59 protein-coding genes and 1 tRNA gene (1 of these 60 running past the window's edge) are annotated in these 57,671 nt (G+C 35.5%); 36 read left to right on the forward strand and 24 right to left on the reverse strand.

What is annotated here, in order from left to right:
- Positions 1-382: 382 nt before the first annotated feature.
- Positions 383-802: a CBS domain-containing protein gene (locus tag BLV64_RS10910; RefSeq protein ID WP_092135259.1), complete on the forward strand. Its 420-nt coding sequence runs from the start codon at positions 383-385 to the stop codon at positions 800-802.
- A gap of 108 nt (positions 803-910) precedes the next feature.
- On the opposite strand, the gene BLV64_RS10915 is transcribed toward BLV64_RS10910, so the two are convergent.
- On the reverse strand, positions 911-2,416 hold the full coding sequence (locus tag BLV64_RS10915) for a TrkH family potassium uptake protein (protein WP_092135262.1): 1,506 nt from the start codon (positions 2,414-2,416) through the stop codon (positions 911-913).
- Between the two features lie 4 nt (positions 2,417-2,420).
- Positions 2,421-3,770, reverse strand: coding sequence for a Trk system potassium transporter TrkA (gene trkA / locus BLV64_RS10920; RefSeq protein WP_092135265.1), 1,350 nt, complete (start codon positions 3,768-3,770; stop codon positions 2,421-2,423).
- Positions 3,771-3,899: 129 nt separating this feature from the next.
- Here trkA and ubiE point away from each other — a divergent pair, with 129 nt between their 5' ends.
- Positions 3,900-4,628, forward strand: a complete 729-nt coding sequence (gene ubiE, locus BLV64_RS10925) for a bifunctional demethylmenaquinone methyltransferase/2-methoxy-6-polyprenyl-1,4-benzoquinol methylase UbiE (RefSeq protein WP_177165326.1) — start codon at positions 3,900-3,902, stop codon at positions 4,626-4,628.
- A gap of 1 nt (position 4,629) precedes the next feature.
- Positions 4,630-5,355, forward strand: a complete 726-nt coding sequence (gene porT, locus BLV64_RS10930) for a type IX secretion/gliding motility protein PorT/SprT (RefSeq protein WP_092135271.1) — start codon at positions 4,630-4,632, stop codon at positions 5,353-5,355.
- A 23-nt stretch (positions 5,356-5,378) separates the two neighbouring features.
- On the opposite strand, the gene BLV64_RS10935 is transcribed toward porT, so the two are convergent.
- On the reverse strand, positions 5,379-6,101 hold the full coding sequence (locus BLV64_RS10935; RefSeq protein ID WP_092135274.1) for an RNA methyltransferase: 723 nt from the start codon (positions 6,099-6,101) through the stop codon (positions 5,379-5,381).
- Positions 6,102-6,179: 78 nt separating this feature from the next.
- Here BLV64_RS10935 and tamL point away from each other — a divergent pair, with 78 nt between their 5' ends.
- The 13 genes from tamL (at position 6,180) to rpe (ending at position 21,318) form a co-directional block, all read left to right on the forward strand.
- Positions 6,180-8,711 (forward strand): translocation and assembly module lipoprotein TamL, encoded by a 2,532-nt coding sequence (gene tamL / locus BLV64_RS10940; RefSeq protein ID WP_092135277.1) that lies wholly within the window; start codon positions 6,180-6,182, stop codon positions 8,709-8,711.
- Positions 8,712-8,839: 128 nt separating this feature from the next.
- Positions 8,840-9,907, forward strand: coding sequence for a class II fructose-bisphosphate aldolase (fbaA, locus tag BLV64_RS10945; RefSeq protein WP_092135280.1), 1,068 nt, complete (start codon positions 8,840-8,842; stop codon positions 9,905-9,907).
- 180 nt (positions 9,908-10,087) lie between these two features.
- Complete coding sequence (gene accD, locus BLV64_RS10950; RefSeq protein WP_092135442.1) at positions 10,088-10,945, forward strand: acetyl-CoA carboxylase, carboxyltransferase subunit beta; 858 nt, start codon at positions 10,088-10,090, stop codon at positions 10,943-10,945.
- Positions 10,946-11,307: 362 nt separating this feature from the next.
- Positions 11,308-11,577, forward strand: a complete 270-nt coding sequence (rpsO, locus tag BLV64_RS10955; RefSeq protein ID WP_092135283.1) for a 30S ribosomal protein S15 — start codon at positions 11,308-11,310, stop codon at positions 11,575-11,577.
- 202 nt (positions 11,578-11,779) lie between these two features.
- The gene (locus tag BLV64_RS10960) at positions 11,780-14,026 is read left to right on the forward strand and encodes a polyribonucleotide nucleotidyltransferase (RefSeq protein WP_092135286.1); all 2,247 of its coding nucleotides are present in this window, start codon (positions 11,780-11,782) and stop codon (positions 14,024-14,026) included.
- A 315-nt stretch (positions 14,027-14,341) separates the two neighbouring features.
- Entirely contained in the window at positions 14,342-15,376 is a 1,035-nt protein-coding gene (locus BLV64_RS10965) for a hypothetical protein (protein WP_092135288.1), read from the forward strand.
- The gene (locus BLV64_RS10970; RefSeq protein WP_092135291.1) at positions 15,355-15,858 is read left to right on the forward strand and encodes a hypothetical protein; all 504 of its coding nucleotides are present in this window, start codon (positions 15,355-15,357) and stop codon (positions 15,856-15,858) included. The genes BLV64_RS10965 and BLV64_RS10970 overlap by 22 nt, the downstream gene beginning before the upstream one ends.
- A gap of 301 nt (positions 15,859-16,159) precedes the next feature.
- The gene (gene proC / locus BLV64_RS10975; protein WP_092135294.1) at positions 16,160-16,966 is read left to right on the forward strand and encodes a pyrroline-5-carboxylate reductase; all 807 of its coding nucleotides are present in this window, start codon (positions 16,160-16,162) and stop codon (positions 16,964-16,966) included.
- Between the two features lie 14 nt (positions 16,967-16,980).
- Positions 16,981-17,751 carry a glutamate 5-kinase gene (proB, locus tag BLV64_RS10980; protein ID WP_092135297.1) on the forward strand — a complete coding sequence of 257 codons (771 nt, stop codon included), beginning with the start codon at positions 16,981-16,983 and terminating at the stop codon, positions 17,749-17,751.
- Positions 17,752-17,761: 10 nt separating this feature from the next.
- The gene (locus BLV64_RS10985) at positions 17,762-18,961 is read left to right on the forward strand and encodes a glutamate-5-semialdehyde dehydrogenase (protein WP_092135300.1); all 1,200 of its coding nucleotides are present in this window, start codon (positions 17,762-17,764) and stop codon (positions 18,959-18,961) included.
- Positions 18,962-19,112: 151 nt separating this feature from the next.
- Positions 19,113-19,976: a sigma-70 family RNA polymerase sigma factor gene (locus tag BLV64_RS10990; protein ID WP_055435630.1), complete on the forward strand. Its 864-nt coding sequence runs from the start codon at positions 19,113-19,115 to the stop codon at positions 19,974-19,976.
- 230 nt (positions 19,977-20,206) lie between these two features.
- A complete protein-coding gene (locus BLV64_RS10995) occupies positions 20,207-20,626 on the forward strand; it encodes a BLUF domain-containing protein (RefSeq protein WP_092135303.1) in 420 nt (139 codons plus the stop codon).
- A 29-nt stretch (positions 20,627-20,655) separates the two neighbouring features.
- The gene (rpe, locus tag BLV64_RS11000) at positions 20,656-21,318 is read left to right on the forward strand and encodes a ribulose-phosphate 3-epimerase (protein ID WP_092135306.1); all 663 of its coding nucleotides are present in this window, start codon (positions 20,656-20,658) and stop codon (positions 21,316-21,318) included.
- 350 nt (positions 21,319-21,668) lie between these two features.
- Here the strand turns inward: rpe and BLV64_RS14800 are convergent, their stop codons facing one another.
- The 3 genes from BLV64_RS14800 to BLV64_RS11010 all read right to left on the reverse strand — a co-directional run bounded on the left by BLV64_RS14800 (position 21,669) and on the right by BLV64_RS11010 (position 24,242).
- Positions 21,669-21,800 carry a hypothetical protein gene (locus BLV64_RS14800; RefSeq protein WP_262484289.1) on the reverse strand — a complete coding sequence of 44 codons (132 nt, stop codon included), beginning with the start codon at positions 21,798-21,800 and terminating at the stop codon, positions 21,669-21,671.
- Positions 21,801-21,938: 138 nt separating this feature from the next.
- Positions 21,939-23,129 carry a pyridoxal phosphate-dependent aminotransferase gene (locus BLV64_RS11005; protein WP_092135309.1) on the reverse strand — a complete coding sequence of 397 codons (1,191 nt, stop codon included), beginning with the start codon at positions 23,127-23,129 and terminating at the stop codon, positions 21,939-21,941.
- Between the two features lie 12 nt (positions 23,130-23,141).
- Positions 23,142-24,242 carry a fatty acid desaturase family protein gene (locus BLV64_RS11010; protein WP_092135311.1) on the reverse strand — a complete coding sequence of 367 codons (1,101 nt, stop codon included), beginning with the start codon at positions 24,240-24,242 and terminating at the stop codon, positions 23,142-23,144.
- A gap of 143 nt (positions 24,243-24,385) precedes the next feature.
- Here BLV64_RS11010 and rsmG point away from each other — a divergent pair, with 143 nt between their 5' ends.
- Positions 24,386-25,015 carry a 16S rRNA (guanine(527)-N(7))-methyltransferase RsmG gene (gene rsmG, locus BLV64_RS11015; RefSeq protein ID WP_092135315.1) on the forward strand — a complete coding sequence of 210 codons (630 nt, stop codon included), beginning with the start codon at positions 24,386-24,388 and terminating at the stop codon, positions 25,013-25,015.
- A 69-nt stretch (positions 25,016-25,084) separates the two neighbouring features.
- Here the strand turns inward: rsmG and BLV64_RS11020 are convergent, their stop codons facing one another.
- Both BLV64_RS11020 and BLV64_RS11025 read right to left on the reverse strand, forming a co-directional pair.
- Positions 25,085-26,875, reverse strand: coding sequence for a DUF6029 family protein (locus tag BLV64_RS11020; protein WP_092135318.1), 1,791 nt, complete (start codon positions 26,873-26,875; stop codon positions 25,085-25,087).
- A gap of 53 nt (positions 26,876-26,928) precedes the next feature.
- Positions 26,929-27,408 (reverse strand): TlpA family protein disulfide reductase, encoded by a 480-nt coding sequence (locus BLV64_RS11025; RefSeq protein ID WP_092135444.1) that lies wholly within the window; start codon positions 27,406-27,408, stop codon positions 26,929-26,931.
- Between the two features lie 106 nt (positions 27,409-27,514).
- Here BLV64_RS11025 and BLV64_RS11030 point away from each other — a divergent pair, with 106 nt between their 5' ends.
- Positions 27,515-28,783 carry an Omp28-related outer membrane protein gene (locus BLV64_RS11030; RefSeq protein WP_177165327.1) on the forward strand — a complete coding sequence of 423 codons (1,269 nt, stop codon included), beginning with the start codon at positions 27,515-27,517 and terminating at the stop codon, positions 28,781-28,783.
- A gap of 93 nt (positions 28,784-28,876) precedes the next feature.
- On the opposite strand, the gene pruA is transcribed toward BLV64_RS11030, so the two are convergent.
- Entirely contained in the window at positions 28,877-30,505 is a 1,629-nt protein-coding gene (gene pruA, locus BLV64_RS11035) for an L-glutamate gamma-semialdehyde dehydrogenase (protein WP_092135324.1), read from the reverse strand.
- 148 nt (positions 30,506-30,653) lie between these two features.
- Here pruA and BLV64_RS11040 point away from each other — a divergent pair, with 148 nt between their 5' ends.
- Complete coding sequence (locus tag BLV64_RS11040; protein ID WP_092135326.1) at positions 30,654-31,355, forward strand: NRDE family protein; 702 nt, start codon at positions 30,654-30,656, stop codon at positions 31,353-31,355.
- A gap of 22 nt (positions 31,356-31,377) precedes the next feature.
- Here the strand turns inward: BLV64_RS11040 and BLV64_RS11045 are convergent, their stop codons facing one another.
- The 8 genes from BLV64_RS11045 to BLV64_RS11080 form a co-directional block, all read right to left on the reverse strand.
- Entirely contained in the window at positions 31,378-31,920 is a 543-nt protein-coding gene (locus BLV64_RS11045; RefSeq protein ID WP_092135329.1) for a Riean_0653 family protein, read from the reverse strand.
- Positions 31,921-31,946: 26 nt separating this feature from the next.
- On the reverse strand, positions 31,947-32,459 hold the full coding sequence (locus BLV64_RS11050; RefSeq protein WP_092135332.1) for a Riean_0653 family protein: 513 nt from the start codon (positions 32,457-32,459) through the stop codon (positions 31,947-31,949).
- Entirely contained in the window at positions 32,407-32,685 is a 279-nt protein-coding gene (locus tag BLV64_RS11055; protein ID WP_092135335.1) for a hypothetical protein, read from the reverse strand. The genes BLV64_RS11050 and BLV64_RS11055 overlap by 53 nt, the downstream gene beginning before the upstream one ends.
- Positions 32,686-32,711: 26 nt before the next feature.
- The gene (locus BLV64_RS11060; RefSeq protein WP_092135338.1) at positions 32,712-33,230 is read right to left on the reverse strand and encodes a Riean_0653 family protein; all 519 of its coding nucleotides are present in this window, start codon (positions 33,228-33,230) and stop codon (positions 32,712-32,714) included.
- Positions 33,231-33,305: 75 nt separating this feature from the next.
- Positions 33,306-33,839: a Riean_0653 family protein gene (locus BLV64_RS11065; protein ID WP_092135341.1), complete on the reverse strand. Its 534-nt coding sequence runs from the start codon at positions 33,837-33,839 to the stop codon at positions 33,306-33,308.
- Between the two features lie 75 nt (positions 33,840-33,914).
- The gene (locus BLV64_RS11070) at positions 33,915-34,448 is read right to left on the reverse strand and encodes a Riean_0653 family protein (RefSeq protein WP_092135344.1); all 534 of its coding nucleotides are present in this window, start codon (positions 34,446-34,448) and stop codon (positions 33,915-33,917) included.
- A gap of 308 nt (positions 34,449-34,756) precedes the next feature.
- Complete coding sequence (apaG, locus tag BLV64_RS11075) at positions 34,757-35,143, reverse strand: Co2+/Mg2+ efflux protein ApaG (protein WP_092135346.1); 387 nt, start codon at positions 35,141-35,143, stop codon at positions 34,757-34,759.
- A 101-nt stretch (positions 35,144-35,244) separates the two neighbouring features.
- On the reverse strand, positions 35,245-36,492 hold the full coding sequence (locus BLV64_RS11080; protein ID WP_092135347.1) for a type IX secretion system plug protein: 1,248 nt from the start codon (positions 36,490-36,492) through the stop codon (positions 35,245-35,247).
- A gap of 188 nt (positions 36,493-36,680) precedes the next feature.
- Between BLV64_RS11080 and BLV64_RS11085 the strand changes: the two genes are divergently transcribed.
- The 10 genes from BLV64_RS11085 to BLV64_RS11125 all read left to right on the forward strand — a co-directional run bounded on the left by BLV64_RS11085 (position 36,681) and on the right by BLV64_RS11125 (position 45,162).
- Positions 36,681-38,036: a Na(+)-translocating NADH-quinone reductase subunit A gene (locus BLV64_RS11085; protein ID WP_092135348.1), complete on the forward strand. Its 1,356-nt coding sequence runs from the start codon at positions 36,681-36,683 to the stop codon at positions 38,034-38,036.
- A 38-nt stretch (positions 38,037-38,074) separates the two neighbouring features.
- The gene (locus BLV64_RS11090; RefSeq protein WP_092135349.1) at positions 38,075-39,286 is read left to right on the forward strand and encodes an NADH:ubiquinone reductase (Na(+)-transporting) subunit B; all 1,212 of its coding nucleotides are present in this window, start codon (positions 38,075-38,077) and stop codon (positions 39,284-39,286) included.
- A gap of 2 nt (positions 39,287-39,288) precedes the next feature.
- Complete coding sequence (locus BLV64_RS11095) at positions 39,289-40,086, forward strand: Na(+)-translocating NADH-quinone reductase subunit C (RefSeq protein WP_092135350.1); 798 nt, start codon at positions 39,289-39,291, stop codon at positions 40,084-40,086.
- Position 40,087: 1 nt separating this feature from the next.
- Positions 40,088-40,732 (forward strand): NADH:ubiquinone reductase (Na(+)-transporting) subunit D, encoded by a 645-nt coding sequence (locus tag BLV64_RS11100; RefSeq protein WP_092135352.1) that lies wholly within the window; start codon positions 40,088-40,090, stop codon positions 40,730-40,732.
- 63 nt (positions 40,733-40,795) lie between these two features.
- Positions 40,796-41,527, forward strand: coding sequence for an NADH:ubiquinone reductase (Na(+)-transporting) subunit E (gene nqrE, locus BLV64_RS11105; RefSeq protein WP_092135355.1), 732 nt, complete (start codon positions 40,796-40,798; stop codon positions 41,525-41,527).
- A gap of 1 nt (position 41,528) precedes the next feature.
- Positions 41,529-42,836, forward strand: coding sequence for an NADH:ubiquinone reductase (Na(+)-transporting) subunit F (nqrF, locus tag BLV64_RS11110; protein ID WP_092135358.1), 1,308 nt, complete (start codon positions 41,529-41,531; stop codon positions 42,834-42,836).
- Positions 42,837-43,029: 193 nt separating this feature from the next.
- The gene (locus BLV64_RS14575; RefSeq protein WP_177165328.1) at positions 43,030-43,185 is read left to right on the forward strand and encodes a hypothetical protein; all 156 of its coding nucleotides are present in this window, start codon (positions 43,030-43,032) and stop codon (positions 43,183-43,185) included.
- A 14-nt stretch (positions 43,186-43,199) separates the two neighbouring features.
- Complete coding sequence (locus BLV64_RS11115) at positions 43,200-43,613, forward strand: hypothetical protein (RefSeq protein WP_092135360.1); 414 nt, start codon at positions 43,200-43,202, stop codon at positions 43,611-43,613.
- A 139-nt stretch (positions 43,614-43,752) separates the two neighbouring features.
- Positions 43,753-44,130 (forward strand): Na(+)-translocating NADH-quinone reductase subunit F, encoded by a 378-nt coding sequence (locus BLV64_RS11120; protein WP_092135363.1) that lies wholly within the window; start codon positions 43,753-43,755, stop codon positions 44,128-44,130.
- Positions 44,131-44,178: 48 nt separating this feature from the next.
- On the forward strand, positions 44,179-45,162 hold the full coding sequence (locus BLV64_RS11125) for an FAD:protein FMN transferase (protein ID WP_092135366.1): 984 nt from the start codon (positions 44,179-44,181) through the stop codon (positions 45,160-45,162).
- A 3-nt stretch (positions 45,163-45,165) separates the two neighbouring features.
- Here BLV64_RS11125 and BLV64_RS11130 read toward each other — a convergent pair whose 3' ends face one another.
- Genes BLV64_RS11130 through map form a run of 3 tightly spaced genes read right to left on the reverse strand, consistent with a single transcriptional unit; the run spans position 45,166 to position 47,559 of the window.
- Positions 45,166-45,933 (reverse strand): class I SAM-dependent methyltransferase, encoded by a 768-nt coding sequence (locus tag BLV64_RS11130; protein WP_092135369.1) that lies wholly within the window; start codon positions 45,931-45,933, stop codon positions 45,166-45,168.
- A gap of 8 nt (positions 45,934-45,941) precedes the next feature.
- On the reverse strand, positions 45,942-46,730 hold the full coding sequence (locus BLV64_RS11135) for a DUF3050 domain-containing protein (RefSeq protein WP_092135372.1): 789 nt from the start codon (positions 46,728-46,730) through the stop codon (positions 45,942-45,944).
- A gap of 10 nt (positions 46,731-46,740) precedes the next feature.
- Positions 46,741-47,559, reverse strand: a complete 819-nt coding sequence (map, locus tag BLV64_RS11140) for a type I methionyl aminopeptidase (protein WP_092135375.1) — start codon at positions 47,557-47,559, stop codon at positions 46,741-46,743.
- A gap of 124 nt (positions 47,560-47,683) precedes the next feature.
- Between map and BLV64_RS11145 the strand changes: the two genes are divergently transcribed.
- The gene (locus BLV64_RS11145; RefSeq protein WP_092135378.1) at positions 47,684-48,955 is read left to right on the forward strand and encodes an acetyl-CoA hydrolase/transferase family protein; all 1,272 of its coding nucleotides are present in this window, start codon (positions 47,684-47,686) and stop codon (positions 48,953-48,955) included.
- Here the strand turns inward: BLV64_RS11145 and BLV64_RS11150 are convergent, their stop codons facing one another.
- The 3 genes from BLV64_RS11150 to BLV64_RS11160 form a co-directional block, all read right to left on the reverse strand.
- Positions 48,956-49,360, reverse strand: a complete 405-nt coding sequence (locus BLV64_RS11150; protein ID WP_394332347.1) for a BT0820 family HAD-type phosphatase — start codon at positions 49,358-49,360, stop codon at positions 48,956-48,958.
- 30 nt (positions 49,361-49,390) lie between these two features.
- Positions 49,391-50,908, reverse strand: coding sequence for a 2,3-bisphosphoglycerate-independent phosphoglycerate mutase (gene gpmI / locus BLV64_RS11155; protein ID WP_092135384.1), 1,518 nt, complete (start codon positions 50,906-50,908; stop codon positions 49,391-49,393).
- A 145-nt stretch (positions 50,909-51,053) separates the two neighbouring features.
- The gene (locus BLV64_RS11160) at positions 51,054-51,776 is read right to left on the reverse strand and encodes a M15 family metallopeptidase (protein WP_092135386.1); all 723 of its coding nucleotides are present in this window, start codon (positions 51,774-51,776) and stop codon (positions 51,054-51,056) included.
- 123 nt (positions 51,777-51,899) lie between these two features.
- Here BLV64_RS11160 and BLV64_RS11165 point away from each other — a divergent pair, with 123 nt between their 5' ends.
- Both BLV64_RS11165 and BLV64_RS11170 read left to right on the forward strand, forming a co-directional pair.
- Entirely contained in the window at positions 51,900-52,325 is a 426-nt protein-coding gene (locus tag BLV64_RS11165) for a GNAT family N-acetyltransferase (RefSeq protein ID WP_092135389.1), read from the forward strand.
- 50 nt (positions 52,326-52,375) lie between these two features.
- Positions 52,376-52,448: transfer RNA gene (locus BLV64_RS11170), tRNA-Gly, on the forward strand.
- 28 nt (positions 52,449-52,476) lie between these two features.
- Here the strand turns inward: BLV64_RS11170 and pepE are convergent.
- Positions 52,477-53,184 (reverse strand): dipeptidase PepE, encoded by a 708-nt coding sequence (gene pepE, locus BLV64_RS11175; protein WP_092135392.1) that lies wholly within the window; start codon positions 53,182-53,184, stop codon positions 52,477-52,479.
- Between the two features lie 149 nt (positions 53,185-53,333).
- Between pepE and BLV64_RS11180 the strand changes: the two genes are divergently transcribed.
- From BLV64_RS11180 to BLV64_RS11195, 4 genes are all read left to right on the forward strand, one after another.
- A complete protein-coding gene (locus tag BLV64_RS11180; protein WP_143034154.1) occupies positions 53,334-54,128 on the forward strand; it encodes a carboxypeptidase-like regulatory domain-containing protein in 795 nt (264 codons plus the stop codon).
- On the forward strand, positions 54,121-54,882 hold the full coding sequence (locus BLV64_RS11185; protein WP_092135398.1) for a peptidase associated/transthyretin-like domain-containing protein: 762 nt from the start codon (positions 54,121-54,123) through the stop codon (positions 54,880-54,882). The genes BLV64_RS11180 and BLV64_RS11185 overlap by 8 nt, the downstream gene beginning before the upstream one ends.
- 67 nt (positions 54,883-54,949) lie before the next feature.
- Positions 54,950-55,450: a DUF6702 family protein gene (locus BLV64_RS11190; RefSeq protein ID WP_092135400.1), complete on the forward strand. Its 501-nt coding sequence runs from the start codon at positions 54,950-54,952 to the stop codon at positions 55,448-55,450.
- A gap of 66 nt (positions 55,451-55,516) precedes the next feature.
- Positions 55,517-57,671, forward strand: partial view of a M1 family metallopeptidase gene (locus BLV64_RS11195; protein WP_092135447.1) — the 5' portion only. Its footprint extends 152 nt past the window's final position; the window shows 2,155 of its 2,307 coding nt (coding positions 1-2,155); the start codon lies at positions 55,517-55,519; its stop codon lies off the right edge, out of view.

A 57,671-nucleotide genomic window follows, 5' to 3' on the forward strand; every position in this document is an offset into this window, starting at 1 on the left:
CCATTCGTGACCTGTATCAAAATCACCAAATTATTTTCTTTACAATTTAAAATCAGACCTATTGCGGTCAACAGTTAATTAAAAGTGTTAATATAGTGTCAGGCCTACTTGTCATTTTATGTTAGCCTTTTTTGTTTTTTAAATAGTGTGTTTTTTATTGTAGATGTACATTCATGTACGTGTCTGAGTCTTAGTTTTAGATCTCTTAAGTGGTTGTACGCTGTCGCATTATAGTGTGAAAATTCAAGGTGTTTTATATCTTACCGGAAAGGTGAAATACCTAGAACTTTAAAGGGTGTAATAAGTTATTTTAGTGATATATGTCATTCTTTTTCAGTGGAGTTAATTGTAATTTTATAATGAATTCTAAAAACAACTACACATGAAAAAAAGAACACCAGTAGCGTCAATAATGACGACAGACATTATAACTTTAAACCTTACAGATAGTTTAGAGACCGCCGAGGAGTTATTTAAAAACCATACGATTAGACATATACCTGTTGTTAGTGGTGACTCCATTATTGGAATGTTAAGTTATACCGATTTATTAAGAATTAGCTTTGTCGATGCTGTAGATGAAGACGAGAAGGATGTAGAAGCTATCGTTTATAATATGTTTACCATAGAGCAGGTTATGGCTAAAAACATAATTAGTGTGTCCTCTACAACCTTAATTAAAGAAGTTGCTGAATTATTAGCTAAAAAAGAATTTCATGCGTTACCAGTGGTAGATGATAATAAACTAGTGGGTATTGTAACAACGACCGATTTAATTAATTATTTAATTCAGCAGTACTAATAAAAACTTGGTTTTTTAAGGTTCCCGTTTTTAAATAGTGCATTTTCAAAAAATGGGAACAGGCTAGGCTTTACAGTCTCCTTATTAAAAATGGTAGAGTGGTGTTACTTATCTATTCCTCCAAAAGAACGGAGTTAATAACACGAGTACTGTAAACAGTTCTAAACGTCCGATAAGCATTAAAAAGGAGGACCACCACTTGCCTATACTGGGAAGAGCCCCGTAGTTATTTACTGGTCCAAACTCTCCTAAAGCAGGTCCTACATTTCCTAAACTAGAGGCCGCTAAACCTACCGATTCGCTAAAGCCTAAATTCATCATCGAAAAGCCTAAAGCACCAACAATAAAAGATAGCATATATAAAATAAAGAAACCAAGGATGTTATATACAATATCGGCAGGCACAGAGCGCTTGTTGTAGCGAACGGGTAAAACAGCATTGGGGTGTAAGGCACGTTTAAATTCTAGAAAGCCGTTTTTAATGGTAATTAGGTGGCGCATCACTTTTATACCCCCAGAAGTACTTCCTGCCGATCCCCCTAAAAACATCAGTCCGAAAAATAGCAAGGTTAAAAATGGTGTCCAAAGCGTAAAGTCGGCAGTCACAAACCCGGTTGTGGTTATCACCGAAACCACTTGAAAAAGCGCGTGTCTAAAAGCACTTTCAGCAGGTCCTAACACCATAGGGTGGTCGATAGAGGACTGACTTAAATCGGCTTGAAAATAAATGATTAAAGCAGCAACGGCTGTAAATATAACAATAAACTTAAAGTATAATTTGAGCTCGTCATCCCCAAGAATCTTACTCACTTTTCCTTTTACAGCGTAATAACTTAGTACAAAGTTTGTACCGGCTAAAAACATGAAAAATATAATTATATATTGTATTAATGGCGTGTCATTCCAATACGCTACACTTGCATTTTTTGTTGAAAACCCACCTGTTGATAAGGTGCACATAGAATGGTTTATAGCATCAAAAAAAGACATTCCCGCTACTTGTAGTAAAATCGTTTCAGCAGCAGTATATCCGAAATAAATTAACCATAATCGCTTTGCTGTATCTGTAATTCTAGGGTGTAATTTATCGGCGCTAGGTCCTGGGGCTTCCGCAGCAAACAGTTGCATTCCTCCAATCCCTAGTAAGGGTAAGATGGCTACCGCTAAAACAATAATCCCCATACCTCCAATCCAATGGGTTAAACTTCTCCAAAATAAGACCCCTTTCGGGACCACTTCAATATCATTTAAAATCGTAGCTCCAGTGGTTGTAAAACCAGACATGGTTTCGAAAAAAGCGTTTGTAAAACTAGGGATTGTTCCGGTTAGCAAATAGGGTAGGGTGCCAAATAACGCCATTACCACCCAGCCAAAAGATACGACAATATAGCCTTCTCGTTTTTTAATTTCCTTTTTATGGTCTCTCGTTATAATCATAGCGATAGCACCAATAATTAATGTGATTATCCCCGAAAGGAACAATCTGAAAGTTACCCCATCATTATATAACCAACTCACTAAACTCGCCAATAAGACAAAACCTCCATTAAAAAGGACGAGTAGTCCAAAAAAATGAAGAATAATTTTAAAATTGAGTTTTAAATGCTTAGCCATGCTATTATAGGAAGAGTTTTTCAACTTGTTTTATCGAGCGTGGTAAACAACAAACAACCATATAGTCGTTAGCTTGAATTTTAAAATCACCTAAAGCAATGATTCCTTTACCATCCCTTATAACTCCGCCTATAATTGCCGATCTAGGGAACTCGACATCTTTAATCTGTTTATTGCAAATTTTAGACACCGGTTTTACTCTAAATTCTAACAGTTCCGCGTTCATATTATTCAGTTTGGTCATAGCAATAACCTCTCCTTTTCTTATGTATCTAAAAATATTATTGGCTGCTAAAAGCTTCTTGTTTATCAGGGTATCGATTCCTATAGACTGCGACAGTTCAAAATAATCCATGTTTTCGACAAGAGCTATTGTTTTAGGTACTCCTTTAGATTTTGCTACCAGACAAGACATGATATTGGTTTCAGAATTTCCTGTAACCGCAATAAACGCGTCCATATCCTCAATGTTTTCTTCCTCTAGTAATTCTACATTTCTTCCGTCGCCATTAATTACTAAAACATTGGGTAGCTGATCGGCTAAATCGAATGCCGCTTCCCGGTTCTTTTCGACTAGTTTTACATTAAAATTATGCTGACTTAAATCGCGAGAGGTTTTATATCCAATTTTACTTCCACCTAAAATCATTACATCTTTAATAGGTCGGTTGGTTTTTCCTGTCATGCGACACAATTCCTCACCGCCATCTCTAGACGTAATAAAAACAACGGTGTCTCCTTCTTTAAACTGAGTGTCACCCCGAGGAATAATAGTAAACTGTGTTCCAAAACGCTGGATGGCGATGGGAACAAAATGAATTTTAGAAAATAATTCGGCGGCCTCTTTTACAGATCGTCCAACAAAAAGGGCTGTTCTAGCCAGTTTTAAACTCACCATAGTTAAAGCGCCATCTTCAAACTGATAGGTTTCTTTAAATGCCGATTGCTTTAGGAGTAGCTCAATTTCCTTAGCCGCTAAGGCTTCAGGAGAAATTAACTCATCGATACCAAAGCCAGTGAAATCAACTTCGTCTTTATGGGTTATAAATTCAGTATTAGATATTCTGGCAATATTTTTTTTGCTTCCTAATTGTTTAGCTAATACACAAACTGTAATATTTGTAGTCTCTGAGGCGGTTACAGCAATGACTAAATCACTAGAATCTACCCGAGCTTCTTTTAAAATAGCTATTGAGGTGGCGTCACCTTTAATCACTTTGATATCTAAGTGATTATCGGCATATGAAAGACTTTCTCTATCGGTATCAATTAATGTTATTTCTTGAGATTCGTAGGATAAAAGCTTTGCCAAATGAAATCCTACTTCACCAGCACCAGCAATAATTATTTTCATGTATTATATAATATCTAAAAAAGAGAATACAAAGATAATTAAAATTAATAACTGCCTTTGCTATTAATTATTTGTTTTCAAGTTTATTAAAGACGCTAGATGTATTATCTTTGCTAAAAATTTGAAATTTTGGCAAAAGTAAACCCTTATAAAGACAGCGACCTTAGTAAAAAAGAGCAGGTTACAAAAATGTTCGATACCATTTCTGGTGACTACGATGGTTTAAACCGTGTAATTTCTTTCGGTATAGATATAAAATGGCGAAAAAAAGTAGTGCAAATTGTTAAAGATAGTAAGCCCAAAACTATTTTGGACATCGCTACTGGAACAGGAGATTTAGCAATAAACTTAGCGGAAACCGATGCCGAAAAAATTGTTGGGTTAGACATAAGCCGAGGGATGCTTGACGTAGGAGTTGAAAAAATTAAAAAGAAAAATTTAGATTCTAAAATTGAAATGGTACTTGGTGATTCTGAACATTTACCGTTTTCAGATAGTAGTTTTGATGCCATAACGGTTGCTTTTGGTGTTCGAAATTTTGAAAACTTAGAGACTGGTTTAAAAGAAATATTACGTGTTTTAAAACCGGGTGGAACTTTTGTTATTCTAGAAACATCGATGCCTACCAAAACGCCTTACAAACAAGGTTATAATTTTTATTCTAAAAATATTTTACCTTTTATTGGTAAGACGTTTTCTAAAGACAAAAGCGCTTATAAATACCTTAGTGATTCTGCATCTCAATTTCCTTTCGGAGAGGTGTTAAACAATATTTTAAGAAATATTGGGTTTATAAATGTTCAAGATCTGCCACAAACCTTTGGAGTAGCAACAATTTATAAAGCGTCAAAACAGTAATATGAAAAAAATAATTGCCCTAATCACCTTATTCTTTTTTTACCAAGCCAGTACTGCACAACTTTTCACTAAAGAACGTGTTCAGAACAATCAAAGTATGGATAAGCAAACGCTGAGTTGGGGGTATTATTTAGGAACCAATAGTTTGGATTATAATTTTGATTATAATTCTAATGTGGAACAAATTCAAACTGAAAAAACCTTTAGCTTTAATGTAGGACTAGTTGGCGATGTGCGTCTTAACGATTACATTAATGTGCGTCTAGAGCCAGGATTAGTAATAAGTGCAAGAAATTTAATCTACCCGGAGAGTTATTTTGATGGTATTATCGAGCCCGAAGAATTAAAGGATTCCGACTTACTGCGAGAAGTGAAATCTACTTACGTTTATATTCCGCTTTTATTACGTTTTTCAACCAAGCGAATCAACAACTTCAAGCCATTTGTAACTTTTGGTTTGGCGACTTCTTTGAATTTATCGAGTAACGAAAAAAATCCAGAGGATAATAGTGGTGGAGAGTTTAGAACCACTAAAAACACACTCTTCTACGATATAGGTTTCGGAATCGATTTTTACTTATATTGGTTTAAATTCACACCATCAATTCGTGGGGTGTTTGCTTTAAATGATGAGTTAATTAGAGATGTCGATCCTAATAGTCCGTGGACAGGAAACATCTCTTCTATGAAAACAAGAGGGATTTTTATAAATTTCACCTTTAGGTAAACCGGACTCTAAAAAGCGAGCTACTACTTCCCGCGCTTAAACTCACTGAGTAAAATAGCTGTTGCCGTTGCCACATTTAAACTTTCGGTGGCTTGTAAAGCTCCAAATCTCGGAATTGCAATACGATTGGTAACCAAAGCTTCTATTTCCGGAGAGATGCCATTGGCTTCGTTACCTAATACTAAAATACCTGTCTCTGGTAAGGTGGTTTTATAGACGTTATCGCCATCCATAAAGGCTCCGAATACGGGACTGTTAGACGCTTTAAGGTAGCTTTCTAAATCTATATAACTCACGTTTACACGGGTAATAGACCCCATTGTGGCTTGTATAACTTTTGGGTTATAGCAGTCTACCGTTTCTGTATTACAGACCAATTCTTCAACACCAAACCAATCACACAAGCGTATTATGGTTCCCAAATTACCGGGGTCGCGAACGTTATCTAAGGCCACAACAAATTGATTTGTTGGAATAGCCTGTTGTTGTGGGATTTTAAAAAGCGCTAAGGCCTTATTAGGGGTTTTTAAAAAACTTATTTTTTTTAATTCAGCTTCCGTTATCAACTGTTCTTTTTCTAAAGCAGTACCAAAACTGACTGTAGTAAATAATTGCTGCAATTCTAAATGAGATTCTAAAAGCTCGTTAATCACTTTTATCCCTTCAGCAACAAAAATTCCATCCTGTACTCTATATTTTTTTTGCTTTAAACGCGTTATAACTTTTATTTGGCTTTTTGATAGCATTTAAAAAATGTATTTTTGAATGTTTATAAATTGCAATGTAATTAAAGCTTACTAGTAACTATTAATAATTTTCTGTTTTTGAAAAATCAGCGATCAAAAGTACTACTTATAATTTTAACCTTAGGGTTGTTAACGGCATGTAATTCGGTTAAACGCGTTGCCGAAAACGAGCATTTGCTTACAGAGGCCAGTTTAATTGTTAACGATAAAAAGGAAAAAAAGGAGGCGATTACCAATTTAATTTATCAAAAACCGAATAGCAAGCTTCCGCTAATTAATGCGCCTCTTCGTTTACATATCTACAATTTTGCTAGACCAAATATAGATTCTATAATTGAAGCCAAGCAAAATAAGCAAATGCAAGGTAAACGACGCTGGGAACGCTTTTTGTCAAAAAAACAATTAAACCGCTACTACCAATCCCGAATTAATTTTAATAAGTGGATAAAAAGAACCGGTGAAGCGCCTGTTGTTATTAATGATACCTTAAACAAGAAATCTGTAAAACGATTAGAAAGTTATTATTGGAATAACGGTTGGTTTGATATAGAAGCCGACTATAACACCGAAAAATTAGAAAATAAACGCGGTAAGGTAACCTACACCATAAAAACAGGTAAACCATATCAAATAGATTCGCTAACAACAAAAATACAATCGCCAGTAGTCGACTCGCTTTATAACCTGACGAAAGACAAGTCGCTAATACAACCAAACACCCAATATAAAACGGAAACTGTTTTACAAGAAAAAGATCGACTTACAGAAGTGATGCGTAACAATGGTGTTTTTCACTTCTCTCAAGACTATTTTTATTTCGAAATGGATACCATTGGTAAGACAAAAAAAGTAAATGTCGACCTGCAAATTAGTAACCGCGAAACCATTCAAGGTGATTCGTCATCCTTTAGGCCATTTCAAGTTTATAAAGTAAAAGACGTTAATATCTATACAAATAGTGCCTTCGAGAATAAGAACAAGGTTATAACAGATACAACGACGTATAATGGTTTTAATATTTATAGCATTGATAAATTACGCTATAACCCAAAAACATTAACGGATGCGGTGTTTATTACACCCAATTCAGTATTTAAAGATAAAAACAGGCCTTATACGTCGCGAATCATATCAAATCTTAACACGTTTAAGTACCCGAGAATTGATTATATAGAAAACCAAGACACGACGTTAACGGCAAATATTTATTTAACACCAATAAAAAAATTCGGTTTAGATTTGAGTGCTGAGGTATCTCAAAGTAATATTCAAAGTGTCGGATTTTCATTAAGTCCGAGTTTGTTGTTTAGAAATGTTTTCAGAGGCGCCGAAACATTAGAAATTGGGGCAATAGCTTCTATTGGAGCGTCAAAGGATGGTGCTAATGATCGCGATAAATTTTTCGATATTAATGAAATTGGTGCCGACTTACGCCTGAGAATTCCGAGGTTGTTTTCACCGTTTAATACGTCTAAGATTATTCCGAAATCCATGTTCCCCTCTACGCTAATCAGTCTGGCGACAACGAGTCAGACCAACGTAGGATTAGATAAAAACACGTTTACAGGGCGTATTAATTATAAGTGGTTCCCTAACGAAACCGTAACCAATAGGTTAGATATATTTAATATTCAGTTTGTAAAAAATCAAAATGTAGGTAATTATTTCGGAGTGTATAGAAACACCTACAATACGCTAAATGATATCGCAATAAATACTGGCTATATTTCGGGTGCAGATAATTTAGAATACCCTAATCAAACCAACGATTTTATAAACGCTGTAGTGACTGGTAATTTGGCAAATTCCATCTCAAACAATGATGTTCTAACGGTTAAGGCAATTAATGAACGTAAAAACAGACTCACCGAAGACAACCTTATCCTAGCTTCAAATTTTAGCTACGTAAAAGATAAACGCGATAATTTGTTCGATAACGACTTTTCTATTTTACGTTTGCGTTTTGAGTTAGCAGGGAATGTTTTAGCTACGGCTTCTAAGGTTTTAGGACTTCAAAAAAATAATAATGACCGCTACGAATTGTTTAATGTTGCTTTTTCTCAGTATGTGAAATCGGAAATCGATTATGTGAAGTATTGGGATTTGGGTAATAAAAACGTTCTAGCTATGCGTTCTTTTTTAGGGATTGCTATTCCTTATGGCAATTCTAATAATATTCCATTTTCAAAAAGTTTCTTTGCCGGTGGTGCTAACGATAACCGTGCATGGTCGCCTTACGACCTGGGGCCTGGTAGTTTGCAAAGTACAAACGAATTCAACGAAGCCAACCTAAAAATAGCGTTTAGTGTAGAGCAGCGTTTTAATATCTCTGGACCAGTAAACGGTGCTTTGTTTATAGACGCAGGAAATATATGGAATGTATTGGATGATGTTGAAGATGAGCAAGCCACATTTAATTCCTTCTCATCACTTAAAAATATCGCGGTAGGGTCTGGTTTTGGTTTGCGTTATGATTTTAACTTCTTTGTGTTAAGAGGGGATATCGGTTTTAAAACTTACGACCCTTCTTACCCTGAAAATAACCGTTGGTTTACCAATTATAATTTTGCCAATGCGGTTTATAATATAGGTATCAACTACCCGTTTTAATCTGTCGTCTTCATTTGTCGTTTCTCGGTGTAAACCAACCGTCCACCCAATTGTCAAGCAACACTTAGAGAATTAATCAAAATTCATTACTTTTGACGTTCAATTTTACAATAAAAAAACCATAACACATGGCACACCAAATAAAACCAGGAGTTGCAACTGGAAAAGAAGTTCAAGCAATTTTTAAACTAGCAAAAGAAAAAGGCTTTGCGCTACCAGCAGTAAACGTTGTCGGATCAAGCAGTATTAATGGCGTTTTAGAAACAGCAGCGGCTTTAAATGCCCCTGTAATTATTCAATTTTCTAATGGTGGAGGTGTTTTTAACGCCGGTAAAGGTTTAAGTAACGATAACCACCAAGCAGCAATTTTAGGAAGTATTGCCGGAGCAAAACACGTGCATTTATTAGCTGAAGCTTATGGCGTACCTGTTATTTTACACACAGACCACTGTGCTAAAAAATTACTACCTTGGATAGACGGTTTATTGGATGCCAGCGAACAGCACTTTAAAGAAACAGGAAAACCATTATACAGCTCGCATATGATTGATTTAAGTGAAGAACCACTTGAAGAAAATATCGCTATCTGTAAAGAGTACTTGGCGAGAATGAGTAAAATGGGGATGACTTTAGAAATCGAATTAGGAATCACCGGTGGAGAAGAAGATGGTGTCGATAATAGCGATGTGGATGAGTCAAAATTATACACGCAACCAGAAGAAGTAGCTTATGCTTACGAAGAGTTAAGTAAAGTGAGCGATCAGTTTACAATTGCGGCAGCTTTCGGGAATGTTCACGGGGTTTACAAACCGGGGAATGTAAAGCTTACACCAAAAATTCTTAAAAACTCTCAAGAGTATGTGTCTAAAAAATACAATGTGGGACCTAATCATATCGATTTCGTATTCCACGGCGGTTCGGGGTCTACTTTAGAAGAAATTAGAGAAGCTATTGGTTATGGTGTTATAAAAATGAACATCGATACCGATATGCAATACGCGTTTACTACAGGAGTACGCGATTATATGGCAGAAAAAACAGACTATTTACAGTCGCAAATTGGTAATCCAGAAGGAGCGGAGTTGCCAAATAAGAAATATTACGATCCAAGAGTATGGCTTAGACAAGGTGAATTGGCTTTTGTAGAGCGTCTTAAAAAGGCATTCGAAGACCTTAATAACGTAAATACTTTATAAAATTTTAATGGCGTTACCACAAAATTAAAAACAAAACTTTAATTTTGTGGTCAGGCTTTCGCAACTCGCTTTTATTTTTTTTAAGTAAAAAATAAAGAGCTCAAACAAATTGCTTAATCCTTAACGCAGCGATTTTAGCACATAAGCAACAATCGTAATAAACTAAAAATGGCAGATACAATGGCTTGGTTTAAAAGAAAAGAAAAAGGAATACATACTACCACCGAAGAGAAAAAAGACATTCCTAAAGGATTGTGGTACAAATCTCCAACGGGTAAGATCGTTGACTCTAAAGAATTAGAGAAAAACTTTTATGTAAGTCCAGAAGACGGATACCATGTTAGAATAGGAAGTAAAGAATATTTCGAAATATTATTTGACGATAATAAATTTAAAGAATTCGATAAAGACCTGACTTCTAAAGATCCTTTAAAATTCGAAGACACAAAAAAATACCCGGAACGCTTAAAAGCAGCGCAAGCAAAAACGAACCTTACCGATGCCGTACGTACAGCTGTAGGGAAATCTAAAGGAAAAGATTTAGTTATCGCTTGTATGGATTTCGCTTTTATTGGTGGATCTATGGGAAGTGTTGTAGGAGAAAAAATTGCACGAGCTGCAGACTACGCGCTTAAAAACAAACTTCCGTTTATGATTATTTCAAAATCGGGAGGTGCAAGAATGATGGAGGCTGCATTATCATTAATGCAATTGGCTAAAACGTCTGTAAAATTAGCTCAACTTGCCGATGCTGGGATTCCTTACATTTCATTATGTACAGACCCCACTACAGGAGGAACTACAGCGTCTTTCGCTATGTTAGGAGATATTAATATAAGTGAACCTGGTGCCTTAATCGGATTCGCAGGACCGCGAATTGTAAGAGATACTACAGGGAAAGACTTGCCTGAAGATTTTCAAACCGCTGAGTTTTTATTAGAACACGGGTTCTTGGATTTTATCACACATAGAAAATCATTAAAAGATAAAGTAAATCAATATATCGATTTAATTACTAATCAGCCAATGCGCGCTTAGTGTATTAGATTGTAAATTTTTAAATGGCATACGTTATATTAAACGTATGCCATTTTTTTTGCTTAATATAAGAGGTAGTTATAGCAAAATACATTTCACACTACTACCACATGACGCTGTTTGTTCTTTTATAAGGACTACAAATAAACGCTTACTAATTAATAATGTAAGCGTGTTTATAACTTGTAAATCGTCAACACCAAGGTTGCCAAGACCTGTTTTTGATTGCGTTGAGTATCGCTTTTAAAAAACCTTCACATTTTTTTTATTTGTATATAATTACAAATCAATAAAAATAAGTATATTTGCAAATCGAAAGATATACTTTCGTTTACATAACAATCATTTACAACAATATTAGCATGTATTTAGATCAAAAAGAAAAAGAAGCAATCTTCAAAAAACACGGAAAAGGACCAAAAGATACCGGTTCAGCTGAAGGGCAAATTGCTTTATTCACGTACAGAATTAGCCATTTAACAGAGCACTTAAAAAACAATCGTAAAGATTATAATACAGAGCGTTCATTAGTAAAACTAGTAGGTAAAAGAAGAGCTTTACTTGACTATTTAACTAAGAAAGATGTCTTAAGATATCGTGCAATTATTAAAGAACTAGGATTAAGAAAATAATCTAACTCTTAAACCACGCCTACAAGCGTGGTTTTTTATTACCTAAACATCCTCAAATGCAAGAGGGTAAAATGCATAGAGAAGAAGCTAGTTACAGTTTTTCATTGGTCATACAACAACTACTACTACAACAACAACACAACGACCATTGTTTAACATCGTTCTAGTCAGCAATAATGGGCTAGAACTTAGAATTAAAATTATGATTCCAAAAGTATTTAAAGAGGTCATAGACCTTGGTGACGGGAGAGAGATTTCTATCGAAACCGGAAAATTAGCAAAACAAGCGCATGGTAGCGTTGTGGTGCAGTCAGGGAAATGTATGCTGTTATGTACAGTTGTTTCCAATTACGAACAAAAAGACGTAGATTTTTTACCCTTAACGGTAGACTACAGAGAAAAATTTGCTGCGGCAGGTCGTTACCCAGGAGGGTTCTTTAAAAGAGAAGCAAGACCTAGTGACGGTGAAGTATTAACGATGCGTTTAGTGGACCGTGTTTTACGTCCGTTATTCCCTAAAGATTATCACTCTGAAACTCAGGTGATGATACAGTTAATGTCTCATGATGATGATGTTATGCCAGATGCTATGGCAGGATTAGCCGCTTCTGCTGCTATTCAATTATCAGATTTACCTTTCGAATGCCCTATCTCTGAAGTTAGAGTTGGACGTGTTAATGGTGAATTTGTTATCAACCCAACACGTGCTCAATTAGAGGAATCTGATTTAGAGATGATGATTGGTGCTTCTGCAGACTCAGTAATGATGGTAGAAGGTGAAATGGATGAGGTTTCTGAAGAGGAAATGGCAGACGCTATTAAGTTTGCTCACGAAGCGATTAAAGTACAATGTGCTGCTCAAGTAAAATTAGCTGAAGCCTTTGGAAAGAAAGCCGTTCGTGAATACGAACCAGAAAGAGAAGATAAAGATTTAGAGAAAAAAGTGTATGATATGGCCTACGATAAAGTGTATGCTATAGCAAAAGCTGGATCTGCTAAACATGAAAGAAGTGCTGCTTTTCAACAGATTAAAGAAGATATAAAAGCGACTTTTTCTGAAGAAGAATTGGCTGATTTTGGAGGATTAGTATCTGATTATTATAGAAAAGCTGAAAAAGCAGCTATTCGCGATCTAACCTTAAATGAAGGCTTGCGTTTAGATGGAAGAAAAACAGACCAAATTAGACCAATCTGGTGTGAAGTAGATTACTTACCATCTACTCACGGTTCTGCAGTTTTTACTCGTGGTGAAACACAAGCATTAGCAACAGTAACTTTAGGTACGTCTAGAGACGCTAACCAATTAGATATGCCGTCTTACGAAGGTGAAGAGCGTTTCTATTTACATTATAACTTCCCTCCATTTTGTACAGGAGAAGCAAGACCAATCCGTGGGACATCACGTCGTGAAATCGGACATGGTAACTTAGCACAACGTGCTTTAAAAGGTATGGTGCCAGACGATAGTCCGTACACAATCCGTGTTGTATCTGAAGTTTTAGAATCTAACGGTTCGTCTTCTATGGCAACAGTTTGTGCTGGAACTATGGCTTTAATGGATGCCGGTGTTCAAATGACAAAACCAGTTTCTGGTATTGCTATGGGATTAATCTCTGATGCTGAATCTGGAAAATATGCTGTATTATCTGATATTTTAGGTGATGAAGATCACTTAGGAGATATGGATTTTAAAGTAACAGGTACTGCCGATGGTATTACCGCTTGTCAAATGGATATTAAAGTAAAAGGTTTATCATACGAGATTTTAGTGAATGCACTAAAACAAGCGCGTGAAGGTCGTTTACATATCTTAGAGAAGTTAACAGATACTATTGCTAAACCAAATGCTGAAGTTAAAGAGCATGCGCCTACAATGGTAACAAGACGTGTTCCTAATGAATTTATCGGTGCCTTAATTGGTCCTGGTGGAAAAGTAATTCAGGAAATGCAAAAAGAAACTGAGACGACTATCGTTATTAACGAAGATCCAGTTACTGAAGAAGGTATTGTAGAAATATTAGGTGTTGGTAAGAAAGGTATTGATGCTGTTATGGCAAAAATTGATGCGATCTTATTTAAGCCTACAGTGGGTAACGTATACAAAGTGAAAGTCATTAAAATGTTAGATTTTGGTGCTGTTGTTGAGTATCTAGATGCTCCAGGTAACGAAGTCTTATTACACGTTAGTGAATTGGCTTGGGAACGTACAGAAAATGTTAGCGATGTGGTTAATATGGGTGACGAATTTGAAGTTAAATACTTCGGTTTAGACCCTAGAACACGTAAAGAAAAAGTATCTCGTAAAGCGATTTTACCAAAACCAGAAGGTTTTAAAGAAAGACCGCCAAGAGATAACGATCGTAACAACGACCGTAATAAAGGTAGAGACAACCGTGGACGCGATAACCGTAGAGACGACAGAAAACCTAGAGAAGATAAAAAAGACTAAACACTTTTTTAAAATAACTAAAAGCCCTTCAATTTATTTTGAAGGGCTTTTTTTTGTGCCTCTGTTAGTCGTAAACTGTTATTTTAGTGAGATCCAATACGTCGAAATAACCTACTAATCATTCTAAACTCTACCCTAACCTAACCTAACCCTATGTATTACATGTCTTCATAATTAATTATTTAATTTATTAAAAATCAGTACATTTATAGTATCCAAAACTATATCTGTCCAAACAATAGTAGGGCACACCAAGTAATTGCGAAAAGAAAGAGGATTTAACTTGGTGAAAAACGAAACCAACAGCGCGTAAACATGGTATCTAATTCTTTATTTAATATACAGTCGTTCGATGGCGAATTAACCAACGCTATTCATTCTAGTATTCGAGATTTCGGACAAGAACAGCGTAGTGCAAATTTTTGGGCGATGACTAGCTTGCAAAGACATATTGAAGAAGCGGTAAAAAACATAACTCAAAAAAACAATCTTGCCCAGGGGGCTTCAGGAGTCAACCCTCCAGGTGGAGGGTTTCGTGTTACTTTCGGATTGCAAATACAAGTGGGGTATACCATTAGACTTCGCGGTTCGGCGAATGTAGGTTATGGGAACCGATGGGGTAATTTTGGAGGGACATCCTCGCTTCATTTCTCAGCTTATAATGGTGGTTTAGGCACCGGTGTAAATAAAAATAACCTTGTTGTAGATGTTACAGCTGCGGTTAATCTTACTGTAGGAAGAGGAACAGGAACACCACTACAATCTTATGCATTAAATTACAACGCTCCAATACCTTCACTTAATACCTTTAAAAATTCCTTTAGCTACGGTCAGCTTTTAACATGGAATTCGGCAATTAATAATAATCAGTTTTCTTTAGATAACATTCAGCGTGAAGGGATGATTGGGTTTAGGCTTGGTGATGTAAATGTGAGCTCCAATAACGATACGCGTATAGGTTATTTTGGTGCGGGGACAGATATGGGGTGGACAGGAGGTTTAGTAGTAACAACCCCATTTTTTGAAGTCGGATTTCAAGATTTTTCTGGGGATTATTTTAAAGGTCCTCGAGACGGAAAAGGTAGCTTTAACGACGATGAACGGCGAGAGCTATTACGTCGGAATAATGAGAACGCTTTCGAATCGGGATTTCACCGTCAATCCCCTTATCAGAAAAGGTTAAATAAAGCCTCAACTTATGTTCGCATTAATAGCAGTGATGGCTATACTATTTCGGTGGATTTAATTGGAGATGCTTGGCTCCAAAATGCCATTCATAAAGCGATAAAAGATTTTAAATTTGAATATAATTATAAAACTATAGAAGCATGGGGTGGCAAAAATTGGTAATACTATCATTACTAGGGGTTTTGATTCAAAGTTGCTGTACGCCCTTACTTCAAAAAAAATTCTACACTACAGAATTTGGAGGCGAGCGACCTCTTAAAAGTAAGTTTAAATTGGCGAAAACGCCCTATATTCTGAAAAAAGAAGACGTTATAAAAACGAATCATATCTACTCAACGTCGTTTAAAATGGATGGAGGTAAGAAAAGTGAATACACTAGTTTTTTGCGTTTTTTTAGTGATGGTAGGTTTATTTCAAACGCTTTAGACACGAGTGGTCCTTTATTAGATCAGTATAATAATTTAAAAAAGGGCAATGTAGGCTACTACAAAATTGAAGGTAATACCATTCGTTTAGAGGAGTTTATTGTTGGAGCTCAAGATTGTGGTAAATACCATGAGTACACCTTGCCCCTTTCACAAGATGGTATTAAAGGATATATCCATACCCTAGTAAGTGCTTTGTCAGGAACACCCGATTGGTAGCTATGACCAATATTTAAAACGTAGTAAAACATGGTTATTCTTAAAAAAACAATCTAAAATCGGGGTTATATTTAAAAATCGGACTGTTTTTCCGACAATATGTCAGCTTTTTAACGTGGTGTCAAGGTCTTGCTATTTCCAAAGTCGTAAGTAAATCCTCAAATTGTTAACAACATCTCAATTTTACGGTAATTTGTTACCAAATTGATGATTCTTGAAATTAAATCAAATAACTGGCACTTTCGCATAGTACTTGCACATTTTACAGTAGAATTAATAATTAGAATTAATAATAAACAAAATGAAAGTATTAGTAATTGGAGCAGGAAACATGGGATTAACTTATTCGGAAGGGATGGCGACATCGCCTTTATTGAGTAAGCACAAATTAAGAATATACGATACTGATCCAAAAAAAATTAAACTATTAGTTCAGCAACCTCTTTTTAATGTTTACGACGATCTTGAAGATTGTCTTCCAAAAGCCGATGTAGTATTTATAGCGGTAAAGCCATACCACTGTGAGGATTTATTTAAAAAAATGAAACCTTTAATTAATAATGATCAATTGTTTGTATCGTTAATGGCAGGAGTAACTATAGAATTAATACAAGATCAATTAGGTATAGAAAAAGTTATTAGAACTATGCCCAATTTACCCGCTCAAGTGGGCAAAGGTGTTACTTCTTATACTGAATCTGAAGCTGTTTCTAAACTAGAACTTATCATGGTTCGTAATTTATTAGATACTACAGGGACCTCAATTCACGTGGAAACAGAAAAATTTATCGATGCGTCTACGGGTATTTCTGGTAGTGGTCCAGCTTATGTCTTTTACTTTATGCAATCAATGTTAGAAGCTGCTCTAAAAATGGGCTTTTCGCAGTTCGACTCTAAAATATTGGTAAGAAGCACATTTGAAGGTGCAATTGAGTTATTTAACCAAAATGACATATCACCAGAAAACTGGATTACTCGTGTGGCTTCTAAAGGAGGCACCACCCAAGCAGCTATAGATTCCTTAGATGCTAATAATGTAAATCAGCTTATTCAAGATGCCGCGTATGCTGCTTTTAACAGAGCTGTCGAATTAGGGAAAGAGTATTAATAGAAAACACATTTATGAGTTTAAAAAGAGTAGTAGTAAAAGTAGGTACCAATGTACTTACAAATAAAGATAATAGAATATTAGGCCCAGTACTAAAAGAACTAGTTCGTCAAATTTCAGTGCTTTACGAACGCGATATCATGGTGGTTTTAGTGTCTTCAGGTTCGGCAATAGCCGGAAAAGAAGTTATTGGAGAAACAAATATACAAGATGCATCGGTGCGTAGACAAGTTTACTCTGCGGTAGGTCAACCTCGAATGATGCGTCATTACTATAGTTTGTTTCATGATTACGGAATGCGATGTGCACAGGTTTTGGCTACAAAGCGTGATTTTGATATGGGCGTGCATAGAGATAATATGATTAATTGTTATGAAGGGCTTCTATCGGAAGGCATTATTCCTATTGCCAATGAAGATGATGCAGTATCAATTACTATGTCTATGTTTACAGACAACGACGAACTTGCAAGCTTAATCGCCGAGCTTATAGATGCCGATCGCTTAATTATCCTATCGGATACCGACGGACTATATACCGGGCATCCTGATGACGAAGACTCTGAACAGATAAGTGAGGTGAAAGGGAATGAAAACGTCGAACAGTATGTTCAGGCTTCTAACAAAAAAGAAGGCGAAGGCCGTGGCGGTATGGCTTCGAAATTAAGAATTGCAAAAAAAACCGCGAAAAAACAGATTCCTACCTATATCGCCAATGGTAAACGACAAAATGTAATAGTCGATATTATTGATGATAAGGAGATCGGAACAAAATTTATTCACTAAAAACAAGCAAATGAAATTATTACCAATAGATATAAAAAATAAGGTTCTTGATGCCATGATGCGCATTATAGACAGAGATAGAACCAAAATATTAGAAGAAAATAAAAAAGATTTAGAAGCGTTTAATAAAGAAGATCGCGCATTGTATGACCGATTAGTTGTTGATGATAATAAAATCGATGACATGATAAACGCTATTAAAAAAGTAAGACATCAAGAGGATCCTGTAAATCAAGAGATCTCGAGTATTACCTTAGATAGCGGTTTAGAGATTACGAATAAAACAGCGCCTTTTGGAACTATTTTAATCATTTACGAGTCGCGACCGGATGTCACTATTGAAGCCGCAGTACTTGCGTTTAAAGCCAATAATAAGATATTATTAAAAGGTGGTAAAGAAGCGATTCACAGTAATCTCATTCTTGAAAAATGCTGGCATGAGGCTTTAGAAGAAAATAATTTATCTAGAGATTGGATTAAATTATTGCATCTTAAGCGTGAAGAAACACAAGAATTTTTACGTAATCCAACCGAGAAATTAGACCTTATAGTGCCAAGAGGAGGTGAGCGATTAATTAAGTTTGTTAAAGACAATGCTACCTGTGCTGTGCTTATTAGTGGTCGAGGTAATAACTTTTTGTATGTTGCCGAAGATGCCGATTGGGATAAAGCAGTTAAAGTGATTGTGAACGCTAAAACAGATAAGATTTCGGGGTGTAATGCCTTGGATAAAGTTTTAATTAATAAAAGCATTCCTAATTATGAAGCGAAAGTAAAGGAGCTTCAGCAGGTTTTAAAACAACTAGATGTCGCTTTGGTTGTCGATCAAGCGATTGGGAATATATTGCCTAATGAAGAAGTAATTCAAGAGGAATCCATCTGGTATGAAGAGTTTTTGGCGATGAAATTATTAATTGCTGAATCATCAGATTTAGATCAAGCAATTTCTGTAATTAATACGTTTTCTGGCGGACACTCCGCAGCGATATTAACCGAAAGTCAGCAACAAGCAGCAACCTTTATGGAGCAAGTGGATAGCGCCGCAGTTTATCATAACGCTTCCACTAGGTTTACCGATGGTGGCCAAATGGGCGTTGGTGCAGAATTGGCTATTAGTACCGATAAATTACACCACCGTGGTCCGTTAGGATTAAAACAATTAGTAACTAATAAATACTATGTTTTTGGTGATGGACATATCCGTGTGTAGTTTTTTTAGATTAATTACGAATTAATACGTTAGTTATTAAGGGGTTAGGTGATTTAATTATTTAATCCCTTTTTTTTGTAACAAAAAGAAGTCTTTCTACGTATAACTATCGATAGCAAATTATTCACGCAGTAAAATCACTTTATTTTAGATGAGACAACTTAAAATTACCAAGCAGGTAACCAATAGGGAGACCGCTTCATTAGATAAATATCTTCAAGAAATTGGAAAAGTTGACTTAATTACCGCAGACGAAGAAGTAGAATTAGCACAACGCATCAAGGCAGGTGATCAGATCGCTCTTGAAAAGTTGACTAAGGCTAACTTGCGTTTCGTTGTATCGGTAGCTAAGCAATACCAAAATCAAGGATTAACTTTACCAGATTTAATTAATGAAGGTAATTTAGGTTTAATTAAAGCCGCACAACGTTTCGATGAAACGCGTGGGTTTAAATTTATCTCTTATGCTGTTTGGTGGATTAGACAATCTATTTTACAAGCCTTAGCCGAACAATCTCGTATTGTGCGTTTACCGCTTAATAAAATTGGATCGATTAATAAAATCAACAAAACCTTTGCATTCTTAGAGCAAGCACATGAGCGTCCGCCAAGTGCAGAAGAAATTGCAAAAGAATTGGATATGACTATTAACGACGTTAAAGAATCGATGAAGAATTCTGGACGCCACGTTAGTATGGATGCACCATTAGTAGAAGGTGAAGACTCTAACCTTTACGACGTACTAAACTCTGGTGAATCTCCAAATCCAGACCGCGAATTATTACATGAATCGTTACGTACTGAAATTGAAAGAGCGCTTGAAACACTAACACCTCGTGAAGCTGATGTTATCAGACTATACTTTGGTTTAGGTAACCAACACCCAATGACACTGGAAGAAATTGGAGAAACTTTCGATTTAACAAGAGAACGTGTTAGACAAATTAAAGAAAAAGCAATACGCAGACTGAAACATACGTCTCGCAGTAAAATATTAAAAACATACTTAGGATAAGATACATCCTAAGAACCACAACAAACAGTAAAATTTATTCACCTTGGTGAAAAAAGATAACTGTTCGTTTTTTGATTGATGAAAGAACCCACGGCTGATTACCGTGGGTTTATTTATTTAAATAAATTTAACACCATATTGTGTTAGTTTTCACGTGGATTACTATTATTTAATTAAAGATTAATCTTACATTTGTTTGTTGTGAAAATTAAAGAGTATAGTATAGATCTATGATTAAAACCATTTGCTACAAGAGTCACCCACGAGGAAACCGTACTATTTTGGAAAATATGGCCTTGTTAGATGAATCCAAAAAAAGAAATGACACTATCGGCGTTGTTGGCATATTGGTTGTTCATGAAGATGCCTTTTTACAAATTATAGAAGGGGAGTCTCAAAAAATTGACGATTTATTTAATAGTATTCTAAAAGATAATAGACATAAGGATATTACAGTAATTCTCAACGAACCTATAAAGGAATACACCTTTAATAGCTTTGAAGTCGATTATTCTGTGCTTCAGAATATAGACTCTTTGTACGCTTTACAAGAGTATGTTAACCACTTGGAAGTTAACAAAAAAGAGCACAGTGATGTATTTTCAAATTTTTTAGCTAATCTGCTTAAAGAACATTCAGAAATATCATAATTTTGTAAAACAACAACTCAACAAAAATTATGTCTTCAAAATTAATTGCTCCCTCTGTATTAGCTGCAGATTTCGGAAATTTACAACGCGATATAGAAATGATTAACTCTAGTGATGCCGATTGGTTTCACATTGATATTATGGACGGTGTTTTCGTGCCTAATATTTCTTACGGTATGCCCGTTTTAAAAGCGATTACTAAACACGCTACCAAAACAATAGATGTTCACTTAATGATTGTCGATCCAGATCGCTATATCAAATCATTTGCCGATTTAGGGAGTGATATTCTTACGGTACATTATGAAGCTTGTACGCATTTACACAGAACGATACAAGCTATAAAGGATGCTGGAATGAAGGCGGGAGTAGCTCTTAATCCACATACTAATATTAACGTCTTAGAAGACACGATTAACGCTATTGATTTGGTATTGGTTATGAGTGTGAATCCTGGTTTTGGCGGACAAAGTTTTATTGAAAACACGTTTAATAAAGTTAAGGATCTAAAAAAACTAATTGAAAGAAAAAACGCAAAAACACTAATAGAAGTCGATGGTGGTGTAACTAACAAAAATGCTAAACAATTAGTAGATGCCGGTGCCGATGCACTTGTGGCTGGATCTTATGTGTTTAAAAGTGATAATCCAACGTCCACGATAAAAGACTTGAAAGATTTGGTTAATAATTAACCAAACACCTTATATCAGAGTAAAAAGGCTTCAAGTAATTGAAGCCTTTTGTTTTTAAAATAGTGTTTGCTTTTATTCTCTTAGAAGTTTTGAGGTGTGTATTTTAATTTTTTCAATTGAAATAAATGCGAGGTTTTTGGCTTAGGTGTAGCTATTCATATAAGCTTTCATGTGGTATTTCTATAAGTGGTAGTGTGTTTATTATAGTCGCGACGCGCTCCCAACTTCCATCTAAATAAAAGTCCGTAGCTAATCATTGTGTTCGATGTCGTTATATTGGTATGTAGTTGCAGTCCGCATCAAAATCGTTTTCCAGTTTTCAAATGCTTATTGATATGCAGTACTAAGGCTTATTTAACAAGATGTGACTTATTATCTGGGTATTCGTATTGAGTATAAGTAAATATTTCGCTTCCTTCTTCTGGGTAGCCAGGCCAAGGTGTTTTATTAGGTGTATTTAAGACTGCTAGTATCGGGAGCATAAGAACCTAATAGGATAAACTTTTATCTTGTGTAGTCTTCCGCTGGTTGTAGGTATAAGTTCTAGAGTGAAGGGAAGTGAATTAAAAAAGCCACGGCGAAGTGCAGTGGCTTTAATGCTTTAAGAAGATGCTTAAAGCTTAGCTTAAAGCTTCTTTTATTCTTTTAATAGCTTCTATAATTTGTTCTTGAGAGGCAGCATAAGAAATTCTAATACAGTCTGGGTTACCAAAAGCATCACCAGTAACTGTAGCAACTAGTGCTTCTTCTAATAAATACAATGAGAAGTCAGTAGCGTTATTTATCGTTTTCCCTCGTAATGTTTTTCCAAAGAACGCGGTTACGTTTGGAAACACATAAAAGGCACCTTCAGGAATGTTTGTTTTAAAACCTTCGATATCATTTAATAAATCTAATACTAAATCACGACGGATTTTAAACTCATCAATCATATACTTCACTGAAGATGGTTCTGCGTTTAAAGCCGTAATTACAGCGCGTTGTGCAATACAGTTGGCACCACTAGTAATTTGCCCTTGCATTTTATTACACGCGCGAGCAATCCAATCTGGAGCACCAATATATCCAATTCTCCATCCTGTCATGGCAAAGGCTTTAGATACACCATTAACCGTAATAGTACGATCAAACATGCCTGGAATTCCAGCCATACTAGCATGTGCTTTTCCTGTGTAGTTTATATGCTCGTAAATCTCATCAGAAACCACATAGAGATTCGGGTGTTTTAAAATCACTTCAGCAAGTGCTTCTAGTTCTTCTTTGCTATACAGTGAACCACTTGGGTTACACGGTGAGCTAAACCAAATCATTTTAGTTTGTGGTGTAATAGCAGCCTCTAATTGAGCGGCTGTCATTTTAAAGTCGTTATCTATTGTTGTTTTAACCTCTACAGGAGTCCCTTCGGCAAGCTTAACAATATCACTATAACTTACCCAATATGGGCAAGGTAAAATAACTTCATCACCTTTATTTAACATAACCATTGCTATGTTGGCTAGAGACTGTTTAGCTCCTGTAGACACCACAATTTGTGGCAAGGTGTAACTTAAATTATTGTCTCTCTTAAACTTGGTGATTACAGCTTCTTTTAATTCAACATACCCATCTACTGGAGAATAGGAATTGTAGTTGTCATTAATAGCATCAATAGCAGCTTCCTTGATAAAATCGGGAGTGTTAAAATCGGGTTCACCAAGGCTTAAACCAATAATATCTTTGCCTTCAGCTCTTAGTTCTCTGGCTTTTGCAGCCATGGCTAATGTAGCTGAAGTAGCCATGTTTAAAATACGTTCTGAAAGTTGTGTACTCATTAAAATGTAAAATTAAGCTTGTAGTGCCGGATTATTCCCCATTTCTTTTAAATATCTGAAATGAGCAATAATAGCTTCACGTGTGGATTTATATTCGTTATAAGGTAAATTAAATTCTTTCGCTGTTTCCTTTACAATTTTAGCTATTTCATTATAGTGAATATGGCTAATGTTAGGGAAGATATGGTGTTCTACTTGGTGATTTAAACCTCCTGTAAACCAGTTTACAATTTTATTGTTTGCTCCAAAATTTACAGTCGTTTTAAGCTGGTGAATAGCCCAAGTGTTTTTCATTGTACCATTTTCTTCAGGAAGTGGCATTTCTGCTTCTTCCATAACGTGTGCTAATTGAAAAACAACACTTAGTATTAAACCTGCAGTATAATGCATAACAAAGAAACCTAATAGAATTTTCCACCACGCCGCATCTAAAATTAGCATAGGTAAAATAATCCACATACTTAAATAAATAAGTTTAGAGATTACCAACTTACTCCAGTTCCATACCGGATTAGGGAATTCACCGTAAGATAACTTACGCTTCATATAACGTCTCATTTGTTGGATATCGGTAGTAATAGCCCAGTTAATAGTTAATAAACCGTATAATAATACAGAGTAGTAGTGTTGAAATTTATGGTGCTTTCTCCATTCAGAATGCTTTGTGAAACGCAATATACGCCCCGCTTCTAAATCTTCATCATGCCCATGAATATTGGTATACGTATGGTGTAAAACATTGTGCTGAACTTGCCAGTTATACACGTTACCTGCAAGGATGTAAATGCTACTTCCCATAATACGATTTACCCATTCTTTATTAGAAAAGGAACCATGGTTACCATCGTGCATAACATTCATACCAACACCGGCCATTCCAATTCCCATAACAACCGTTAGTAGTAATTGCCCCCAGCCAGGAAGGTTTAGTGTTAATATTAAGAAATAAGGGACTAAAAATATCGAAAACATAATGATGGTTTTCAACCATAATTTCCAATTTCCAGTACGTTTTATATTATTGTCTTTAAAATAAGAATTTACTCGTTTGTTAAGTGTGCGGAAGAATTTCGCTGGATCAGTTCTCGAAAAGGATAGTGATTGCTCTGTCATAATTTAATTGTATTTAATAAGATAACGCACAAAACGTGCCAATCATATTTGGCCTCAAAGATAATTAATAAAGGTGGTTAACTAATATACAAAATCATAAATTTATGAGTTTAAAATGTATATTTTTGCAATAAAATTTATCTATGGAGCTTATTTTAAAATATTTCCCTGACCTTACTCAGGATCAAATAAATAAATTCACAAAGCTTGAAGAGCTTTATAAAGACTGGAATTTAAAGATAAATGTGGTGTCCCGTAAAGATATAGATGAGCTGTATTTACGCCATGTTTTACATTCTTTAGCGATTGCGAAAGTGATTCAGTTTGAAGACGGTTCGAAAATTATGGATGTGGGTACTGGAGGGGGATTCCCTGGAATACCATTAGCGATTTTATTTCCAGAATGCTCATTTCATTTGGTAGATAGTATTGCTAAAAAATTAAAAGTAGTGAATGAAGTGGTGGAAGGTCTCGGACTTGAAAATGTGAGAACAACCCACTCTCGAGTAGAAGAAATAAAAGAGACTTACGACTTTATTGTGAGCCGCGCCGTGGCGGCTATGCCAACTTTTGTACATTGGATTAAAGGAAAAGTAGCAAAAGATCAAAAGCACACACTTAAAAATGGCGTGATTTATTTAAAAGGTGGCGATTTGGATGACGAGTTAAAAGACTATAGAACGGCAACTATTTATAATATCTCCGATTACTATACAGAAGCATTTTATGAAACTAAAAAAGTAGTACACCTCCCTATTAAGTGGAGAGGTTGATTTTATAGTTAAAGATAAATAAAAAAGGCTTCTTATTAAGAAGCCTTTTTTATTTACTAGTGTATGTTTTTAAAAGGAAGTCGCTAGATTTAAAGTAACACCGGTGTTTTTGCTAACTGGTCTACAGACCCCTCCCACACAAATCAATCCACCTCTTTGTCTACCGTAATTTAGAGATACTCTAGTAGCACCCTTGGTGAAACTACCACCCATATTAAAGAAATGAATTTTTGAATTTTCAATAAAAGGACTGTCTTCATAATTGTATGAATCATTGAAATAAACGCCTAATTTCGAGTTCAAAAAATACTCAACGGTGCCTCCCACCCAATTCCTTGCGTCATCATTGGTTGATAAATGTTGCGCTTCTAACCTTACAGATTTTCCATTGCCAAATTTATAGGTTCCTTCTGCAATTCCAATCCAAGCATCTACTTTTGCACCATTTGCTTCTACCAAATAATCTGAATTGTAATGCAAATCTATGAGTGTAAATATAGAACTGAAATTCTTTGTCCATTTTTTATTAATCTCTAAGTTGAATTCTGAATATATCTTATTTTTAAAATTTAAAAAATCGCTTTCATAAGTAAGGTTGTCACTACTAAAATAGGGCATGCCATCTTGATCAGTAACATCAACATTTAAAGCGGCCCAATAAGCTAAATTAGCTGATATTTTAGTTCCGTACTTCCCTCCCAATAATGAGCCTTTTTTAATTTTATAAAACACATCTATTTGGTTACCTATTTCTCCCGCTTTTACTCGAGGAGTTTCATAATTTTCAACATATAATCCAGGTTGAGCTTGATAGATGTAAATGTTTGCAAGCGTGTAATCATGTTGCTTGGTTAAAGCAGGTAAGTAGTTAAGTGTGGCTCTGTTTGTAGGATTGTTAATTAGATTTCTGTCTTCCCTTTGAGAGTGAAAACTCATGTTTTCTAGTCTTCTAAAGGTGTAGTTTAAACCAAATCCTTTTGCGGAATATCCTAAATTAAATAATAAGGCATTTCCATCAAATAGTTTGTTTTCTGAAAAGGAAACTTTGTCCGGTCTGATGTTGTTGAGTCTAACATCTTTTTCTTTGGTAATGTACTCTATATTCGTATAGATGTCTTTAAACGAAAGGCCTAAGCGGGCAGAGTACGCTCCGACACTTTCTGGAATAGCTACTTTGTTAATGTCTAAACTTGTGCTTTCAAAATCCTCTTTTCTATTAACATAACTTAGGCCCATGCTAAATTGATCAAAGAATTTGGAGTCTATTAATTCGCCTATATTTAATTCTGCATTAAATGCCATAATGTCTGAGTTTGATACATCAAAGCCTCTTCTTTGGTTTCCGTAGAGCCCTGTAACTTCTAAAAAGTTAAAAGGAGTATATTTAACACGTCCTCCTCGAATAGAATTGTTGAGTCCTAAAGCTCTATCCTCCCATGCTCGAAGAATTAATCCGCTTCCAAATTGTTCATAAAAGTATCCCGCAGTGGCATCTACCTTGTTTGTTCTATAGTTTATGTAATATTGAGCTAGTCCTACTTCGCGGTCTAGTTCTTTGTCATAGTTTAACAGTGCCTGAGGGGCGTAACTTTCTACCTGAACTCCCGCTGAAAAATTACTTAAGAAATAGTAATTTAGTTTTAAATAACTATTAGCTCTAAGATGTTCTTCTTCTTCAAATTGTCCGGTTTCTTTATCATTTAGATACCATTGTGCATTACTTTCAAAACTCCCTGTTAAATTATTAAAAAACTTATTAAAAGTGGTTGTTGACGTTGTAGTACTATCAATGTTTTCTTGACTAAATAATAGTGTAGGTAATAGTAGGCATCCTAGTAATAAATTAATAGTGCTTTTCATTTTGGGTAATTAGTTATTGGTTGGTATAGTTAGTCACTCCGTGAAGAGTAATTTTAGATATGTTTTTTCAACTCTTTATATAGAGCGTCTTCAGCTCCGGGAGTGTATCCGGAATGACGAAATACAATCTCTCCGTTTTTAACTATTAGTGTCAATGGTACAGTGGCAATATTTAAAGCTCTTTTTAAATCGTTATTAGTATCAAGTAATATAGTGTAGTCCCAATCTTTCCCATTTACCAAAGGTTTTACTCTGTTTACAGTTCTAGAGTCATCTATGGATACCGCAACTAACTGAACATTTGTTTCGTCTTGCCAGTCTTGATAGACATCATTAATAGCATCTAATTCATTTTTACAAGGTACGCACCACGTAGCCCAAAGGGATACAATTACTAAGTCGTTTTTAGCAGTAAACTCGGCTAGGCTAGTTGTTTTTCCGTCTAAGGTTTTGATGGCGGTGCCTAAAGCTTGCTCTTGAGAATATATAAATGAAGATGTTAATAATATAATTATTAGTAATGTTTTTTTCATAATTCTTAGTTTTAATAAAAGATTTTTGTCGAATTGTGTTATATTCGGCAAAATAACCAAATATAATATCATAATGAAAACAAAAAGCATTTTTAATTTATTCTTCATGACGCTCGTTATAATGGCGTTTAGTTTTACGTCCTGTGGGTCGGATGATGATGGAAACAGTGGGGAACAATTATCTTCAATTACGTTATCTAGTTCTGCAAATGGAGGGCTAGTAGGTGATGAGTTCACTTTTACAGTTAAGGATAATAATAATAATAATATTACTGCAAATGCAGAAATAAAAGTTGACGGCGTTATTATCTCAAATCCACATGTGTTTTCATCTAATGGGGTGTATAGTGTTGTAGCAACGTATTCAGGGAAAACGTCTAATGCGTTAAACATAATTATAGATCAGGAATTATCTATTTCTATGACATATAATCCAGAGTCTGTTACTAATCAAGATATGGTGAGCTTCACTGTTATGAATAATTTAGGTGTTGATGTGACGAGTAATACAGTGTTAACTTTAGGTGGAGTAGAAATTTCTAATCCTTACCAGTTTACTAATTTAGGAGATAATGTAGTTACAGCGTCATATAGTTCATTTACGACTTCAGAAACAATAAATGTAACTAGAGGGTTTACGAAGAAAGTATTATTAGAAGATTTTACGGGAACTTGGTGTCCAAATTGCCCCCCAGCTGCTGCATCAGTAAGTAATGTGACAAGTTCATATTCTAATGTATTTGGTGTTGGTTACCACGATGGTGTTTCTGGTTACCCGGACCCAATGGAGATTCCTGAAACGGCATTTTGGGCGTCTTATTATAATGTGACCGGTTTCCCTACAGTATATGTGAACGGTCCAGACACGAGGTGGGATTTCCCAGGAATCGCTCAAATAAATAGCGAATTGGCAGAGAAAGCCACTACAGGTCTATCTATTGATTCCGAAATTGTAGGAGGGCTTCTAAACTTAGAGGTTAAAGTTGCTTTTAATCAAATCCCATCCGAAGAAGTTAAATTAATGCTTTATTTAGTAGAGGACAATGTAACGACTTCATCGCCACAAGCAGGATCTAATCAAGGTGCTAATTACGTGCACAAAGATGTGTTACGTAAAGTATATTCAGATCAGTTGGGAGATGTGATTCCAGCAGGGAGCATCTCGTTGTCTTCAGACTATACCTTCTCGCTAACAGGGGTGGCTTTACCGTCTAATATTAATGATATGAATCAGTTAAAAATTATTGCTTTTGTAAGAAACACTTATACGAAAACATTTGTTGACTATTTTGGTACAACTCATGCAAATTCTCCGCATTATGATATCTACAATGTTCAAGAAGCTGAAGTAGGAAGTGCTGTAGGTTTTGATTAAAAGATATTTGTTACTTGATTTTAAAAAAAATATAAGTATAAAAAAAAACCGAAGCGAAAGCTTCGGTTTTTTTTATACTATTTAAGGAGTTAATTACTCTCCTAAAAATGGGTATCTGTAATCTTCTGGAGTTACAAATGTTTCTTTAATTAATCGAGGAGAAATCCAACGCATTAAGTTTTGTGCCGAACCTGCTTTGTCATTTGTACCAGATGCTCTAGCACCTCCAAATGGTTGTTGTCCTACAACAGCACCTGTTGGCTTGTCGTTAATATAGAAGTTACCAGCACTGTTTTGTAAAGCTGTAGTTGCCTCGTTAATAGCGTATCTACAAGTTGCTAAAATAGCTCCTGTTAATGCGTATTCACTAGTTTCATCAACTAATTTTAAAGTTTCTGAGAACTTGTCTTCATCATATACATAAATGGTAATAACCGGACCAAATAACTCGTCTACCATTGTTGTATATTTCGGATTTGTTGTAACGATAACCGTAGGCTCAATAAAGTATCCTTTAGATTTGTCGTAGTTACCTCCAATAATGACCTCGGCATCTTTATCATTTTTAGCATCGTCAATATACTTTGCTAATTTATCGAAAGATCCCTCGTTGATTACTGCAGTAATAAAGTTACCCATGTCTTCTGGAGAACCCATTTTAAATGACTTTACGTCTTCGATAACGAAATTCTTCACCTCTTCCCAAATGTTGCTAGGGATGTATGCGCGAGATGCAGCACTACATTTCTGACCTTGGAATTCGAAAGCACCTCTAGAAATAGCTGTTGCTACTTGCTTAGGTTTAGCCGTTTTGTGTGCAACGATAAAATCTTTACCACCAGTTTCACCAACGATTCTAGGGTAGGTTTTATAGTTTGCAATATTGTTTCCTATTTGTTTCCATAAATCTTGGAATACTGGAGTAGATCCTGTGTAGTGTAATCCAGAAAAATCAGGACTAGCCATAACCGTATCGGTAATCATTCCTGGGTTACCAAATACAACGTTAATAACTCCTGCAGGAACACCAGCTTCTTCAAAGACATCCATGATTACTTTTGCAGAATACACTTGGTTGTTACTAGGTTTCCAAACTACAACATTCCCCATCATAGCCATACAAGATGGTAAGTTTCCTGCTATAGCAGTAAAGTTAAAAGGTGTTACTGCATAAGTAAACCCTTCTAATGGTCTGTATTCAACTCTGTTCCAAGCATCACTTGTGCTTTCTGGTTGTTCTTGGTAAATGTCAGACATAAACTGAACATTATAACGTAAAAAGTCTATTAACTCACAAGCCGAATCAATTTCTGCTTGGTAGATATTTTTAGACTGCGCAAGCATGGTTGCGGCGTTTATTTTAGCTCTATAAGGTCCCGCGATTAATTCAGCAGCTTTTAAAAAGATACCAGCGCGTTGTTCCCATGGCATTTGAGACCATTCTTTTCGTGCTTCAAGAGCCGTAGCAATAGCCTCTTCAACGTGAGATTTTTCAGCTAAGTGGTATTCACCAAGAATATGCTTGTGATCGTGAGGTGGAGACATTGTTCTAGTGTTTCCAGTTTCTACGTATTTACCGTTTATATACAAAGGCACGTTAACTTTCTCGTTATACATTTTTTTGTATTCGTTTAATACGGCTTCTCTTTCTGGAGATCCTGGTGCGTAACTTTTAACAGGCTCGTTAATAGCAATTGGCACATTGAAAAATCCTTTTCCCATGATAGTATGTTATTTTTTATTATAAATTTTCGAAGCACAAAGTTACGAATATTTTAGCGATTTATTTTTGTACTCTTCAGACTTAATATTTCTTTAGTTTTGTGTTATTTTTGAATAACATTTAGCTGCTTTCTAACGTCGTAATTCTATGTGTACCGTAACTTTATTTCCAGTAAATGCTACCGATTTTATTTTAACGTCCAACCGTGACGAATCTCCAAATCGTCTTGCATTGGCGCCACGAATATATACAATGGGTTCTGCGGAAGTACTGCTGCCAAAAGATGAAATTTCTGGTGGAAGCTGGATAGGCGCAAGTTCTAAAAAAAGAGTGTTGTGTTTGCTCAATGGCGGAAGTATTCCATATATAAGAAAAGCATCTTACAGAAAAAGTAGAGGAGAAGTAGTTCGCGATTTTTTAACGGCTGATATGCTTTTAGAAACAATTGAAGCTTATAACCTTAGCGATATAGAGCCTTTTACATTAGTAATTTCCGATTGGAACACGAGATTAAATTATTATGAATTTATTTGGGACGGACTAGCAAAACAGCTCACTCTATTACCACCCGAACCCCGAATATGGTCTTCTACTACCTTATATACGCAACAGCAAAAGGACCTGAGAAAAGATTGGTTTGAAACGTTTAAATCTAATAACGTATTAAATGCGCAATCGTTATTAAAATTTCACCACACCGCTGGAAACGAACACCCAGATTTTGGAGTGATTATGGATCGCGGTTTCGTGAAAACCACAAGTATTACTCAAGTTATAAAAAATAAAAATAAGATAGCAATGCGTTTTGAGAGTTTGGATTCTGGGGAGGTGATAGAAAAAGAACTTTAGTGGAGAGGTTTGTTTTTTGTTGTTATTGTGTAAAAATGGTATCGAAATAACCTTCTCTAATTTGCACTATTTCTCCCGTTACAGGATTTAAAATATCAAACCAAAAAGTTCCTGATACAATGTTATTTGTAAAATCTAATTTTGTTATAGTTAATTCTCCAGAGTTATTTATATCTGTAGTACTAGACTCACCCTGAGTAGTCGATATGCTAAAAAAAGCACTACCAGCCGCATTTCCATTAGTTTCTTCTATTAATTGTAAAGTTTCTCCTTCCATTATAGTTTTTGCTATAGTTCCAAATGAAATACTCCATGGTAAATTTGTATTTTTATAATTATTATCAATACCGCTGATACTAAAGTAGTATTCACCATCAACGTTTTGATAAAAGCAATTAAAAAATCCACCACTGGTGTCTATAAAATTTTGTCCATTTACCTTACAAGCAAAAGTGCCTGCACCACTTTGTGTAATTGGTGGTAAAGGTTGGTCATCGTTATCATCATCTTTATTGCAACAGGTTAATAACCCGCAAATGGAAAATAGTATTAGTAATTTTTTCATAATATCTATTTTTTATTGGTTAATGTTTATGGGATATATTGTAAGTCAAAGCGACCATTAGTAATTGAAATATCATCACAACTATTCGTTGCTGTGGAAAAATCAAATGTTCCAGAAATTATGAAATTTGTTTGATCAAAATTTGATATTGTTATTATACCATTTAGAGTGCTTGGGTAATCATAATAGCACCCATTTCCATTGTTGATATATAAAGATTGATTAGTTGGTGTATTGGTTAAGTTATAACTTGTATTTTGGGTAATAACTTCACTAGCTCTTATTATTACACGTATATCCATATCCGAATTATCTATGCCACCACCAATTTGTAAAACGCCTCCTTGGTAAATAGCTGTTTGTTGAGAAGTGTTAGTAACATTTATTGGTTCCCCATTAACTAAAAAACCAAAGGTATTAGCACCAGTTTGTGTTGCAGGTGGCAATTGGTCTATAGGGTTTGTTGGTTGGTCGTCGTCGTTTTTGTTACAGCAACTTAATGTAAGTGAAACTGTTAGTAGTAAAAGTAGCTTTTTCATAGTTTTGTTTTTTTGATTTAGTAACAAAGTTAGCGGTAGATAGGTTGCCATTACAAGCTTCTATATTTGCAAAACGAACTCCAAATTCTTTAAGGTAGCCTGTGGTAACTTTTGCCTTATCTATATTACCAAATACATATTGCATACGATTGGCATAAGATGAGTTTTGAGCTTGAACATTGTAGAATGTTACAAAGCAAAATAGCAGTAGTAAAAATTTTTTCATAATATCTGTTTTTTATTGGTTAATATTTATGGTATATATTGTAAGTCAAAGCGACCATTGGTTATATTTATGTTTTCACAATCATCAGTTACCGTTGAGAATTCAAATGTGCCAGACACAATAAAGTTTGTAGTATCTATATTTGTTAATGTCATACTACCTTGGTATGTATCTTCATAAGCATAATTACAATTTATTGTTCCTTGTCTTTTTCTGAATTTAGCAGCATGAACAGGAAAATTCGTTAAATCATAACTAGTATTGATATTAATAGGGTCTTCCATTATAATACTTACACTAATATCTCTTTCAGTATTATCAATACCACCTCCAATCTGTAAAATGCCACCTTGATAAATAGCAACTTGCTGTGAAGTGTTTGTAACATTTATTGGTTCTCCATTAGCTAAAAAACCAAAGGTATTAGCACCTGTTTGAGTTGCAGGTGGTAATTGGTCTATTGGGTTTGTGGGTTGGTCGTCGTCGTTTTTGTTGCAATTGCTTACTATAAGAAGCATTGCGAATGCTAAAAGTAGATTTTTCATCGTTTTGTTATATTATTTACTCGGTTTTTTTTAGATATAATTTTTGTGATTTGTTCCAGCAAAACGAGTTTTATTTTATTGGGTAAATTGCATATCAAAGCGTCCTTCACGTATTTGATGAACAACTCCATTGTAATCTTCTATATCGTACCAAAATGTTCCTGATACTATGTTATTAGTAAAGTCAAGTTTTGTGATAGTTAATTCACCTGTGTAATCTTGGGACGTATAGTTTAAGAATGTATTAAAGAAATATATACCACTAGCATTTCCATCTATATTTGCAGAAAGATTATATGTATTTCCTTGATTAATTTCTAGATTTTCTGTCCCAATACCCAATCTAATGAGGTTGTTTTCTGAATTTCTTTTATTAGCTTGAAGAGAAAAGTAATAACCTCCATTAACAAATTGATAGACACAATCTAAAGGGTTTTGGCTAATACCTGGCAAAAAAGGTTCTCCATCTAACAAACAACCAAATGTATTAGCTCCTGTTTGTGTTGCAGGTGGTAATTGGTCTATTGGGTTTGTAGGTTGGTCGTCGTCGTTTTTGTTGCAATTGCTTACTATAAGAAGCATTGCGAATGCTAAAAGCAAATTTTTCATCGTTTTGTTATATTATTTACTCGGTTTTTTTTAGATATAATTTTTGTGATTTGTTCCAGCAAAACGAGTTTTATTTTATTGGGTAAATTGCATATCAAAGCGTCCTTCACGTATTTGATGAACAACTCCATTGTAATCTTCTATATCATACCAAAAAGTTCCTGATACTATGTTATTAGTAAAGTCAAGTTTTGTGATAGTTAATTCACCTGTGTAATCTTGCGAAGTATATGTTTCAAGAGTTGCATAAGAGTATCTTCCATAAGCATTCCCATCAATATTTTCTAGTAAGTTAAATACTTCATTTTCTTCAATCTCTAGAGACTTTGTAGAGAGGGAGAGAGTTATTCTATTATTTAAATCATCTCTTTTATTAGCTTGAAGAGAAAAGTAATAACCTCCATTAATAAATTGATAGACACAATCTAAAGGGTTTTGGCTATTACCTGGCAAAAAAGGTTCTCCATTTAATAAGCACCCAAATGTACCTGCACCAGTTTGTGTTGCAGGTGGCAATTGGTCTATTGGGTTTGTGGGTTGGTCGTCGTCGTTTTTGTTGCAATTGCTTACTATAAGAAGCATTGCGAATGCTAAAAGTAGATTTTTCATAGTTTTTTTGGTTTAAATGTAGGGCTAATTTTAATACTATCATTACGGTAAAAACCGTAATGATTATTTTTTGTTGGTCGTAAATCTGTGAGAAAAGCTGTGGGTATTGCGTTGCGCTGTGTTTAAAATTTTTATAAATTAAATGAGATAGATTAAACTAAAGTATTCAGTTCGCAGAGCGTAAAAAAAACGTATAATAATAGAGCGGGTTTCAAAAGAAACGATGGTCTTTCCGAAGACTAATTTAAATAAAGAACAATTCAAATTAAAACGGCAGAGTTAAAAAATCAGAAGAAAAAAGAATAGTATTAGTTTAGCGCAAAAGGTGCACTTAATTTAAAGGTAGGAATTTCGACATTAAAATACCTGTTGGTAGTGAAATCTAACATTTTATAATGACCGTTCATTGCGCCAAAAGGAGCGCTTAATAAACATCCTGAGGAATAGGTGTGCGATTCGCCCGGTTTTAATACTGGTGTTTTGCCAACAACGCCTTCTCCGGTAACAATTTCGAGAGCGTTAAGTGCGTCGTAAATATTCCAATGTCTCGCTAATAACTGCACCTCATTTTTACTTTGGTTTTCTATAGTTATTTGGTACCCAAAAGCATAGTGGATTTTATAGTCTTTATAAAATGTCCCTTCAAAATGTGTGTCTACAGATATTTTAATACCTTGAGTTACTTGTTGCACCATGACAGCTTGTTTTAGTGTTAGGTCGTAATTAATGTAAGATTATTACGTGTTAAATCATAATAATATATGTAACGATTAAAAATACTCGTTGAAACGCAGATTTAGTTCGTGATATTAACCGAATTGCCTTCACCAACACCAATTATACGATCGTAACGCGCGCCCAAATCGCGGTAATAAATAAGGACTTTGTAATCGTTTTCAGTCTGATAAAAGTTACCGCTTATTGCATTCTCGTCTATAGTTCCCTTCTTGTCTTTTACTACAAATTTGTAATTGTAAAAACCTTGTTTTAAAAGGAGTGGCAGTTCGTAACTCCCTGAGTCGTTATAATAAGTCATCTGGTTGCTTTCGTCTACCACATAATTATTAAAATAACCGTAAACGTGTACGGTCTTATCCTCCGGTAACTGCTCTAATTGCAAGCTAAAATGTACCTGCGCATAATCGGCATTCGTTTTAGGTGTATCCGTATCTAGCGCTGTTATTAAAAAATTACCGTTAATATCGGGGTTGTATGTATACGGCGCGTCATATCTTGGAAGATTGCGGTACAAATACGTGTTGTAAAGCGCCTTGAGTTGTATAAATTGTACTCCGTTATTGGCTCCTCTTAAATCTTTATTTTCAAAATACAAATACTCATTGCCGGCATAAAAACTGCTTTCTTTGGTATAACGGTAGGTTAATTGTTCGCCTAAGATATACTGGGGTTTTAAGTTGGTAATGGCTGTTTTTAAATTGTTATTCTGAATAATAACCGCTTTAACCGCTTGTTTGGGGTTGTTAAATTGAAAATTATTAGCATTAACAACAATGTCTACCGTTTGCTTTTCTTTAATAGCGGATACATCGCGAGAGCGTTTAATGGCCACGCCCACATTAACTATATCTTCATACACCATAAACTTTCGGGTAAACTCAATCTCGTCATAATCGTTATAAATAGTGATAATATAGTTTCCCGATTTTTTTAGTCCACGAGTCTGCTCATTCGGTATCGTCATGGAATAATGCGAATAAATTTGGTACGTGTTAAATGAGTTTTGATACTCGCGAATACGTTGCTCGTTAAAGCCCTCAAGGTATTCAGACTCTATAAGAGACGAAGGTGTCCAATCGGTATTGTAGTGTTTTACTTCGTAGTAATAATCTTCCTCATTACCATTGAGAACATCAAATTCTAAGGTAATTGCCTCTCCTAGTTTAAAAATTGGAAATTCACTTTGCGGACCTTTTCCAAAACTAATGGTTTTAATATAGTCTTGCGGCTGAATCTCTTTTACTTGAGAAAAGACCATGCCAAAAGAGAGTAATGCAAGTAGGAAAAGTTTTGATGATAAAGACATTTTATTGGTTTTAGAGTGTAAATATAAACAAATTCTATGCCTAATCATTTTGGCTTATTTAGAATTGTTATAAATAAATAAGATACTTTTTTTTGAACGTGTAATTAGGTAAATATTCGTAAATTTGCCTCGATTTTTATTGATCGTAAAAATCATATCAATAAACTATTAACAAATAGATTTTTAATATGTCAAACGACATTAAGATTAAGAAGGGTCTAGATATAAAGCTACAAGGAGCTGCTGAAAAGGTGACTGAAAACGCCATTATTAGTAACTTTTATAGCGTTAGACCAGACGACTTCCACAGTGTAACTCCTAAATTGGTAGTTAAAGTTGGCGCAAAAGTAAAAGCAGGAGATGTTCTCTTTTACAATAAAGCTAACGAAGACGTAAAATTCGTATCTCCTGTTTCTGGTGAGATAGTTGAAATTCCTCGAGGAGCAAAAAGAAAGATTCTTTCAGTAAAAATTCAAGCTGATAAAGAACAAACCTTCAAAGATTTTGGGACTTTAAATGTTGATAGCGCAAATGCTGATGCTATAAAGTCAAGATTGCTTGAGTCGGGTTGTTGGGCTTTTGTAAAACAACGTCCTTACGATGTTATTGCAAAACCTGAAGTTACCCCTAAAGCGATTTTTGTATCGGCTTACGCCAGTGCACCATTAGCTGCTGATTTAGACTATGTGTTACAAGGCAAAGAGGCAGAGCTTCAAGCTGCGGTAACGGCATTGGGTAAATTAACGAATGGTAAGGTTCATGTGAGTGTGGATAAAAATGGTAACTCTCCATTGGCTGGGTTATCAGGTATCACACTTCATAAAGTGTCAGGGCCACACCCGTCAGGGAATGTGGGGACACAAATTAATAAAATCGATCCAGTAAATAAGGGTGAGACCGTGTGGACAGTAAGTGCACAAGATCTTGTTATTATTGGAGAGTTGTTATTAACCGGAAAATTTAGCGCAAAACGTACTGTTGCTTTAGCAGGGTCTTCTGTTAAAAAACCAAGATATTTCAAAACCGTAATTGGTAGTGAAGTCGCTACTATGGTTTTTGATAATGGTGTAGAAAAAGGCGGTAACGATCGTATTATTTCTGGTGATGTGTTAACTGGACTACAGGTTAAGGCCGACGGGTATTTAGATTATTATAGCAATATAATAACAGTTATCCCAGAAGGTGATGATTATGAGTTTTTTGGATGGAATAAGCCTGTATTTAACAAAGTGTCTACGTCTAGAGCAATGACGTTCTCTTGGTTGACACCAAATAAAAAATACGACTTAAATACCAATACAAACGGAGAGCATAGAAATTTTGTAACTACAGGAACATTCGAGGAAGTATTTCCTTTAGATATTTACCCGATGCAAATTCTAAAAGCATGTATGTATGAGGATTTAGATGAAATGGAAGCTTTAGGGATGTACGAAGTAGCACCTGAAGATTTTGCTTTAACAGAATTCGTATGTGTGTCTAAGCAACCACATCAAGATATTATTAGAAAAGGTTTAGACTTAATGCTTAAAGAAATTGGATAAATTATTCATTGCATAAAGCAAAATGAAAAATACACAAGATGGGTTTAAAAAATAATTTACATAATTTAAAAGAGAAGTATAAGGGGACTAAGATGGCACCTGCGTTTAACGCAATCCATACGTTTTTATACTTGCCAAATGAGACCACTCACAATGGAACTCATATTAAGGTGGCCGACGATTTAAAAAGAACAATGAACACTGTTATTATGGCATTGGTTCCTTGTTTAATTTTTGGAATCTTCAATGCAGGTTACCAACATCATGCAGCAATCAATGCTGCTAAAGGTATCGCTACCGAAGTGTCTTTAATGGGGAATTTCCTAACTTGGGATAATTTTGTTATAGGTGCTTGGACAGTATTGCCATTAGTCATAGTGTCGTACGTAGTCGGTTTAGCCGTTGAGTTTGTTTTTGCTGTAATTAAAGGTCATGAAGTAGAAGAAGGTTACTTAGTAACTGGAATGTTAGTGCCTTTAATCGTTCCAATCGACACACCACTATGGATGCTTGCAGTAGCTGTTATCTTTGGAGTTGTTATTGGTAAAGAAGTGTTTGGAGGAACAGGAATGAATATTCTTAACCCGGCGCTTACTATTCGTGCCTTTTTATTCTTCGCCTACCCAACATGGATGTCGGGAGATAAAGTATGGGTACACGGAGCTAAAGCAATGGAAGGTCAGCCAGACGCCATATCAGGTGAAACTATTTTAGGTAGTTTAGCACAAAACCAAACCGTAGCTTACGATTGGACCGATATGTTCTTCGGATTTATTCCTGGTTCTGTTGGAGAGACTTCAGCCTTGTTAATTTTATTAGGAGGATTGTTCTTAATCTTTTCTAAAATTGGAAGCTGGAGAATTATGTTGTCTTCTGTTTTAGGAGCTGTTGTTATGGGGTTAATCTTTAACGGTGTTGTAGATGCCGGATGGATCTCAGAATCTAGTAAGTTTTACGGATTAATGAGCACCGATTTCTGGATGCACTTATTAATTGGAGGATTTGCTTTTGGTACCGTTTATATGGCTACCGATCCTGTTACCGCTTCACAAACAAACAAAGGAAAATGGATTTACGGATTCTTAATTGGATTTATTTCTATTATGATTCGTGTCTTCAACCCAGCATACCCAGAAGGTGTAATGTTAGCGATTTTATTAATGAACGTGTTTGCGCCAACTATCGACCACTATGTGGTACAAGGTAACGTTAAGCGTAGAATGAAACGTTTAAAACTAAAAACAGCATAATTATGGCAGTTAATACAGATAAAAATTCATACACCATACTATTTGCTATCGCAATGGTGGTTGTAGTAGGTTCCTTATTAGCCTTTACAGCGTCTTCTTTAAAACCAACAATTGAGGAGAACGAGCGTATGGAAAAACAACAAAACATTCTATATGCTATCGGCGTAAATGAGAATGGAGATAATGATATTGTTTTTGTTGGTACAGACAAAGTAGGTGATTTGTTTTCTACAAAAATTTCAGAGCAATTAGTTTTGGAGTCTAAAGATGGAAACATTGTTAAGCAAATGACACGTCAAGAGTATATGACGGCAAATAACAATCAAGAACCTTACTTAATTGATGTTAAAAAACAACAAGCAAACGCTAAGGCTGGAGCGTCTAGATTATTGCCTCTATTTGTAGGAGAGAAAGATGGTCAAACCGTATATGTTGCCCCTATAAGAGGTAAAGGTTTATGGGATGCTATCTGGGGATATGTTGCATTAGATAAGAATATGGTTATTCAAGGGGTGTTCTTTGATCACGCTGGAGAAACACCAGGTTTAGGTGCTAATATTAAGCAACGTTATTTTATGGATGATTTCGAAGGAGAGCATTTACTTAGCGATACTGGAGCCTTTAAAGGAATTACAGTAGCTAAAGGAAATAACGATCCACTAAACGAAAGAAAAGAAGATTTTAAAGTTGATGCCTTAGCAGGAGCAACAATTACAGGAGATGGTATTGCCGCAATGATAAAAAATGATTTAAAATTGTATGTGCCTTTCTTCGAGAACTTAAAAAAACAAACTAACTAATATGGGACTACTTTCAAAAAAGGACAGTAAGTTAATTACCGATCCGTTAGCAGATAATAACCCAATTACTATTCAAGTACTAGGTATTTGTTCGGCGTTAGCAATTACTGCCGAGCTAAAAGCGTCGCTTGTAATGGGAATTGCAGTGTTATTCGTATTAGGAATAGGAAATGTTGTTATCTCTTTAATGCGTAACATTATTCCTTCAAAAATTAGAATTATTGTACAACTTATCGTTGTAGCAACTCTAGTAATTATTGTAGATCAAGTTTTAAAAGCCTTTGCATACGAGTTAAGTAAAACCCTATCTGTTTTTATTGGGTTAATTATTACAAACTGTATCATTATGGGGCGTTTTGAAGCCTTTGCCTTAGGTAACGGACCTTGGAGAGCGTTCTTAGATGGTATTGGAAACGCTTTAGGATATGCTGTGATTCTTATTATAGTAGGTTTCTTTAGAGAACTACTTGGATCTGGTACTTTATTCGGTATCCCTGTACTTGGAGATGCAATTGAAAAAACAGGTGTTTACGCTTTAGGATACGAGAATAATGGGTTTATGTTAATGCCTCCAATGGCTTTAATTATCGTAGGACTTATTATTTGGGTACAACGTAGTAGAAACAAAGCATTAATCGAAGACTAATCAAAACACAGTTTATGTTCGCGTTTGTATTAACAACAACAAAAACTAAAAAAATAAAAGACAATGATAGAACACATAGAATTATTTTTTAAGTCAATCTTTATTGACAATATGGTGTTTGCGGTATTCTTAGGTATGTGTTCATACTTAGCAGTATCTAAAAAAGTAGCTACAGCTGTTGGTTTAGGAGCGGCGGTAATATTCGTATTAGCTATTACAGTACCATTAAACTGGTTATTAGATCAGTATTTACTACAGCCAGGTGCTTTAAAATGGTTAGGTGCAGAATATGCAGATTACGATTTAAGCTTCCTATCTTTCATTATGTTTATTGCTACCATCGCAACAATGGTACAATTGGTAGAGATAGTAGTTGAAAAATTCTCACCTTCACTTTATAACTCATTAGGTATTTTCTTACCACTTATTGCAGTAAACTGTGCCATCTTAGGAGGGTCTTTATTCATGCAAGCTCGTGAAATTGAAACACTAGGATTAGCTCTTAATTACGGAGTGTCTTCTGGAATCGGATGGTTTTTAGCAATTCTAGCTATTGCAGCAATCCGTGAGAAAATCAGATATAGTAATGTACCTGCTCCGCTAAGAGGTTTAGGTATTACTTTTATCATTACCGGATTAATGGGTATTGGTTTCTTAAGTTTTGGTGGAATGTTAACAGGAGGTGATGAAGAAGAAGCGCCTAAAGAAGGAGAACCAACGTCTCAGGTAGAAACAATAGAAACGGAAACTGAAACAGTAGTAGAATTAGCCAATAACACTAAAATAATAGAATAATATGATTTTAGCAGCAGGAACAACAGGAACAATAATAGCTACCGTTGCAGCGTTTTTAATAATTACCCTAATATTGGTTAGTTTACTATTATTTGTTAAGCAAAAATTATCACCTTCAGGTCCAGTAAAGATTACGATCAATGGTGAAAAAGAAATAGAAGTAGATTCAGGAGGAACTTTATTATCTACTTTAGGTAGTAATAAAATATTCTTACCATCTGCTTGTGGTGGTGGTGGAACGTGTATTCAATGTGAATGTCACGTACTTTCAGGAGGTGGTGAAGCACTTCCAACAGAAACACCTCACTTTTCAAGAAAAGAATTGAAAGAAGGTGCACGTTTATCTTGCCAGGTAAAAGTGAAACAAGACATGGAAATTACGATTCCAGAGGAAGTTTTCGGAATTAAGAAATGGGAAGCTACCGTGGTACGTAATTATAATGTGGCATCATTTATTAAAGAATTCGTAGTAGAGATTCCAGAAGATATGGGATATAAAGCAGGAGGGTATATTCAGATTGAAATACCACCATGTGAAATCAAGTATTCTGAAATGGATATTACTGCGCACCCAGAAGAACACGATACACCAGACAAGTTTCAAGCGGAATGGGATAAGTTTAAATTATGGCCTCTAGTTATGAAAAACACAGAGACTGTAGAACGTGCTTATTCTATGGCTTCTTACCCAGCTGAAGGACGTGAGATTATGCTTAACGTACGTATTGCTACCCCACCGTTCGATAGAGCAAAAGGAGGATGGGCAGATATTAATCCAGGTATCGCATCGTCTTATATCTTTAACCAAAAGAAAGGTGATAAAGTAACAATCTCTGGACCTTACGGTGAATTCTTTATCAACGAAAGTGAAGCAGAAATGTTATACGTAGGTGGTGGAGCAGGAATGGCACCAATGCGTTCTCACTTATATCACTTATTTAAAACCCTTAAAACAGGTCGTAAAGTGACGTATTGGTATGGTGGACGTTCTAAGAGAGAGTTGTTCTATATCGATCACTTTAAAGAATTAGAAAGAGACTTTCCAAACTTTAAATTTTACTTGGCTTTATCAGAACCTTTAGAGGAAGATAACTGGAAAGTAAAAGAGAATATTGATGCTCCAGGAGATGGTTTTGTTGGATTTATTCACAACTGTGTGATTGACAACTATTTAAATCACCACGAAACTCCTGAAGATATCGAACTGTACTTCTGTGGACCACCATTAATGAACAAAGCCGTTCAGAAAATGGGTGAAGATTTCGGAATCCCAGATGAGAACATTAGATTTGATGACTTTGGAGGATAAACTTTTCCATTAATTATATTAAAACCCCAACACCAACGTGTTGGGGTTTTTTATTTATAAAAGCCAAACCAATCACTATAAAATTATATATGAAAGTATAGTTATTATGTTAAAATTTTATATCTTACTTTGTAACCCGTTGTAATTCAGTTTAATTGATAGCTGATTTGCGAGCTAACCAAATCTACCTACCATGAAAAACGCATTAAAATTACTTTTGCTGGTACGCGTACTTGCACAACCTGCTAAGAGCTTAGCGCAAGACACACCGTTGGATTCTAAGTATTGGCAGTTTAGTCCTAGAATAGGTTACGATATGCCTGAGTATAAGAATAACACCCGTATATAGATTATACTTCAGGTTTGGAATTTGGTTTGTCTGTAGATTATTATTTTAATTGGTTTGGTTTATGGGTGGATGTCGATTATATAAACAATTCACCAGAAAACACCTACCCAAGCTCTAATCTCTATGAGCCCGATGCCAATACTGCTATAAATTCTTTTAATATAAATGAAGAAAAAATTACTCGACTCTTTTATGGTGTGGGTCCGAATGCTCAATTCAGATCAACTTCTGGTCGCTTTAAAACGGAGTTGAATACACGCTTTGGTTTGGCATCCATAAAAGGAGGAAAGACCGAGCTAACCGGAACATCTTCTTCAGGAACAGTCTTTCCACTAAATTATCACGCGGGCTATAAGGATTCTGTTGTCTTAACCTTTAAAGGTCAATTGCGGTTTACGTATTTTCTTAATGACAATTTTGAATATTAAGCTAGCGAAATGTTATAACTTCAAATTGTAGTTGTAACATGTTTTGCTTTATTAAATATACAGCGTTTTAAAACGGTCTTTTTTAAATAAGTGATTTCATTTTTTAGTAAAAGTTATTATTATGTATTAATTTTGAAGTATGAGTAAAGCACTTACAAAACAAGAATTGCATAACCTTGCAATGAATCACGTTGGAAAGGATTTAGAGAAACGTGGCTTCGAATTTATAGCTATCAATAGTAAGCTTAAAAGACATCCACAATTCGTATGTATAGACGCAAACAAACAGTATTTTTTTGTGATTGTAAAAGCTGTTATTTTGCCGGAAAATCCTAATAATTACGATGTCATCTGGATGGAGTCGTTTAAGAAACACGCTCGAGAAAATGATGCAAAAGTATTATATGCAGGCGTAGGATTAGGGAACCCTAATGGAGAAGACTTGCCCATTTACTTAAATGAAGACTATTTAATAGAATACAACGGTATTCAGTTTATAGAGACGCATTTAAACTAATCCGTGCTTATAGCCGCCATTCCACATTATAGACTTTAATAAAATAAAATGAAAAAATTAGGATTATTGATAACGCTAGTACTTGCGGTTACAGCTTGTACAAAAGAACCTGTTAATACAAAAGTTAAAGGCGATGTGTTTGGTACATTTTACGAGGTAACCTACCATTCTGAGACCAACGAGAACTATAGAACTCAATTTGACAGCCTCTTTACTGTTATTAATAATTCGATGTCCAATTATCAAACCGATTCTGATATTGCCAAGTATAACCGTCGTGAAATTGAAGTTGTAGACAATCATTTTGTAAATGTTTTTATTGCCTCCAAGAAAATTTTTAAGGAAACAAAAGGTGTTTTCGATCCTACAATTGGGATTTTGGTTAATGCTTGGGATTTCGGCTCAGAGAAAAATCCTAAACCTATAGATAGTGTTAAAGTAGATAGTTTAATGCAGTATGTAGGCTTTAATAGAATGTTGTTAAGTGGTAACAGGATTAGAGAGAGCTACCCACGACCATATCTGGATTTTAACGCCATAGCTAAAGGGTATGCTGTTGATGTTATTGGAGACTTTTTATTGCGTGAAAAAGTGACTAATTTTATGGTGAATGTCGGCGGTGAATTGGTAGCAAGAGGGCAAAATGTAGAAACTAAAAAAGGATGGACTGTAGGAATTGAAAATCCTAATTTTGATGGTTCTCAGACTTATGATAAAGTATTCGTTTTAAAGGATGAGGCCATGGCTACTTCTGGAACGTATAGAAAGTTTAAAATTGACGAAAACGGAAACAGATACGCACATATTATAGATACTAAAACCGGATACCCTACAAAAACCAATATTCTTAGTGCCTCGGTGATAGCTGAAAATTGTATGCTAGCCGATGGGTATGCTACCGCTTTACAAGCCATGGGATTAGAAGGCGTTAAACAATTTTTGTCCAAACATAAAGAGCTTAAAGCCTATATCATCTTTGAAAATGAAAATAAGGAGTATGAATCTATTGGGTTTAATAACTTCCCAGAATAGCGCTTATTTTTTATAGACTACAGGAATAATTTCGCCTTTTGCTAAGCAGTAAGTCGTGATGTCGTTATCGCTTAATTTTGCAGTGTAATCGACTTCTTCAACAGTAAACCCAACCCGTCTTAACATGTTAAAATAGTCGCGGCCGTAAACCCGTACGTGGTCGTATTGTCCAAATACTCTAGCGCGTTCTTTTTTATCGGTTATCGAGTCGTCTTCAAATGTTGTTTCACGCTCTAGATCTTGAGGGATTTGAAAAATACCATAGCCTCCAGGTTTCATAACTCGGTAGAGCTCTTTCATTGCAGTCTTATCGTCTGGGATGTGTTCTAAGACGTGATTACATAAAATAACATCATAACTGTTGTCTTTAAATGGTAAAGCGCATATATCTGCTTTAACATCTGCAATCGGAGACTCTAAATCGGTCGTTGTATAGTCTAAATTCTTTAAGTCGCGAAAACACTGTAAAAAACACTGCTCGGGAGCAAAATGTAAAACACTTTTTTGCGCCGTAAAAAAATCGGTATCATTTTTTAAATACAGCCATAAAAGACGGTGACGCTCTAAGCTTAATGTAGACGGTGATAATACATTGTTTCTTTGGTTGCCATAACCGTAAGGTAAAAAGGTTTTAAACCCTTTACCATCTATAGGGTCGATAAACTGGTCCCCTTTTAAAAAGAAGGCTAAAAACGGACGAACAGTATAGCTTAACCTAATTAAAAAAGGTCGAGGTAAAAAGTTTAAAAAGAATTTAAAAAGGTGTTTCAAAGCAGTAGCTAGGCTAGTTTATTTTTCCTCTCTAGGATAAGGTTATTAATAGTGTCCCAAAGAAGCAGTCTAGAACGAAGAGAAGCTTTTGCCGTAAGCAATACATCTTCCCATTTTTTCGCGTCATCACCACATAATTCGGAAATCATTTTTATAGATAACGGACCGTGATTATCGCCATCAACCTCTATATGACGATGTAAATAATAACTTAACTTACTATATGGGCTCGGGCTACTATCTTTCTCAGATTCCGAAATAATTTGTAAAAACATATCTGGAATTAAATCTTCACGACCAAACGTGAAATCGGAAGCGATTTTATGAATTTCATTCGTGTTAATAACCTCAAAAGTATGTGTAACGAAGGCTTTAGTGTCTTTGTGGATCTCAATTTTATCTAAAGCTGTTGATAGAGAATCACCGTTTTGTATATAGGTCACCAATTGGGTTACTGGCGTTGTATTCGCGTTAATTTGATGCATCGCATCAAGATACATTTCATAATGACTTTGTGGTACATTATGGGCGTTAACATCGCTCTCTTCTCCTAAAACGATTTCATTAATGAATTGAGAAATTGTGGGGTTACTCACCGGAACCCATGGTAAAGTTACCGTGGTTAAATGAATTTGAAGCGCTTTTAATAAGGACATAAAATCCCAAACAGCATAAACATGCTGCTCCATAAAGATTTTAATATCTTCAATAGAGTTTAGGTTTTTGTACAGTTTATGCTCCTTTAATTGTGTTTTTAAAGGCGCTAATTCCGCTTCAATGTGAGCAATATGATTCATTTTAGAATAATTATAGCGCTAATGGCACTTGTCTAAATGCATCTTCCTCGTTAGATGTTATGCCTAATGCTTCATAAATATACGCGAAAGTGGATAGCAATTCTGGTTTTCCATCAACAATAGCCACATCATGTTCAAAATGTGCACTTGGTTTTCCATCTAATGTGGTGATTGTCCAACCGTCTCTATGTTGTTTAATACGTTGTGTACCTAGGTTAATCATAGGCTCGATAGCAACGACCATACCGTCAACTAATTTTTTACCGCGACCACGTTTTCCGTAGTTTGGCATTTCAGGATCTTCGTGCATTTTACGGCCTATACCATGTCCGACCAATTCACGAACAACACCGTACCCGTAATCTTCACAATACTTCTGAATAGCAAAACCAACATCACCAACGCGATTCCCCTTTTTTAATTCAGCAATACCAATATATAAAGAGTCTTTAGTGACTTGCAAAAGTTTTTCGATTTCAGCATCGATTTCGCCTACTGCAAACGTATAGGCATGATCACCATAAAATCCATTTTTAATAGCCCCACAATCTACCGAAATAATATCGCCTTCTTCTAAAGGTGTGCTGTTAGGGATACCGTGAACGACTTGCGAGTTAGGACTCATGCAAAGCGTGTTTGGAAAATCATATAAGCCTAAAAATCCTGGTATGGCACCTTGATCCCTAATACATTCTTCGGCAATTTTATCTAATTCTAAAGTGCTAACACCTGGTTTTATAGCTTTTGCTACTTCACCTAAGGTTTTAGATACTACTAATGCGCTTTCTCGCATGAGTTCTATTTCTTCTCTTGTTTTTATTATAATCATGGACATAAAAATATCTTGCAAAGATAATAAATTTAATGCGCTATATAATGTTTCTAGAATATGACTTTTGGTAGTTTTTAGGTCTATTATTTTTGAGATATTTGTAAATCTAAAATCAGTGATTATGTATACCCCAGTTTCGGCTGAAGACGCCGTAAAAGTTATAAAGTCTAATAGTAAAATTTATATTCAAGCGGCTGCTGCGGCTCCTCGACTTCTCATTGAAGCACTAACGAATAGACATGAAGAATTAAGAAATGTTCAAATTTGTCAGTTGCACACCGAGGGCGAGGCACCTTATGCGAATCCGGAATTGCGAGCCAGTTTTCATGTCAATTCTTTTTTTATCGGAAAAAATGTCCGCCATACCCTAAAAGCTGGAAATGGGTCGTATACCCCTGTGTTTTTAAGTGAAGTGCCTTTGTTATTTAAACGTAATATAGTTGATTTACAAGCGGCATTAATACAAGTGTCTGTTCCCGATCGTCATGGGTACTGTTCCTTAGGTGTTTCGGTAGAGGCTACTTTAGCAGCGATTGATAATGCCGATTATGTGATTGCACAAGTCAATAAGCAAATGCCAAGAACTCATGGGGCAGGGATAATTCATGTTTCTGAAATTGATGCGTTTGTAGAATCTGATGAGCCTTTACCAGAACACGGGGGAGCAGAACCTTCGGCTATAGAGAACGAAATAGGAAACCATGTTGCTAGTTTAATTGAAGATAAAAGCACCCTGCAAATGGGAATTGGTAACATCCCGAACGCCGTGTTGTCACGGTTAATTCACCACAAAGATTTAGGCTTGCATACCGAAATGTTTTCAGATGGTGTGATTGATTTGATTTTAAAAAACGTGATTAATTGTAATTACAAAGGTGTAAATAGAGGTCGTGCTTTAGCTACGTTTTTAATAGGGTCAAAACGTTTATACGATTTCGTAGATGATAATCCGTATATAGAAATGCGGGCTGCTAACTATACAAATGACGTGTCGGTAATTAAGCAAAACCCTAAAATGGTAGCTATTAACTCGGCTATCGAAGTTGATTTAACAGGCCAAGTGTGCGCTGATTCTATTGGTTCTAATATGTACTCTGGAGTGGGTGGACAAATGGACTTTATTAGAGGAGCGTCGCTAAGTGAGGGGGGTAAAGCGATTATTGCATTACCATCAACAACCAAATCGGGGATAAGTCGTATTGTTCCGAGTTTAAATCCTGGTGCAGGCGTGGTAACCACAAGGGCACATGTGCATTATGTGGTTACGGAATATGGTATTGCAAACCTGTATGGAAAAACTATTCAAGAGCGCGAAAAAGCCTTAGTAAATATCGCGCACCCTAAGCATCAAGAACACATTGATAAACAGTATTTTGAATTGTCTAGAGGCTAGTTATTTGTTTAGAAAAGAAAATAAGCCTTTCTTTTTAGGTTTTGGAATCGTTGGGGTTTCGTTGGTTAATTTTTGATAAACTTCTCCCCAACCATAAACACCACCAATATTACGATCGTCTATAAAAATATCGGCATTAATTTTCCGACTTACAGTAGCTGTAAGTTCTTCGTTGGGGTAACTTTCATTAACAGCATAAAAAGAGATGCCGTTTTCTTTACAAAAGTTAACGGCTTCATCTAATTTTTCACCCGATCTATAGGTCCATAAAATTAAACGGTGACCATCGTGTTGCAGTCGTTTTAATGTTTCAAAAACAAAGAGTCTTGGTTTTCCAATCCCAGGGTATTTGTCCTCTACAATCGTTCCATCAAAATCTACCGCTATTATTAATCCTTTTTTCATCATTGATTTCTTTTTTTATGCTACTCCCAATTAAATTAATGCATGTTGGGTCATGGCTTTTGGCTGTTCAATACCCATTAATTTTAAAATGGTAGGCGCTACATCGCCAAGAATTCCATTTTTAATTGCGGTTAAGTCTTTATCTATTAAAATTAGAGGTACCGGGTTAGTGGTATGTGCTGTATTTGGTGATCCGTCTGGGTTTATCATCGTTTCACAATTACCATGATCGGCAATTAATAGTGTGGTGTATCCGTTTTCCAACGCTGTAGTCACCACCTTTTCTACACAGGTGTCCACAGCCTCACAAGCTTTTATGGCCGCGTCCATAACTCCTGTATGTCCGACCATATCACCATTAGCAAAATTTAAACAAACAAAATCGGGCGCTTGATTCTTTAATTCCGGAACAAGGGCATCAGTAAGTTCAAAAGCACTCATTTCAGGTTTTAAATCGTAAGTAGCTACTTTAGGTGAATGTTTTAATATACGCGATTCTCCTATAAATGGCGTTTCTCTACCACCGGAAAAGAAAAAAGTAACGTGCGGATACTTTTCTGTCTCAGCAATTCTAATTTGTTTTTTATTTTCTTTTTCTAATACTTCGCCTAAAGTTTTAGTGATATTATCTTTATTAAAAACGACATGTAGCCCTTTAAAATTTTCGTCGTAATTAGTTAAGGTAACGTAGTGCAGATTTAACTTATGCATTTCGTATACTGGAAAATCACGTTGTGATAAAGCATCTGTTAGCTGACGCCCTCTGTCGGTTCTAAAATTAAAAAAGACAACAACATCATCCTCTTTTATGGTTGCTAACGGCTTCTGATTGTTGTCGACCATTATAATTGGTTGGATAAACTCATCAGTAATACCATTATCATAACTTTCTTGTATGCTATCTACTGCGTTAGTAGAATGGGTGCCTTGACCATGTATTAAAGCATCGTATGCTAATTTTACGCGTTCCCAACGTTGGTCTCTGTCCATGGCGTAATAGCGCCCAGTAATTGAGGCTAATTTTGCACGTGTATTTGCTGTGTAATTTTGAAGGTCTTCAATAAAATGCTTTCCCGATTTAGGGTCTACATCTCTACCGTCAGTAAAGGCATGGATAAAGGTGTTGTCGAGTTCTAAGTTCTCGGCAACATCCAATAAGCCTTTTAAATGATTAATGTGAGAATGGACTCCGCCATCGCTTACAAGTCCTAAAAAATGAACCGCTTTATTATTTTCCTTTGCGTATTGAAAGGCATTTCGCAATACAGGTTCTAAAGCTAAAGTCTGCTTTTCTACAGCTAAATTTATTTTTGCTAAATCTTGATATACAATGCGTCCCGCCCCTAAATTCATATGGCCAACCTCACTATTTCCCATTTGTCCTTCTGGAAGACCTACATGTAAGCCATCGGTACGCAATTGCGCATGTGGATACTTGGTATATAAACTATCTATAAACGGAGTCTTCGCATGATCTATAGCAGAAACTTTAGGGTCTGGAGATTTACCCCAACCATCAAGAATCATTAAAATAACTTTTTTGTTCATTATTTTCGAGTTTTTAGCTGATTGCAAAGGTACTGAAGTTTGAGAAATAAAGTAGAATACACTTTTGAAAACTGATACGCCCCTAGGTGTAACCGGTACTTGTTAATTACGAATAGGGTCCATTATTAATGCTGTGTTTTAAATATCACAACAACTTAGGATTAATATCTAAAATGTTTTCAGAAATGTAGTGTTGTATAAAATCAGCATCAAAATACGTACTCCCTAAAAGGTCTGCAGTTTTTAAAAGTTTTGATATATCAAGCTTACGATACGCCTCTAAGTACGGTTTTGAAAGGGGCTTATAACTGTAATGCCAAGGTTCATATTTAAAGCCTTTTCGATGATAGGTGTCTGTGAACACTAAATAGAATCCATGGCGTTCGGCATTTTTATCCATCCAGTCTTTAAGCTTGCAATACACCCCATTACCATGGTAATTTTTAGGCTGTAAAATCCCTGAAGGTTGCGGTACACTGGTGTCGTAAACATCGATATCCGTTCCCCAATGGTGTCTAGAGGTACCTGGAATTGTAGAGTATTCAATTATTTTAGCAATGCTAGCCTGTGGAGAGAGTCCTTGAGAAATATATCTGTTATATTTTCTATTCCATATACGTTTTTGATGATTAAAATTACGATAACTGGAAACTGCAGCTATGCTAATACCTTCTTTTTTTGCTTCGGCCTGTAGCTTTAAGAATGCATCATAGGCTTCTTTACGCAATTTGTATCCGTTGCCATATAAAGCAGGTGTTCCTTGCCCGAGTAGTTCTTCGGTAGGAATGGTTTGCTGGCTATAGCTAGTCGATGCTGTAAACATAAATACGCATAGGAGAAAAATAAGAAAGGGTTTAATCTGTGTCATGGATTGAAAAGATAATACTGTTGCAATTCGTGCGCCTAAAATACCTGAAATAGATTTCAGAGAGAAATAAATAAGTCAGCGATTTAAATTATAAGTAATTTTGCTAAAATAAAACCGTTAGATATGCCTGTTGATTTTAAAATTATAGACGCGAAAGATATTTTTGTAATCATTCCATTTTTACAAAAACTGTCCGATGATGCCAATTCGGAAGCTGTTTTACAAGAACGCCTTTTAGAAATGGTAACTCAGAATTATGAGTGTATTGGTGTCTATAAAAACGGTAACCTTATAGGAATCTGTGGGTTATGGTTTATGACCCGTCATTATGTAGGAAAATCGGTAGAAATCGATCATCTCTACATCGAAAAAAAATTTCAGGGTCAAGGACTAGGAAAAATAGTGATGGAATGGGTCGATAATTATGCGCAATCTAAAGGGTGTAAGGCTTCAGAATTAAATACTTACGTCCAAAACTACCCGTCACACAAATTCTACTACAATCGAGGGTATGAAATTAAAGGGTATCATTTTTTAAAGAAATTTTAAAAAATCCTTGTAGATAATTAAAATGTTTAATTATATTTGCACTCGGAAATGCGAGAGTAGCTCAGTTGGTAGAGCGTCAGCCTTCCAAGCTGAATGTCGCCGGTTCGAACCCGGTCTCTCGCTCAAAGCCTCATCAAACGATGAGGCTTTTTTATTTTATATGCTTTAAGGAGCTTCCAGATTCCATTTCATAAGCCGCTTTTTTATACTCAAAAATAATTGCTTTTAAAGGACCTTTTAGTAACGTAGTGTCATCTTTTATTTCTATCCAACTGCCTTCTCGTAATCCAACAACCGGTTGTGTGTTATAATGGTGGAATTCATTAATTCGCGTCTCACGGGTTTCTCCCATGTGTGTGTCTCCTTCAATAGGGTCTAAATAATGGGGGTTGATATTAAAGGGAACAAAACCTAAGGTCTTAAAGCTAGGCGGGTATACAATGGGCATATCGTTAGTCGTACTCATTGTCAATCCGCATATATTACTTCCTGCGCTGGTACCCAAATAAGGAACCCCGTTTAAAACGACATCTTTTAAGATGTTTAAACAGTTGTTTTTATACAATTGGCTGACTAGAACAAAGGTGTTTCCACCACCAACATAAATTCCCTTTGCCTCTTGAAGCGCTTGTGTTGCCGATTTAAACGTGTGGATGCCCACGACCTTTTTGTTTATTTTGCTAAAAGCAACTTGAATTTTACTGGTGTATTCATCATGAGTAATGCCTCCAGGTCGCGCGTAGGGTATAAATAAAACGGTATCGGTATTTTTGTATAATTCAGAAAGCGCTTCTAGAAGATAATCTAAGGGCTCACCTCCAAATACAGTTGAAGTACTCGCAATAATTAAATGTTTCATAGCTGGGTATTATGTTAAAGACGATTTTAGTTTAAGTATTTATTGTAAATTTAAGTAAAGCATATATTTAACAAAAGTTTAAACGCCTTTTAAATCTATTTTAGGATTTGAAAGACTTTATTTACAATACTAAACCAAACCAAATTGATATGAAGCACTTTTTATGTATTATAAGTGTACTGTGCTGTGTGTGTACTAGTTATGCGCAAGATACAGGGCGGGTGGAGGTTTCAGGACAGATTTATGTCGCTATTGACGATGTTGAGAATGTCACTGTTTACAACGCTTCAACCAACAAAGGAGCGATTACGGATAGTGAGGGTGCGTTTAAAATTGTTGTGGGTTTAAACGACGAAATTCAAGTTTCTGCTTTGCAATTAAAACCGTTTAAGACCAAAATAACTGAGGAGGTTGTGGCAAATAAAAGTTTAAAGATTTACCTCGTAGAACAAATTAATAGTTTAGCCGAAGTGGTGTTGCTACCTTATAATTTAACAGGGCATCTTGAAACCGATGTGGCTAATGTAAAGGTTGTGGACCCGCTCGTGTTTTCTTTTGGTAGTTTTGAGAATTTTGAGATGCCTCCAGATTATAAAACGAAGGTCGAAAATATCGCGATGAATCAAGGGCAAATTCGCTATCAAGCTGATTTTGTTGCGATTTTAAGTGGACTGGTTGGTTTGCTAGTAAAGAATAAAAAAAAGGGGGTCCAGGAACAGCAAAATCCGCGATTAGAAACACCTATTTCTATATGGGCAGATGCTTTTTCTGAAGATTATTATATCGCTAATTTTAATATTCCCAAAGAAAATGTCTCCGAATTTGTTTCCTTCTTAGAACGTCAAAACGGACCAGAGCAGTTATTGCAAGATGAGAACGAAATGCAACGTATCGATTTTCTACACCAACAAAGTGAATTGTTTTTAAAGGGCTTAAATGACTAGGTTCACATTTCTTTTTTTTATACTTACTCTATCTGCTTTTCATGTAGATGCTCAAAACCATGAGATCACTGGTGAGGTCCTTTCCGAAGATAGTGGCGCTGTAGAAGGGTTGCATGTTTCTAACCTAACCCAAAATATAAACACGACTACCGATGCAGAAGGGAAGTTTTATATTGATGTTGCAGTGAATGATGTATTGCAGGTGAGTTCCATTCAATATAAAAAAGTAAGTTTAGTGCTATCTGAAACACATATTAAAAATAAGCGTGTTGTTTTATACTTAGAAATTCAAGTCAATGAACTGGCAGAAGTTAGGATAGGACGTATTTTAACGGGTAATTTATACGATGATATTCAAACTACCGAGGTAGAACGACCACTAGATTTTTACGATGTAGGTATACCAGGTTATACCGGGAAACGAAAAACTAAGAGTGAGCGCAGATTATATGAAGCGCAATCGTTTTCTCTTTTACCAATTAACCCCATACTTAATGGTTTATCTGGAAGAACCAAAATGCTTAAAAAACGTGTGGCTCTAGAAAAAAATACGGATGCCATGTTTCGTTTAAAAGATAAATTGGGTAGAACATTTTTTGAAAGCTATCCTTTAGAAGCCTCAAAACAAATGGAGTTTTTTTATTTCTGTGCTGAAGACGAGGATTTTAATCGTCTAACAAGTGGAAGTGATCTTGAAGCTTTCGATTTTATGGTTAAAAAATATCAAGATTTCCAGCATAATCTAAAAAAATAAAGATTAACGCAGTTAAGGAATGCTTTTTGAAAGTATTGGTTAGATTTGTAACTCAAATTAATTACTTATGAATACCCTGAAAAAAGCAGTCCTACTCTTAATTCTGCCACTATTTGCATTTACTGTGGCTCATAAATATTATGTTAGTGTCACCCAAATTGATTATGTCGAAGAGCAGGAAACCGTTCAAATAATTACCCGTATATTTATAGACGACTTTGAAAATGTACTACGACAACGCTATGATGAGTCTTTGGTTTTAAACGATAATAGAGACGAAGATGAAATAGATAAGTACATAGAAAAATATTTAACTTCTCGTATTCAGATTAAAATCAATAATCAACCAGTCACCATTAGCTATCTCGGTAAAAAATATACCGATGATATTGCAAATTGTTATATTGAAATTACAAACGTAAAGTCAATAAAGTCGTTCGAGGTTAAAAACGAAGTCTTGTTTGATGTCTTTCCGGATCAGAAGAATATTGTAAGGACCAATATCAATTCAAAAAATAAATCTTTTATATTAATCACCGAAGACGATAAAGGTTTGTTAAAATTTTAACAAAACAAATACCCCTATAATTTAATATTGTTAAATTCAAATTCTATTTTTGAAAAAAATCTAATTATGCGTAACATTAAGTTTTATTTTCTTTCCATTCTTTTTGTGACTGTTGGTGCATTTGCTCAACAAAACCAAAATGAAAAACGTGTTCCTCAAGAAGGTCACACAAACAACAACAAGTTTAAACAACTATATGAGGAGTTTTCAACTCCAAATATGTTTCGATCAGCTTCAGGAGCACCAGGTCCTGCTTACTACCAACAGCAAGCCGATTATAAAATGGATATTGTTTTAGATGACGAAAAAGCAATCCTTTCAGGAAAAGAAACAATTACCTATACCAATAATTCTCCTGAAACCTTAAATTATTTATGGGTGCAATTGGATCAAAATGTAAGAGCTAAAGATTCTAAGTCACCATTAATTGAAACGAGTTCTGTTTCTCCAGTTCAACAAGCGTCGTCTTTTGCTAAAAATCACTTAGCTGAAACTTTTGATGGCGGATTCAATATTGAATCGGTAACAGATACAAACGGGAAGCCGCTAGAACATATGATTAATAGAACCATGATGCGTGTTGAGGTGCCTAAAGCACTAAAAACAGGTGATCAGTTTTCTTTTAATATAAAATGGTGGTATAATATTAACGATCACGTTAAAGATGGTGGCCGTTCAGGTTATGAGTACTTTCCAGAAGATGGAAATAGAACCTATGTAATTGCTCAGTTTTATCCAAGAATGGCAGTTTATAATGATGTTGAAGGATGGCAAAACTCTCAATTTTGGGGGCGTGATGAATTCGCATTACCATTTGGAAATTTTGAAGTAAATATTACGGTACCTGCAGATCACATATTAGACGCAACCGGAAAGCTTACCAATAGAAAAGAGGTGTTTTCTAAAGAGATGATGAAGCGTTATGAAAAAGCTAAAAAATCTTATGATGAACCTGTTTTAATTGTAACACAAGAGGAGGCTGAACGTGCTGAAAAAAGCAGGTCTAAAAAGACTAAAACGTGGAAAATGTACGCCGAAAATGTGCGTGACTTTGGTTTTGCAACGTCAAGAAAATACATCTGGGATATGATGGCTGTTAAGCTTGGTGATAGAGATGTTATGGCGGTTTCAATGTATGCAAAAGAAGGAAACCCACTTTGGGAGCAATGGTCTACAAAAGCAGTAGCAAGTACCCTAAAAACGTATTCTAGAATGACTTTCGATTACCCGTACCATAAAGCGATTTCTGTTCATGCGCAACGTCAAGGAATGGAGTATCCTATGATATGTTGGAACTATGGTCGTCCGGATAAGGATGGGAATTATAGCGATAGAATTAAGTACGGAATGATAAGTGTAATTATTCATGAAGTAGGTCACAATTTTTTCCCGATGATCGTAAATAGTGACGAGCGTCAGTGGACTTGGATGGATGAAGGACTAAATACTTTTGCACAATATGTTGCAGAGCAAGATTTTGGAAAATGGTATCCTTCGGCACTTTCTGAAGGGCAAACAACGTATCCTTCACGTCGTGGTCCAGCAGCTAAAATTGTAAATTATATGGGTGGTGATCAGAATTATATTGCACCAATCATGACCAAAGGATTAAATACATACCAATTTGGTAATAATGCCTACGGTAAACCTGGAACAGCTTTAAATATTCTTAGAGAAACTGTAATGGGTGAGGAGTTATTTGACTATGCTTTTAGAGAGTATGCTAACCGATGGAAGTTTAAGCACCCAACACCAGAAGATTTTTTCCGTACAATGGAAGATGCTTCAGCATTCGATTTAGATTGGTTCTGGAGAGGATGGTTTTATACAACTGATTATGTAGATATCGGAATTAAATCGGTTAAGAAATTCCACGTGACGTCTAAACCTAATAAGGAAGGTGCTAAAATAGCTGAGCGTTTTAGTATTGATCCTAAAAGTTTAATCTATTATGTAGAGGAAGGTAGCGAAGAGTTTACAGAGGACATGAAAAGCAGCGGTAACTTACAAGACGAAATCCCAACGTTAAAAGAGTATGTTATGGACAACTTTACACCTCAAGAACGTGCTAAAATAGAGCAGCCTAAATACTTCTATGAAGTGACTTTCGATAAGCCAGGCGGGTTAGTAATGCCAATTATTGTTGAGTTTACATATGCCGATGGGACGACTAAAACAGAGAAGTATCCTGCACAAATATGGAGACTTAACGACAAAGAAG

The sequence above is a fragment of the Bizionia paragorgiae genome (assembly GCF_900107625.1).
GTDB lineage: Bacteria > Bacteroidota > Bacteroidia > Flavobacteriales > Flavobacteriaceae > Bizionia > Bizionia paragorgiae.

Excerpts from the sequence above, each read along its gene's own strand:
- BLV64_RS11150 (WP_394332347.1), bottom strand. The coding sequence starts at position 49,360 with ATGAAAAAAGGATTAATAATAGCGGTAGATTTTGATGGAACGATTGTA.
- pepE (WP_092135392.1), bottom strand. The coding sequence starts at position 53,184 with ATGAAACATTTAATTATTGCGAGTACTTCAACTGTATTTGGAGGTGAG.
- BLV64_RS11125 (WP_092135366.1), top strand. The coding sequence starts at position 44,179 with ATGAAAAAATTAGGATTATTGATAACGCTAGTACTTGCGGTTACAGCT.
- BLV64_RS11065 (WP_092135341.1), bottom strand. The coding sequence starts at position 33,839 with ATGAAAAATTTGCTTTTAGCATTCGCAATGCTTCTTATAGTAAGCAAT.
- BLV64_RS11040 (WP_092135326.1), top strand. The coding sequence starts at position 30,654 with ATGTGTACCGTAACTTTATTTCCAGTAAATGCTACCGATTTTATTTTA.
- BLV64_RS14575 (WP_177165328.1), top strand. The coding sequence starts at position 43,030 with ATGAAAAACGCATTAAAATTACTTTTGCTGGTACGCGTACTTGCACAA.
- BLV64_RS10970 (WP_092135291.1), top strand. The coding sequence starts at position 15,355 with ATGGGGTGGCAAAAATTGGTAATACTATCATTACTAGGGGTTTTGATT.
- BLV64_RS11080 (WP_092135347.1), bottom strand. The coding sequence starts at position 36,492 with ATGTCTTTATCATCAAAACTTTTCCTACTTGCATTACTCTCTTTTGGC.
- rsmG (WP_092135315.1), top strand. The coding sequence starts at position 24,386 with ATGGAGCTTATTTTAAAATATTTCCCTGACCTTACTCAGGATCAAATA.
- BLV64_RS11145 (WP_092135378.1), top strand. The coding sequence starts at position 47,684 with ATGTATACCCCAGTTTCGGCTGAAGACGCCGTAAAAGTTATAAAGTCT.
- BLV64_RS10910 (WP_092135259.1), top strand. The coding sequence starts at position 383 with ATGAAAAAAAGAACACCAGTAGCGTCAATAATGACGACAGACATTATA.
- porT (WP_092135271.1), top strand. The coding sequence starts at position 4,630 with ATGAAAAAAATAATTGCCCTAATCACCTTATTCTTTTTTTACCAAGCC.
- BLV64_RS11095 (WP_092135350.1), top strand. The coding sequence starts at position 39,289 with ATGGCAGTTAATACAGATAAAAATTCATACACCATACTATTTGCTATC.
- proC (WP_092135294.1), top strand. The coding sequence starts at position 16,160 with ATGAAAGTATTAGTAATTGGAGCAGGAAACATGGGATTAACTTATTCG.
- BLV64_RS14800 (WP_262484289.1), bottom strand. The coding sequence starts at position 21,800 with ATGCTCCCGATACTAGCAGTCTTAAATACACCTAATAAAACACCTTGG.
- BLV64_RS11030 (WP_177165327.1), top strand. The coding sequence starts at position 27,515 with ATGACGCTCGTTATAATGGCGTTTAGTTTTACGTCCTGTGGGTCGGAT.
- BLV64_RS11070 (WP_092135344.1), bottom strand. The coding sequence starts at position 34,448 with ATGAAAAATCTACTTTTAGCATTCGCAATGCTTCTTATAGTAAGCAAT.
- BLV64_RS11190 (WP_092135400.1), top strand. The coding sequence starts at position 54,950 with ATGAATACCCTGAAAAAAGCAGTCCTACTCTTAATTCTGCCACTATTT.
- BLV64_RS11100 (WP_092135352.1), top strand. The coding sequence starts at position 40,088 with ATGGGACTACTTTCAAAAAAGGACAGTAAGTTAATTACCGATCCGTTA.
- proB (WP_092135297.1), top strand. The coding sequence starts at position 16,981 with ATGAGTTTAAAAAGAGTAGTAGTAAAAGTAGGTACCAATGTACTTACA.
- BLV64_RS10915 (WP_092135262.1), bottom strand. The coding sequence starts at position 2,416 with ATGGCTAAGCATTTAAAACTCAATTTTAAAATTATTCTTCATTTTTTT.
- BLV64_RS11010 (WP_092135311.1), bottom strand. The coding sequence starts at position 24,242 with ATGACAGAGCAATCACTATCCTTTTCGAGAACTGATCCAGCGAAATTC.
- BLV64_RS10990 (WP_055435630.1), top strand. The coding sequence starts at position 19,113 with ATGAGACAACTTAAAATTACCAAGCAGGTAACCAATAGGGAGACCGCT.
- BLV64_RS11050 (WP_092135332.1), bottom strand. The coding sequence starts at position 32,459 with ATGAAAAAGCTACTTTTACTACTAACAGTTTCACTTACATTAAGTTGC.
- BLV64_RS11020 (WP_092135318.1), bottom strand. The coding sequence starts at position 26,875 with ATGAAAAGCACTATTAATTTATTACTAGGATGCCTACTATTACCTACA.
- BLV64_RS11085 (WP_092135348.1), top strand. The coding sequence starts at position 36,681 with ATGTCAAACGACATTAAGATTAAGAAGGGTCTAGATATAAAGCTACAA.
- BLV64_RS11135 (WP_092135372.1), bottom strand. The coding sequence starts at position 46,730 with ATGAATCATATTGCTCACATTGAAGCGGAATTAGCGCCTTTAAAAACA.
- pruA (WP_092135324.1), bottom strand. The coding sequence starts at position 30,505 with ATGGGAAAAGGATTTTTCAATGTGCCAATTGCTATTAACGAGCCTGTT.
- BLV64_RS11060 (WP_092135338.1), bottom strand. The coding sequence starts at position 33,230 with ATGAAAAATCTACTTTTAGCATTCGCAATGCTTCTTATAGTAAGCAAT.
- rpe (WP_092135306.1), top strand. The coding sequence starts at position 20,656 with ATGTCTTCAAAATTAATTGCTCCCTCTGTATTAGCTGCAGATTTCGGA.
- map (WP_092135375.1), bottom strand. The coding sequence starts at position 47,559 with ATGATTATAATAAAAACAAGAGAAGAAATAGAACTCATGCGAGAAAGC.
- BLV64_RS11185 (WP_092135398.1), top strand. The coding sequence starts at position 54,121 with ATGACTAGGTTCACATTTCTTTTTTTTATACTTACTCTATCTGCTTTT.
- BLV64_RS11025 (WP_092135444.1), bottom strand. The coding sequence starts at position 27,408 with ATGAAAAAAACATTACTAATAATTATATTATTAACATCTTCATTTATA.
- apaG (WP_092135346.1), bottom strand. The coding sequence starts at position 35,143 with ATGGTGCAACAAGTAACTCAAGGTATTAAAATATCTGTAGACACACAT.
- BLV64_RS10960 (WP_092135286.1), top strand. The coding sequence starts at position 11,780 with ATGATTCCAAAAGTATTTAAAGAGGTCATAGACCTTGGTGACGGGAGA.
- BLV64_RS11090 (WP_092135349.1), top strand. The coding sequence starts at position 38,075 with ATGGGTTTAAAAAATAATTTACATAATTTAAAAGAGAAGTATAAGGGG.
- accD (WP_092135442.1), top strand. The coding sequence starts at position 10,088 with ATGGCTTGGTTTAAAAGAAAAGAAAAAGGAATACATACTACCACCGAA.
- BLV64_RS11180 (WP_143034154.1), top strand. The coding sequence starts at position 53,334 with ATGAAGCACTTTTTATGTATTATAAGTGTACTGTGCTGTGTGTGTACT.
- trkA (WP_092135265.1), bottom strand. The coding sequence starts at position 3,770 with ATGAAAATAATTATTGCTGGTGCTGGTGAAGTAGGATTTCATTTGGCA.
- BLV64_RS10935 (WP_092135274.1), bottom strand. The coding sequence starts at position 6,101 with ATGCTATCAAAAAGCCAAATAAAAGTTATAACGCGTTTAAAGCAAAAA.
- BLV64_RS10985 (WP_092135300.1), top strand. The coding sequence starts at position 17,762 with ATGAAATTATTACCAATAGATATAAAAAATAAGGTTCTTGATGCCATG.
- rpsO (WP_092135283.1), top strand. The coding sequence starts at position 11,308 with ATGTATTTAGATCAAAAAGAAAAAGAAGCAATCTTCAAAAAACACGGA.
- fbaA (WP_092135280.1), top strand. The coding sequence starts at position 8,840 with ATGGCACACCAAATAAAACCAGGAGTTGCAACTGGAAAAGAAGTTCAA.
- gpmI (WP_092135384.1), bottom strand. The coding sequence starts at position 50,908 with ATGAACAAAAAAGTTATTTTAATGATTCTTGATGGTTGGGGTAAATCT.
- nqrE (WP_092135355.1), top strand. The coding sequence starts at position 40,796 with ATGATAGAACACATAGAATTATTTTTTAAGTCAATCTTTATTGACAAT.
- BLV64_RS11055 (WP_092135335.1), bottom strand. The coding sequence starts at position 32,685 with ATGAAAAAATTTTTACTACTGCTATTTTGCTTTGTAACATTCTACAAT.
- BLV64_RS11045 (WP_092135329.1), bottom strand. The coding sequence starts at position 31,920 with ATGAAAAAATTACTAATACTATTTTCCATTTGCGGGTTATTAACCTGT.
- BLV64_RS10965 (WP_092135288.1), top strand. The coding sequence starts at position 14,342 with ATGGTATCTAATTCTTTATTTAATATACAGTCGTTCGATGGCGAATTA.
- BLV64_RS11120 (WP_092135363.1), top strand. The coding sequence starts at position 43,753 with ATGAGTAAAGCACTTACAAAACAAGAATTGCATAACCTTGCAATGAAT.
- BLV64_RS11160 (WP_092135386.1), bottom strand. The coding sequence starts at position 51,776 with ATGACACAGATTAAACCCTTTCTTATTTTTCTCCTATGCGTATTTATG.
- nqrF (WP_092135358.1), top strand. The coding sequence starts at position 41,529 with ATGATTTTAGCAGCAGGAACAACAGGAACAATAATAGCTACCGTTGCA.
- BLV64_RS11165 (WP_092135389.1), top strand. The coding sequence starts at position 51,900 with ATGCCTGTTGATTTTAAAATTATAGACGCGAAAGATATTTTTGTAATC.
- BLV64_RS10995 (WP_092135303.1), top strand. The coding sequence starts at position 20,207 with ATGATTAAAACCATTTGCTACAAGAGTCACCCACGAGGAAACCGTACT.
- BLV64_RS11005 (WP_092135309.1), bottom strand. The coding sequence starts at position 23,129 with ATGAGTACACAACTTTCAGAACGTATTTTAAACATGGCTACTTCAGCT.